The 57671-nt window shown below is 60.2% G+C and carries 44 protein-coding genes, 3 tRNA genes, 1 pseudogene and 2 riboswitches (1 of these 50 only partly in view); of the genes and pseudogenes, 23 read left to right on the top strand and 25 right to left on the bottom strand.

What is annotated here, in order from left to right:
* Nucleotides 1–108 precede the first annotated feature (108 nt).
* The 12 genes and pseudogenes from ACM6IT_RS02120 to ACM6IT_RS02065 form a co-directional block, all read right to left on the bottom strand.
* Nucleotides 109–714 (bottom strand): hypothetical protein, encoded by a 606-nt coding sequence (locus ACM6IT_RS02120; protein ID WP_056724466.1) that lies wholly within the window; start codon nt 712–714, stop codon nt 109–111.
* Between the two features lie 178 nt (nt 715–892).
* On the bottom strand, nt 893–2353 hold the full coding sequence (locus ACM6IT_RS02115) for an MFS transporter (protein WP_056724464.1): 1461 nt from the start codon (nt 2351–2353) through the stop codon (nt 893–895).
* Between the two features lie 125 nt (nt 2354–2478).
* Nucleotides 2479–4026: a phospholipase D-like domain-containing protein gene (locus ACM6IT_RS02110; protein WP_414917384.1), complete on the bottom strand. Its 1548-nt coding sequence runs from the start codon at nt 4024–4026 to the stop codon at nt 2479–2481.
* A gap of 202 nt (nt 4027–4228) precedes the next feature.
* Nucleotides 4229–5020, bottom strand: a complete 792-nt coding sequence (gene otnI, locus ACM6IT_RS02105) for a 2-oxo-tetronate isomerase (protein WP_414917383.1) — start codon at nt 5018–5020, stop codon at nt 4229–4231.
* Nucleotides 5021–5244: 224 nt separating this feature from the next.
* Nucleotides 5245–5700, bottom strand: a pseudogene (locus ACM6IT_RS02100) (four-carbon acid sugar kinase family protein); the annotation flags it as partial.
* 149 nt (nt 5701–5849) lie between these two features.
* A tRNA-Leu gene (locus tag ACM6IT_RS02095) sits at nt 5850–5936 on the bottom strand.
* A gap of 195 nt (nt 5937–6131) precedes the next feature.
* Nucleotides 6132–6205: transfer RNA gene (locus ACM6IT_RS02090), tRNA-Cys, on the bottom strand.
* Nucleotides 6206–6251: 46 nt separating this feature from the next.
* Nucleotides 6252–6327, bottom strand: a tRNA-Gly gene (locus ACM6IT_RS02085).
* Nucleotides 6328–6390: 63 nt separating this feature from the next.
* Nucleotides 6391–6951 (bottom strand): CDP-diacylglycerol--glycerol-3-phosphate 3-phosphatidyltransferase, encoded by a 561-nt coding sequence (pgsA, locus tag ACM6IT_RS02080; protein ID WP_008051977.1) that lies wholly within the window; start codon nt 6949–6951, stop codon nt 6391–6393.
* Between the two features lie 32 nt (nt 6952–6983).
* Complete coding sequence (gene uvrC / locus ACM6IT_RS02075) at nt 6984–8807, bottom strand: excinuclease ABC subunit UvrC (RefSeq protein WP_056724454.1); 1824 nt, start codon at nt 8805–8807, stop codon at nt 6984–6986.
* 2 nt (nt 8808–8809) lie between these two features.
* Nucleotides 8810–9451, bottom strand: a complete 642-nt coding sequence (gene uvrY, locus ACM6IT_RS02070) for a UvrY/SirA/GacA family response regulator transcription factor (RefSeq protein WP_032829778.1) — start codon at nt 9449–9451, stop codon at nt 8810–8812.
* Between the two features lie 97 nt (nt 9452–9548).
* On the bottom strand, nt 9549–10022 hold the full coding sequence (locus tag ACM6IT_RS02065) for a GNAT family N-acetyltransferase (protein ID WP_414914495.1): 474 nt from the start codon (nt 10020–10022) through the stop codon (nt 9549–9551).
* 653 nt (nt 10023–10675) lie between these two features.
* Here ACM6IT_RS02065 and ACM6IT_RS02060 point away from each other — a divergent pair.
* On the top strand, nt 10676–11752 hold the full coding sequence (locus ACM6IT_RS02060) for a 3-deoxy-7-phosphoheptulonate synthase (RefSeq protein WP_414917382.1): 1077 nt from the start codon (nt 10676–10678) through the stop codon (nt 11750–11752).
* A gap of 602 nt (nt 11753–12354) precedes the next feature.
* Here the strand turns inward: ACM6IT_RS02060 and ACM6IT_RS02055 are convergent.
* Both ACM6IT_RS02055 and ACM6IT_RS02050 read right to left on the bottom strand, forming a co-directional pair.
* A complete protein-coding gene (locus tag ACM6IT_RS02055; protein ID WP_414917381.1) occupies nt 12355–14040 on the bottom strand; it encodes a colicin-like pore-forming protein in 1686 nt (561 codons plus the stop codon).
* A gap of 811 nt (nt 14041–14851) precedes the next feature.
* Entirely contained in the window at nt 14852–15916 is a 1065-nt protein-coding gene (locus ACM6IT_RS02050; RefSeq protein ID WP_414917380.1) for a hypothetical protein, read from the bottom strand.
* Nucleotides 15917–16251: 335 nt separating this feature from the next.
* Here ACM6IT_RS02050 and ACM6IT_RS02045 point away from each other — a divergent pair, with 335 nt between their 5' ends.
* The 12 genes from ACM6IT_RS02045 to ACM6IT_RS01990 all read left to right on the top strand — a co-directional run bounded on the left by ACM6IT_RS02045 (nt 16252) and on the right by ACM6IT_RS01990 (nt 32380).
* Nucleotides 16252–17133, top strand: coding sequence for an esterase/lipase family protein (locus ACM6IT_RS02045; RefSeq protein ID WP_414914342.1), 882 nt, complete (start codon nt 16252–16254; stop codon nt 17131–17133).
* Nucleotides 17134–17240: 107 nt separating this feature from the next.
* Complete coding sequence (locus tag ACM6IT_RS02040) at nt 17241–17522, top strand: peptidylprolyl isomerase (protein WP_008051985.1); 282 nt, start codon at nt 17241–17243, stop codon at nt 17520–17522.
* Between the two features lie 134 nt (nt 17523–17656).
* Nucleotides 17657–19525: an extracellular solute-binding protein gene (locus ACM6IT_RS02035; protein WP_414917379.1), complete on the top strand. Its 1869-nt coding sequence runs from the start codon at nt 17657–17659 to the stop codon at nt 19523–19525.
* Nucleotides 19525–20586: a microcin C ABC transporter permease YejB gene (locus ACM6IT_RS02030; RefSeq protein WP_056724441.1), complete on the top strand. Its 1062-nt coding sequence runs from the start codon at nt 19525–19527 to the stop codon at nt 20584–20586. The genes ACM6IT_RS02035 and ACM6IT_RS02030 overlap by 1 nt, the downstream gene beginning before the upstream one ends.
* Entirely contained in the window at nt 20586–21608 is a 1023-nt protein-coding gene (locus ACM6IT_RS02025; RefSeq protein ID WP_056724439.1) for an ABC transporter permease, read from the top strand. Before ACM6IT_RS02030 ends, ACM6IT_RS02025 begins: the two co-directional genes overlap by 1 nt.
* A gap of 14 nt (nt 21609–21622) precedes the next feature.
* On the top strand, nt 21623–23200 hold the full coding sequence (locus ACM6IT_RS02020) for an ABC transporter ATP-binding protein (protein WP_414917378.1): 1578 nt from the start codon (nt 21623–21625) through the stop codon (nt 23198–23200).
* Between the two features lie 160 nt (nt 23201–23360).
* Nucleotides 23361–24776, top strand: coding sequence for a sigma-54 interaction domain-containing protein (locus ACM6IT_RS02015; RefSeq protein WP_223542763.1), 1416 nt, complete (start codon nt 23361–23363; stop codon nt 24774–24776).
* A 285-nt stretch (nt 24777–25061) separates the two neighbouring features.
* Nucleotides 25062–26453, top strand: a complete 1392-nt coding sequence (locus tag ACM6IT_RS02010) for a GntP family permease (protein ID WP_007974692.1) — start codon at nt 25062–25064, stop codon at nt 26451–26453.
* A 7-nt stretch (nt 26454–26460) separates the two neighbouring features.
* Entirely contained in the window at nt 26461–27234 is a 774-nt protein-coding gene (locus ACM6IT_RS02005) for a 3-hydroxybutyrate dehydrogenase (protein ID WP_056724432.1), read from the top strand.
* 188 nt (nt 27235–27422) lie between these two features.
* Complete coding sequence (locus tag ACM6IT_RS02000; RefSeq protein WP_414917377.1) at nt 27423–29378, top strand: acetoacetate--CoA ligase; 1956 nt, start codon at nt 27423–27425, stop codon at nt 29376–29378.
* Nucleotides 29379–29501: 123 nt separating this feature from the next.
* Entirely contained in the window at nt 29502–32039 is a 2538-nt protein-coding gene (locus ACM6IT_RS01995; protein WP_414917376.1) for a PAS domain-containing protein, read from the top strand.
* 65 nt (nt 32040–32104) lie between these two features.
* Entirely contained in the window at nt 32105–32380 is a 276-nt protein-coding gene (locus ACM6IT_RS01990) for a peptidylprolyl isomerase (protein ID WP_007898282.1), read from the top strand.
* Nucleotides 32381–32540: 160 nt separating this feature from the next.
* Here ACM6IT_RS01990 and ACM6IT_RS01985 read toward each other — a convergent pair whose 3' ends face one another.
* The 4 genes from ACM6IT_RS01985 to ACM6IT_RS01970 all read right to left on the bottom strand — a co-directional run bounded on the left by ACM6IT_RS01985 (nt 32541) and on the right by ACM6IT_RS01970 (nt 36151).
* A complete protein-coding gene (locus tag ACM6IT_RS01985) occupies nt 32541–33476 on the bottom strand; it encodes a sugar kinase (RefSeq protein ID WP_414917375.1) in 936 nt (311 codons plus the stop codon).
* A 128-nt stretch (nt 33477–33604) separates the two neighbouring features.
* On the bottom strand, nt 33605–34822 hold the full coding sequence (locus ACM6IT_RS01980; RefSeq protein WP_414917374.1) for an amino acid deaminase: 1218 nt from the start codon (nt 34820–34822) through the stop codon (nt 33605–33607).
* A gap of 39 nt (nt 34823–34861) precedes the next feature.
* Nucleotides 34862–35626: an IclR family transcriptional regulator gene (locus ACM6IT_RS01975; protein WP_414917412.1), complete on the bottom strand. Its 765-nt coding sequence runs from the start codon at nt 35624–35626 to the stop codon at nt 34862–34864.
* Between the two features lie 135 nt (nt 35627–35761).
* Complete coding sequence (locus ACM6IT_RS01970; RefSeq protein WP_056724419.1) at nt 35762–36151, bottom strand: RidA family protein; 390 nt, start codon at nt 36149–36151, stop codon at nt 35762–35764.
* Between the two features lie 307 nt (nt 36152–36458).
* Here ACM6IT_RS01970 and wecB point away from each other — a divergent pair, with 307 nt between their 5' ends.
* Genes wecB through ACM6IT_RS01945 form a run of 5 tightly spaced genes read left to right on the top strand, consistent with a single transcriptional unit; the run spans nt 36459 to nt 44880 of the window.
* On the top strand, nt 36459–37610 hold the full coding sequence (gene wecB / locus ACM6IT_RS01965) for a non-hydrolyzing UDP-N-acetylglucosamine 2-epimerase (protein ID WP_414917373.1): 1152 nt from the start codon (nt 36459–36461) through the stop codon (nt 37608–37610).
* Nucleotides 37607–39781, top strand: a complete 2175-nt coding sequence (gene nrfB, locus ACM6IT_RS01960; RefSeq protein WP_223542766.1) for a cyclic di-3',5'-guanylate-activated glycosyltransferase NrfB — start codon at nt 37607–37609, stop codon at nt 39779–39781. The genes wecB and nrfB overlap by 4 nt, the downstream gene beginning before the upstream one ends.
* Nucleotides 39778–42942: an NfrA family protein gene (locus ACM6IT_RS01955; RefSeq protein ID WP_414917372.1), complete on the top strand. Its 3165-nt coding sequence runs from the start codon at nt 39778–39780 to the stop codon at nt 42940–42942. Before nrfB ends, ACM6IT_RS01955 begins: the two co-directional genes overlap by 4 nt.
* Nucleotides 42942–43820: a DUF4434 family protein gene (locus tag ACM6IT_RS01950; RefSeq protein ID WP_414917371.1), complete on the top strand. Its 879-nt coding sequence runs from the start codon at nt 42942–42944 to the stop codon at nt 43818–43820. The genes ACM6IT_RS01955 and ACM6IT_RS01950 overlap by 1 nt, the downstream gene beginning before the upstream one ends.
* Entirely contained in the window at nt 43804–44880 is a 1077-nt protein-coding gene (locus tag ACM6IT_RS01945; RefSeq protein WP_414914330.1) for a diguanylate cyclase domain-containing protein, read from the top strand. The genes ACM6IT_RS01950 and ACM6IT_RS01945 overlap by 17 nt, the downstream gene beginning before the upstream one ends.
* A 49-nt stretch (nt 44881–44929) precedes the next feature.
* Here ACM6IT_RS01945 and ACM6IT_RS01940 read toward each other — a convergent pair whose 3' ends face one another.
* Entirely contained in the window at nt 44930–45334 is a 405-nt protein-coding gene (locus ACM6IT_RS01940) for a MerR family transcriptional regulator (protein ID WP_414917370.1), read from the bottom strand.
* A 76-nt stretch (nt 45335–45410) separates the two neighbouring features.
* Here ACM6IT_RS01940 and ACM6IT_RS01935 point away from each other — a divergent pair, with 76 nt between their 5' ends.
* Nucleotides 45411–46634, top strand: a complete 1224-nt coding sequence (locus ACM6IT_RS01935) for an NADH:flavin oxidoreductase/NADH oxidase family protein (protein WP_414914328.1) — start codon at nt 45411–45413, stop codon at nt 46632–46634.
* 65 nt (nt 46635–46699) lie between these two features.
* On the opposite strand, the gene ACM6IT_RS01930 is transcribed toward ACM6IT_RS01935, so the two are convergent.
* The 4 genes from ACM6IT_RS01930 to cobW form a co-directional block, all read right to left on the bottom strand.
* Nucleotides 46700–47245, bottom strand: a complete 546-nt coding sequence (locus ACM6IT_RS01930; RefSeq protein ID WP_317850385.1) for a vWA domain-containing protein — start codon at nt 47243–47245, stop codon at nt 46700–46702.
* Nucleotides 47246–47364: 119 nt separating this feature from the next.
* Nucleotides 47365–48372: an ATP-binding protein gene (locus ACM6IT_RS01925; protein ID WP_223542773.1), complete on the bottom strand. Its 1008-nt coding sequence runs from the start codon at nt 48370–48372 to the stop codon at nt 47365–47367.
* A 63-nt stretch (nt 48373–48435) separates the two neighbouring features.
* The gene (cobN, locus tag ACM6IT_RS01920; RefSeq protein WP_414917369.1) at nt 48436–52284 is read right to left on the bottom strand and encodes a cobaltochelatase subunit CobN; all 3849 of its coding nucleotides are present in this window, start codon (nt 52282–52284) and stop codon (nt 48436–48438) included.
* A gap of 3 nt (nt 52285–52287) precedes the next feature.
* Entirely contained in the window at nt 52288–53358 is a 1071-nt protein-coding gene (gene cobW, locus ACM6IT_RS01915) for a cobalamin biosynthesis protein CobW (RefSeq protein WP_414914326.1), read from the bottom strand.
* 102 nt (nt 53359–53460) lie between these two features.
* A riboswitch (cobalamin riboswitch) is annotated at nt 53461–53674 on the bottom strand.
* Nucleotides 53675–53868: 194 nt separating this feature from the next.
* A riboswitch (cobalamin riboswitch) is annotated at nt 53869–54095 on the top strand.
* 120 nt (nt 54096–54215) lie between these two features.
* On the opposite strand from cobW, the gene ACM6IT_RS01910 reads away from it, so the two are divergent.
* From ACM6IT_RS01910 to cobM, 4 genes are all read left to right on the top strand, one after another.
* On the top strand, nt 54216–54407 hold the full coding sequence (locus tag ACM6IT_RS01910; protein ID WP_223542775.1) for a CbtB domain-containing protein: 192 nt from the start codon (nt 54216–54218) through the stop codon (nt 54405–54407).
* A gap of 11 nt (nt 54408–54418) precedes the next feature.
* Complete coding sequence (locus tag ACM6IT_RS01905) at nt 54419–55126, top strand: CbtA family protein (protein ID WP_409078974.1); 708 nt, start codon at nt 54419–54421, stop codon at nt 55124–55126.
* On the top strand, nt 55123–55536 hold the full coding sequence (locus ACM6IT_RS01900; protein ID WP_056724410.1) for a cobalamin biosynthesis protein: 414 nt from the start codon (nt 55123–55125) through the stop codon (nt 55534–55536). Before ACM6IT_RS01905 ends, ACM6IT_RS01900 begins: the two co-directional genes overlap by 4 nt.
* 85 nt (nt 55537–55621) lie before the next feature.
* Nucleotides 55622–56368, top strand: a complete 747-nt coding sequence (gene cobM / locus ACM6IT_RS01895; protein ID WP_056724408.1) for a precorrin-4 C(11)-methyltransferase — start codon at nt 55622–55624, stop codon at nt 56366–56368.
* A 101-nt stretch (nt 56369–56469) separates the two neighbouring features.
* Here cobM and nfuA read toward each other — a convergent pair whose 3' ends face one another.
* On the bottom strand, nt 56470–57054 hold the full coding sequence (gene nfuA, locus ACM6IT_RS01890; protein WP_007912592.1) for a Fe-S biogenesis protein NfuA: 585 nt from the start codon (nt 57052–57054) through the stop codon (nt 56470–56472).
* A gap of 189 nt (nt 57055–57243) precedes the next feature.
* On the bottom strand, nt 57244–57671 hold the end of the coding sequence (locus tag ACM6IT_RS01885) for a fatty acid cis/trans isomerase (RefSeq protein ID WP_414917368.1). The gene runs 1882 nt beyond the window's last position; only the last 428 of its 2310 coding nucleotides appear in the window; its start codon lies off the right edge, out of view — the gene reads right to left on this strand; its stop codon occupies nt 57244–57246.

Here is a 57671-nt window from a genome sequence, read left to right as displayed (position 1 = left end):
TCGAATACAGCCAGTCTGCATTTGAGGAGGCCGACCTTCCTCACCATGTGTAATACATTGCCCCGCATCTTCCCCCAGGAGGTGCGGGGATTTTTTTTCGTAAATGCGTTAAAACCACCCGCTACGATCATCATCCAACTCTTGGCGACACACTTTTAGTTGCGCGTTGTAAATCTCTGACTGCTTTTGCACTTTCTGGGCAACCTGCATCAGCCACGGTTTACTGCGATAGGAATCGCGGCTGAAGCCCCCTCGCCCCTCGTGATAAGCCAGGTACTGATTGTAGGTGTCCCATTTGGAGATCCCGAGCTGACGTTGGGTGCCCGTGGTGTACCAACCGATAAACATGATCGCGTCGTCGAAACTGTCACGCGAACCACCGTTGCCCGTATTGTCCCTGTACTCACCCCACACCGGGTCTTGAGCCTGCGCGTAACCGTAGGCCGAACTGACTCGCCCCCAGGGGATGACCCATAGCAGGTAGTCACGAGGCGGCAATGCGTCCGCCACGTAGCTGCTTTCCTGCTTCATGATCGCCATGGCCACATGCAGGGGTGTCCCATACTCGCTCTGCATTTGCAGCGAGTCCTCATACCAGTCGGGATACTCACGGTAGATACTGCAGAGATTGCCTTGGTCTTTTGGCGGCGTAGTCGTGCACCCCGTTAAAAACATCATCAACAAAGCCAACAGCAGAACTTGTCCTTGTTTCATTCAATACCCTCGAAAATAAGGGCACAGGTACCCTCCGTTTACTGCAAGGAGCCTGAGTCAGGCAGGTGCAGGCAAAAATGTCAGAAGACATCCAGCTTGACCGCGTCACCCTTTTGAGTGAATTGCCTCTGGATTTGCGCCGGCTTTCTCAAACGGCTCTTTGGACAGTCGCCCCCACTCAATCCTCAGCCTGGGACAAAGGCCTGGCCACATGTTCCAGCGCTCGACGCTCGGCAGACACCCCCCAAACCGCTTGCACCGCCGCCGCCGCACACATTAGTGCAGCGCCTGCCAGATAACCAATCAACAGACTGCCGCGCTGCTGGGTCTGAATCAGTTGGCCAAACAGCGTCGGCCCGATGATGCCGCCCAGGCCAGTGCCGAACGCGTAGAACACGGCGATGGCCAAGGCACGGATTTCCAGCGGGAAGGTTTCTGCCACCGTCAGGTAAGCCGAACTGGCCGCTGCCGAAGCGAAAAAGAAGATCACCATCCACGCCGCGGCTTGCTGGGTGACATCCAGCCAGCCCTGCTGGAAGGCGTAGCCATTGAGCGCCAGCAACATTCCGGACGTCGCATAAGTGAAGCTGATCATCACGCGTCGGCCGACCACGTCAAACAGGCGCCCCAGCAGCAGCGGTCCGCAAAAATTGCCCAGTGCCAAGGGCAATACGTACCAACCGACCTGTTCGGCGGGCACCTGGTAAAAATCGGTGAGCACCAGCGCATAAGTGAAGAATATCGCGTTGTAAAAGAACGCCTGCGCTGTCAGCAGGGTCATCCCCACCAGCGCGCGGCGGCTGAATCTGACGAACAGGGTATGGAAGACCTCCCCCAGCGGCGTATGGTCCCGCGCGTGCAGGCGCAATGGTTTGCTGGTCACCGCCGGCAGTTCGTGGCCTTGTTCGCGCAGACTCGCTTCGATACCTTCGACGATGTGTCGCGCCTTATCGCGCTGACCATGGACCAGCAGCCAGCGCGGGCTTTCCGGCAACCACAGGCGCATCACCAGGATCACCAGGCCCAACGCGGCACCAATGCCGAAGCACAGGCGCCAGCCCAGCTCACCACCGACCACGTGCGGATCCAGCAGGACGATGGCCCCGCCGGCACCCAGTGCTGCACCTAGCCAGAATGTGCCGTTGATGCTCAGGTCGACCCAGCCGCGATAGCGTACCGGGGTAAATTCCTGGATGGTCGAATTGATCGCCGTGTATTCGCCGCCGATGCCCATGCCCGTGAGGAAGCGAAACAGCAGGAAGCTTTCCAGGCTGAACGAGAACGCCGTGGCCGCCGTGGCGCCTACATACAGCCATAAAGTTACAAAGAACAACTTGCGCCGCCCCAGGCGATCGGTCAGCCAGCCGAACAGCAAGGCACCGAGTACTGCGCCGGCGATGTAGATGCCACCGGCCAGGCCAATATCGAAGTTGTTCATGCGCAGGACGGGGCTGTTTTTCAGCGCGCCGGACACCGAGCCCGCCAGGGTCACTTCCAGACCGTCGAGCAACCAGGTGACGCCCAGCGCGACCACCAGCAGGGAGTGAAAGCGGCCCCACGGCAAGCGGTCCAGGCGCGCTGGAAGATTGGTTTCGAATATCGCGCCGGGCTCGCGGCTATGCAACTGTTGGTGGGTCATCGCCACATCGTTGTCGTGTACAGTGCCTTGTGAGTTAGGAGTTGGCCTCTGGATCGGGAGTTCAACATTCCACTTACTCAGAATTTAGTTGTGTTGCAGCCGGAGGCCGTACGCCGGGTTTCGATCTAGAGCATTTTCTCCAGGCCGATCTTGTCGCTGAGCCAGGCCTTGAAGCTACGCCAATTGCTGCCGGGCTCCTTACGCAAGGTATGCTCGCGGCCGTCGTCCTCGGTGAGCCAGACGACTTCGCCGTTTTCCAGTCGGGCCTGGTAACTCATGGCCGGCGCCATGCCCTCAAGCGCCAACTGGCGCACTTGGCCGGCCAGTTCGGGACTATCGACCAGCACTCCGACTTCAGTGTTCCAGAACACTGAACGCGGGTCGAAATTGAACGAGCCGACGAACACTTTCTGCTTGTCCAGGATCATGGCCTTGGTGTGCAGACTGGAGTCCGAGCCACCACTGAAGCCAAACGAAGAACTGCGGCCGGGATCGTCCGGCTGGCGCCGCAGCTCATAGAGCTTCACGCCATGTTCGAGCAGAGTCTTGCGATACGGTGCATAGCCGCCATGCACAGCCGGCACATCGGTGGCTTCCAGTGAGTTGGTCAGCAGGCGCACATCGACGCCGGCATCGGCACGCCCCAGCAGATAGTCCATGCCCGGCTTTTGCGGAACGAAATAGGCCGAGATCATGATCAGCTCGTTATTGACGCCATCGAGTTCAGGACGCAGCTGTGTGGCCATCAATAGCGCGCGTGCCGGCTCGCCGTCGGCCAGGACCTTGCTCGGAGCGTCCCACATCGCCTTGTTATGGGCCCAGATCAGTTGCTTGCGCCAGGTCTCGAATTGCGGCTGAGTCTGGTAGGTCATGAGATGGTTGTACAACACCTTGCTCTCGATACGTGAGGTCTGCAGCGATTGCTCCAGGCGTTGACGGCTCTCGAGCAAGTCTTGTGCTGTCGGCTTGTTGAGCAGGAAGTCACTGATCGACTGGCTCAAGGCGCTATTCCAGTACTGATCGAAGCTGTGTCCCAACTGCTCGGCGACCGGACCGATGCACAGCAGGTCCATGTCGGTGAAGTTGAGATCGGGCTTGGCGTCGAAATATTCGTCCCCCAGGTTGCGTCCGCCGACGATGGCTGCGCTGTTGTCGGCCAGCCACAGTTTGTTGTGCATGCGTCGGTGTTGCTGGGAAAGATCAAGCAGACGCCCCATGGTTCGGGTGACCACGGTGCTGCGCCCCAGATGCAAAGGATTGAAGACGCGGATATGGATGTTCGGGTGCACCGCCAGGGTCGCAATGACTTCTTCCTGGCCGTCGCTGGCCGTGTCATCGAGCAAGATGCGTATCCGTACGCCGCGATCGGCAGCCAGCAGCATTTCACGCACCAGCGCCCGGGTGCTCAGACCGTTATGCACGATGTAGTACTGCAGATCGACGGATTTCTGCGCATGGCGGATCAACTCGGCGCGCGCCCGGAATGCTTCACTGCTGTTGGGCAGCAAGCGAAAACCCGAGCGCCCCTCGTGTGCGGCGGCCTGAACCTGGATCGAACGCCCGAACGCCGAATCGCTGGCGGGTATCGCCTCGCTGAATTCGTGGGGCAAGCGCGTGGTTGCGCAGCCAACGAGCAGCAGTGCGAACAGCATGGCGCAGAGGAACCGGGACATGGGCAAGGACTGCTCCTCAACCTCGACGGTTGTAGTTTTGCACTCGGCATCCAGCCAGTACTGGCTGCCGAGAACATGCAGCCCTCGATAATCCGCACGACTTATTCCAGTAAAGCCCGTTTCAAGCAACGTGTCGAAATTTTACGGCAGCTGCGCCCTGAGTATGAAAGCGCCCTGGGACCGGGTGCAGGCCAGCCTTCCTCTATAGCGCCTGGCGCACCTTCCAGTCGCGCAACCACTGCAAGCCGGCAGACGTATTGCCACGAGGCCGATACTCGCACCCTACCCAGCCGTCATAACCCAACTGATCGATCAGCTCGAACAGATAAGGATAATTGACTTCCCCCAGGTCCGGTTCATGCCGATCCGGCACCCCGGCGATCTGGATATGGCCGATACCATCGAAGTCGCGACGCAGTTTGGTCGCCAGGTCGCCCTCGACGATTTGGCAGTGGTAGCAGTCGAACTGAACCTTCAGGTTACTGGCGCCCACTTCCTTGCAGATAGCCTGGGCCTGATCCTGGCGGTTGAGGAAAAAGCCTGGCATGTCTCGCGTATTGATCGGTTCGAGCAATACGGTGACGCCTGCCTTGGCTGCCTGGGTGGTGGCGTAGGCGAGGTTCTCCAGGTACACGCCGTGATGCCGCGGGCGATCGTTTTCCGACGGCAACAGCCCGGCCATGACATGGATGCGTGAATTGCCCAATACGCTGGCGTAGTCCAGGGCACGATCAAAACCGCTACGAAATTCACTCTCCCGGCCCGGCAACGACACCGTGCCCCGCTCCCCCGCTGCCCAATCACCGGGCGGTGCGTTGAACAGTGCCTGCACCAGGCCGTTGTCGCTCAAGCGTTGCTTGAGTTCTTCAGCACGGTAGTCGTAGGGAAACAGATATTCGACCGCTTCGAAACCGTCAGAGGCAGCGGCGGCGAAACGATCCAGAAACTCATGTTCCGGGTAGAGCATGCTGAGATTGGCAGCAAAACAAGGCATGGTAGCTCCTGAAATAAAGGGTTAGACAAAGGGCCAGATCAGCAGGGTAATACAGAAACCCAAGGTACCGAGCAAAGTGGTCATCACCGTCCAGGTGCGCAGCATGTCGGAGACCACGGCACCGATTCCGGTATCCACCAGCACCTTGCCGAATACGCCACCCGACCATGAAGCCGGCAATCGTCAACGCCAGGGGCGTGCGCCGGTTGCCAAAACGGGTGAAACGCTTGCGCCACCACCGGCTCCCTCGCCGCCAAGGCCAACGGATCAATCCGCAAATCTGGACGAACAGCTTCGAGCCAGGCCGCCACTTGCCCATTGGTGGCGATCGAAGCACTACCGGCCAACACCACTTCCCCACCGGACACCACCGGGAGTTTCGAGGCGTCGAGGTCGCGCAACTTGGCGACGCGACGGAAGTTTTCCGGCAGGCCCAGGGCCAGCCCCGAACCACCCGTCAACAACGGCAGATCGGCGCAGGCGCTACCGAGGGTGTACAGATCGCTGTCCGGCAAGGCATCGGCGATGGCCATGCCGACACCTTGAGCCCTCAGTTCAGCGATTCGCGCCTGCACCTGCTCAGCGCCTTGGGCGATCGTGTCGTAGCGCAACAGGCTGACATTCAGGCGGGTCTGCGATTGCAGCACCCGAACCAGGTTGGCTTCGGTCATGGGCGTCAGTGATACCGGACAGACGATGACCACTGGCGTGGGCAGGAACAGGTTTTATGACGCGTGGGAGGAAGCCGGTAGCGAATTGCGGAAGGATTTTGATTGCGGAAAAAACTAAGGGCCTGCATGAGGTATCTCACGCAAGCCCTTGATATTCATGGTGCCCGAAGCCGGAATCGAACCGGCACGCCCTTACGAGCGGGGGATTTTAAGTCCCATGCGTCTACCAGTTTCGCCATTCGGGCGGTAGCGCGGTGAAGCGTCCAGGTTTTGCCAGATAACGATCCGGTAGTTCTGACGCTTGTGCAGCAGAGGTGGAAATATATACATCCCGCCCCAGTGAAGCAAGTTCGCAAATACCCTTTTCAAGACTAAATCTTGCAGGCTATTGCAAATAAAAAAGCTCCGTAAATCATAGATCTACGGAGCTTGTTTATTAGTGGAGGCCGAGGTCGGAATCGAACCGGCGTAGGCGGATTTGCAATCCGCTGCATAACCATTTTGCTACTCGGCCTCAAAACATTTGCTGTCAGTAGCGCGACATCAAATGCGTACAAACTTGGAGCGGGAAACGAGACTCGAACTCGCGACCCCGACCTTGGCAAGGTCGTGCTCTACCAACTGAGCTATTCCCGCGTCTTGGTGTGGCGCATTCTATAGAATCCAGAAGCCCCGTCAACCCCTTGATTCAAAAAAGTTTTATTTCTTTTCAACGTCAGTCTTCAGATGTGGCCAGGCAGCCCGCAGGTACTGGACCATCGACCACAAAGTCAGGCCAGCCGACACCATCAACAAGGTGTAGCCCAGCAAGACCCAGAAACTGAAATCCTTTGGATTGGCCAGCAGGATCACCAGCGCCAGCATTTGCGCGGCGGTTTTCCATTTGCCCAGGTTCGATACGGCGACGTGGGCACGAGCGCCCAGTTCGGCCATCCATTCGCGCAGTGCCGAGACGACAATCTCGCGACCGATGATCACGGCGGCAGGCAGCGTGAGCCACAGGTTTCCGTGTTCCTGCACCAACAGGACCAATGCAACCGCAACCATCAGCTTGTCGGCAACCGGATCGAGGAAAGCCCCGAACGGCGTGCTTTGTTCCAGGCGGCGCGCCAGGTACCCGTCCAGCCAGTCGGTCGCCGCAGCGAATGCGAAGACCGAGGCGGAGGCCATGTAGCTCCACTGGTAAGGCAGGTAGAACAGCAAAATGAAGATCGGTATGAGCAGAACGCGTAGAACGGTAATCAGATTAGGGATATTCATCGGCACAACTGGCTACGAGGTGAGGGGGCATTCTACTCGCTGTGCAGATTTGCATAAATCAACTCTGCGAGCTTTTTACTGATCCCGGGGGCTTTGGCAATTTCTTCGATGCTTGCACGAGACAGCTCCTGCAATCCACCAAAATGTTTCAACAAGTCACGCCGACGTGTGGGTCCGACGCCGGCGACGCCTTCCAGTGTAGACGTCCGACGGGTTTTTCCACGTCGGGCTCGGTGCCCGGTAATGGCAAACCGGTGGGCTTCGTCGCGAATCTGCTGGATCAGGTGCAGCGCGGGTGAATCGCCGCGCAAGGTGAACTCATGTGCAGCGTCGTTCAGGTACAGGGTTTCGAAACCGGCCTTGCGCGTCGCGCCTTTTGCCACACCCAGCAAAATCAGGTCAGGCACGGCCAGCTCATCGAGCACGTCGCGGGCCATGGACAACTGGCCTTTTCCGCCGTCCACCAGCAGGATATCCGGCAACTTGCCCTCCCCGTCCTTCAGTTTGCTGAAGCGTCGGGTCAGCGCCTGATGCATCGCCGCATAATCATCGCCGGCCGTAACGCCCTCGATGTTGTACCGGCGGTAATCGGCCTTGATCGGACCTTCGGGGCCGAAGACCACGCACGACGCCACCGTCGCCTCACCGCTGGAGTGACTGATGTCGTAGCACTCAAGTCGCTGTGGAGGCTCATCCAGCTTCAGCACCTCGGCCAGTGCATCAAAGCGCGCCGTAATGTGCTGACGATTCGCCAGGCGCGCACTCAGAGCCTGCTCGGCATTGGTCACCGCCAGTTGCTGCCAGCGCGCCCGCGTGCCCCGCACGCGATGGCTGATGGTCAGCTCCCGACCGCGTAATTCGTCGATGGCGGCGATCAGCGTGGGAAAGTCATCGTGGACCACGTTGACGATCAGCTCGCTGGGCAAGTCGCGTTCAGGGCTGCTGATGAAGTACTGGCCGAGAAACGCGGCCATGACTTCAGAAACGTCTTCTTCAATACCGACTTGAGGGAAGAAGTTCTTGCTTCCCAGTACCCGACCGCCCCGCACGCTGATCAAGTGAACACAGGCACCACCCGGGTTGACGAAGGCAGCAATCACATCGACGTCCCCGGTCCCGCCCTCCATGCTCTGTTGATCCTGGACCCGGCGCAGTAAAGCAATCTGGTCCCGCAACTCCGCGGCCCGTTCGAATTCGAGATTGATCGCCGCCTCTTCCATCCCGGCGGACAACTCGTCAGTCAGTGCATTGCTGCGCCCTTCAAGAAACATCACCGAATGGCGGACATCCTCGGCGTACACCTGCGGCTCCACCAGCCCGACACAGGGCGCCTTGCAACGCTTGATCTGGTATTGCAGGCAAGGGCGCGTGCGGTTCTTGTAATAACTGTCTTCGCATTGGCGAACGAAAAACGTCTTTTGCAGCAGGCTCAGGCTTTCGCGGATCGCGCCGGCACTCGGATAAGGCCCGAAATATTTGCCCTTGGCCTTTTTCGCGCCGCGATGAATGCTCAGGCGCGGAAACTCTCCGTCGGAGAGAAAGACGTAGGGGTAGGATTTATCGTCGCGCAGCAGGATGTTGTAGGGCGGACGCCATTCCTTGATCAGCGTCTGCTCAAGCAGCAAGGCTTCGGTTTCGTTGGCGGTGATCGTCGTCTCGACCTGGGCGATACGCGCTACCAGCGCGGCGGTCTTGGGGGCAAGCCCGGTCTTTCGAAAGTAACTCGACAGGCGACTCTTGAGATTCTTCGCCTTGCCGACGTAGAGCAACCGCGCTTCGCTGTCGAACATGCGGTACACGCCGGGGCGCCCGCTAACGGTCGACAGAAAGGCGCTCGGATCAAAGGTGTCGTTCATTTTCAGAGGCTGGCGTCGACCATGCCATGACGAACCGCCAACAGCGTCAACTCGACATCACTGCTGATCGAAAGCTTTTCGAAGATGCGGTAACGGTAGGTGTTCACGGTTTTCGGCGACAGGCACAATTTGTCGGAGATGATCTGTACTTTTTGGCAGCCGACGATCATCAGCGCGATCTGGATTTCCCGCTCCGACAAGGCATCGAAAGGCGAATCGTTGGTGGGCTGGAAGGACTTGATCGCCAGTTGCTGGGCAATTTGCGGGCTGATGTAGCGTTGCCCGGCAAACACCAGTCGAATGGCCTGGACCATTTCCGGCAAACCTGCCCCCTTGGTCAGGTAACCTGCCGCACCGGCCTGCAACAGCCGTGTAGGAAACGGGTCCTCTTCACATACAGTCACCGCGACGACCTTGATATCCGGGTGACTGCGCAATAATTTGCGAGTGGCTTCAAGACCGCCGATACCCGGCATCTTGACGTCCATCAACACCACATCGGGCTTCAGCTCGCGCGCCTTGATCAGGGATTCCTCACCCGACTCGGCCTGGCCGACTACTTGCAGGCCATCGATGTCAGCCAGCATTCGTGTAATGCCTGTACGAACGAGATCATGGTCATCGACTACTAGCACCCTAATCAAGCAGACACCTCGTGATATGGTCTTATTGGGTTGCCAGACACCTTAGCAAAAAGCTTCTGGCAGACCTAGCGGAAAGCGTCAGATTAAAAGTTTCAATTCATCTTGAAAGGCTTGTCGCAAGCGTGTTGCAGCGATCCAGCCCGGGGATATCCAGCTGCATCCTCAGGAAACATTCGTCCTTGCCCACCACCCTCAACCCCTTGCGTTCGTACAACGCTCGCGCCGGATTGTTTTCGAAAACCGTCAGGCGCAATGCCGGTCGCCGCTCCTGGCGCGCCAGAGCCGATGCCTGATCGATCACCCAGGATCCAGTGCCCTGCCCACGAAACGCGTCGACGATATGCAATTCGCGGATATACAAGGCTCTGGCATCACGACTCAGGCTGACATAGCCCAGCACTCCGTCGTCCGATGTAATCAAACGGTTGTCCCGCCCGGCCCAGGCCACGTCAAACGCTTCGTCCTGCCACAACAGTTCATGCTCAATGTAGTAACGCAGCATGTTTCTGCAGGTCAGTTCGCGGGCGAATTCCAGGTCATCCGGTGTTGCCGGGCGCCATTGGCGCTCCATCATTCCAATTCCACAGCGAGGGTCATGTGCGTCCTTGTGACGATAGGATTGTTGTTGCAGCGCAAAGTGTGTCACAACCGTGGGGGCACTCAAGCAATAGAAAGCGCCATCGTTGGCCGATAGCATTTTCTGATTGAATCTGCGTACCGGCCTCTAGTAAGCTCGGACCATCCATCGGAGACAGACCATGTTCAACGCCCTCTTACAGCTTCGTACCGCCAGCGCCCCGCGCTCGGTTGCGGCTGCCCGGGTGAACGACGGTTGTACTCCGGTCAGCTTTTATTTTGGGTATTGGTTTAGCCACTGGCGCGCCTGATACCCACATGGCGCCCACTTCAAACGGGTCGCCACCAGAGAATTCTCAACCCCCGGTCGGCCTCCCGACCGGGGGTTTTGTTTTTTCAGCCCCAACACTTTTAGCGACACACCAGACATTCAGAGGATTCAAAACATGAACTACGCCACTTATTACCGTTACGACAGTTTTACCGCCTGGCGATTTACCACCCTCCGCTCGGGACAGCCTGCCGCCTCCGATCGGTCACCCACAGGTGGCAAGCACACACACGCAGCCAATCCGGCCAATTGTCGAACACCCCAGTAGGGCCGAGCGCGCGGGCACGAACCCGCCACCAGTCCAGGAAGCCTTGAATATGAACTCGTCCGTCTCCGCACTGCCGCTGTCCACCATGAGCCCTGCCAATGAAGCGCTGACCCTGCGCCTGCCCAGCTCATTGCAACTCAAACAGCAATTGCCCCTCGGCAACGCCCTGACCCGGCAAGTCGCCGCCCACCGCCAGGCGGTTCGCGCGATCCTCAACGGTGAAGATTCCCGACTGCTGGTCATCGTCGGCCCCTGCTCGATACACGATCCAAAGTCAGCCCTCGAATACGCCGGTAACCTTGCCCGCCTCGCCGCCGCAGTCAGCGACGAAATGCTGCTGGTGATGCGTGCCTACGTCGAAAAACCCCGCACCACGGTTGGCTGGAAAGGCCTGGCCTACGATCCGCACCTCAATGGCAGCGATGACATGGCCGCCGGCCTGACGTTGTCCCGCGAGCTGATGCGCGAAATGCTCCGCCTGGGCCTGCCCGTTGCCACTGAGCTGCTGCAACCGATGGCCGCCGGCTACTTCGACGATCTGTTGAGCTGGGTGGCGATTGGCGCCCGGACCACGGAGTCGCAGATCCACCGGGAAATGGCCAGCGGCCTTGGCATGCCTGTAGGGTTCAAGAACGGGACAGACGGCGGTGTCGGTGTCGCCAGCGACGCCATGCGCTCCGCCGCTCATCCTCATCGCCATTTCGGTGTCGATAGCCAGGGACATCCGGCGATCATTCAAACCCCGGGCAATGCAGACACACACCTGGTATTGCGCGGCGGCCATCGCGGGCCGAACTACGACAGCGCCAGCGTCGCCCAGGTGAACAGCGACCTGACCAAGCTCAGGATTCCGGCTCGAATCATGATCGATTGCAGTCACGCCAACAGCGGCAAAGACCCGTTGCGCCAGCCAGCCGTGTTCCAGGATGTACTTGAACAACGCCTGCAAGGTGATCGTTCGCTGATCGGCATGATGATCGAGAGCCATTTGTTCGAGGGCTGCCAGCCGTTGAGTTCACCGCTGAAGTATGGCGTGTCAGTTACGGATGGCTGCCTTGGCTGGTCCGGGACGGAAATGTTGTTGCGCGATGCAGCGGATAGATTGCGGAAACAAATTCGCACTTAACAATCGCTCTGGTGTTGAGCTCCCTTGCGCCCTCTACGGCGCAAGCTGAGTTCCTCGCTCCCCGTACAATTTGTAACGTTTAGATGCTGCATTCGTGAATGCTTTTGGACGACGATTGAAGCACAAGAGTTCTGACGAAAAAAATCTGAATGATTATGCATGGAAGCAAATCTACAGAGTAAGAAAAAAGTAACGCCAGCTCGATTCAAGCAGGCACAGCGCATTATCATCAGCAGTAACGAGGTCAAGGATGGATAAAAAATATTTCACTAAACACTTACTATTGAGCGCACTGTACCTAATTACAGCTAGTGCTGCTTTTTATATTGATGACAACCTTTTTTACCATGACATTAAACTTGTCACACTTATGCTACTCAGCACATTGCTATACCCACTCTCTAGGTACTTTACAACCGCCAGCGCCTACAAACTGACAGGACCGGAGTTCTGGAGAAAGGATTTTTTTATCAAGGGAGACTCTACAGGAATAAATGCACTTTTTATATTTTTTTGCCTCGTCTTCGCCATCCCACTGGGCAGCACTTACTTGATATTCATGATATTAAAAAGGGGGTGAAAGCTGCCACCCCCTTTACACATCAGAGATTTATCACGTAGTCGTTGATCTTGCCCACCAGTGCATCATCAATCAATGCCCCCATCACAGCCGTTAGCAATGCAAATCCCAGAATAGTCAAGGGTGTCGCGGCCGTCAGGCCAAACATGAACGCTACCAGAGTGGTTGCACCCTTACCCACAACTAAAGACTCAACTTTTACAAAAAATGGCACCCAATCACCACTCCTAGATGATGTTTTCGCTTCAGCGAGCAAGCTGAAAAGATCAGTGATGTTACCAATAGCCTTCAGACCTTTACCGAATGCCGTCAGGTTTTTAGACATCACATCTTTATCTAGAGCGTCAAGAGCCCGAGCAATCGCTTCCCGGTCCTTGACTCCAAACTTCTTGCTCAAAACATTCTTATACTGATCAAAAGCCTTTATTGCCTCACCAGCATTACGAATCGTCTTCCCTTTGGCATTTTTCGAAAGTTCTTTCGCCAGCACCTCGGCTCTTACACCAAATCGCTCACTCACCTCCTTATAAAAATCCATGGTAAACTTGATTGCACTCTGGATCTGTTCAGCTTCATTCGACCGCTCGGCCAAGCCGCCCAAGGCGCTTGAAGTTGAAGTCAGGTGTCTTGCAGATTCGGCCTTCAACAAGGCGTCGTGGTAGCTGAGCCACTTTGTCCCAATCGGGGTGTGGGTTTGCAGATAAACCAACTCATTGAGAGCCTCTAATTCAGGCTTGCTCAATGGCGAACTGATCTTCGGGTTCGCCGCTGTGAAATTGATGGTTACACCACCTCTTTTGAATGGAGGCGGTGCAACGACAGGTCTGATCTCTGCCATTTTGGTCGAAGCCATACGCTCTAGCGTCGCCTTGTAATGTAACAATACTTGAGTTTGGGTCATGCCAGTCAGGGAACCTGCCGCAGCAACGAGCTCTGTTTGAAGAAACTCGGGAAGTTGCTGAGCGTGAATATCCAGTTCCAAACCAATAATGCTAAGTCGCTGATTCTGCACAGCGAACCATGCGGCGCCATCTAGAGGAACAACCGACTCCGCTTGGCTTCTGCTGTTAGCTAGCTCGGCAAGTTTGCCAGCCAGAATATCCACCGAGAGCGAAAGCGCTTTGAGCTCCAATGCAGATTTATAGACGTTGTCAAACATGGAATACAGGCTCATGAGAGCTTGGGAGTCGGCGCTACCGGAGTTCAGAAATTCACGCATTTTCTGACGCGGCAGCACCCCCATCATAAAGAATGGACTCTGACCATAAAGGCCGTAGATATTTGGCGCAATGGATATGTATTGCTTCTTTTTTGAGTCAATAAATTCCAGGGTGACCTGTTGGTCTACGGCAGCAGATTCTGAGGGTGCTAAAACTTGAGCGCTTTTTGCAGCGACTTTTCTTTCCTCCAATTCACGCGCGGTATCGGTGATGAGTGTATTGAATCGTGCATTGTATTCATTATCAATCTGCTGCTGACTGTAGACTTGTTCGTTCATAAACTCGGCCATAACGTTTGGCAACGCGATATCCCGAATTCCACTTGGACCTCCCTCCCCTCTACGTGGCCCGTCCTGCAACCCCCATCCACCATTATTTCCGCTGTAACCACCGCCACCACCAGGACCGAAGGTTTGCTGACGCCCAGCAACAATGTGCGTAGGTTTAATGTAGTAAGTTTCGCCTCGAACAAATCCATCATCTGCCATGTGTAACTTCCCCCATCAATCCATTGAAAGTTCGCCATCCAACAATCGACATCGAACGAGGCCTATTGAACGTCATAAAAAAATCTTGTGATGTCAGGAGAGCACTAAGTGCTACAGGGAATATTGATATTGATGTGGTAGGAATTAGCGCTTTACAACTTTCTACCCAACGAATTACGTCGAGATATTTCGGCGAAGACCGTCCATAAATTCGAATGTACCTACTGATTTCCGTCTTCTTCAATACTCATGAAACTTTCGTATACCCCATTTCCGTCAATGGCTTTAGAGTTAGGCGTAATACCACTCACACGAATGTTTGCGAAGATGTGCGATATGCAAAGGAATGCAAACACCTGGTATTCAATACTGCTGGCCCACGACTTTTCGGCGTCGAATGAATCGGCAAGTTCGAGGTCTTTGACGACACCAGGTAGACGCGGAGGAGCGCCGGAGCAAGGGTGTCCGTTCCCTGCGTATCAGCCACTTATGACAACGAAGTACTTGATGATCAATTGCTTACGCAGATCGAGCGGGTACTGGAAAGAACTGGTGCACGCAAAGTCAACCTCATAGGACATCGCCACGGAACACTGACCACGCGGTCGCCCAGGCAAAAAGCGACCTGACCAGACTCGGGATCCGACTCGAATCATGGTCGATTGCAAGCCGTGTTCAAGGATGTATTTGAGGCACAGAACAACTGTTACTTGAAGCCGCAGACCGACTGCGAGCGTCGAACAACGCCCGATAATCACCATCCTCCGTGCGCCCTCCAGCCTTCATGGAAAGACTGGAGGGCAAATGGCAATCAATGTCCCATCAGGGACTGCACCTGAACCAGTGTCACCCCCGATTGCTGACGGGTGCCGTCAAGGCGCTCGACTGAACAGGAAACACGGATCGCAGTATCTCGATGTTCCCTCCAGAACGGGTAGGGAACGATAAACACCAATGGCTCACCCGCGATGTCCCTGGTTATTACGCGGTCGTCACAGTGATTGAATTTCTCCCCGTCGCATGTCAGGCAAATCCGTTCTCCTTTTTCAGCCTTGGGGTTTTCGATGACGACAGACACGCCATCCTGCGCATCTTGCAGATCCACCCAACCCTCGTTGGCTTCCAGCACAGTGGGTGCTCGCAGCGGCCGCCGCTCCAGGATGCCAATCATCAGTGCCGTTACTTCAGAATAACGAGGCCCCTGCCCCGCCTGCTTGACGCAATAGTCGACGGACACCGAGGAGCCCAGGTTGAGCGCAATGCACTCCGGACTGACCCAAAACGACAGTTCCTCCCCCACAGCGAAAGCCTCGACCTTGAGTGCATCACTGAAACTTGCTTCAACCGAAACACCCGCCCAGGTCAGCAACACCCAGTCGCCCGACGCCATGCGCGCATAGGGTTTGATCGTAACGATCGCCCCTTCCTTCACCCGATCCGGATCAAGCGTTCTCCCCACCGCATCGCTCACCGTCGCGGGTAACAGGTCGCACTGCACATCACCGACACTGAGCTGCAATCGACGGGAATGCACGGGCTCGGCCAATCGGGTACTGGTGAGTGAGTAACCGATTTCCAGTGAACCACCCTCAAGCGCCTCGATATGCATGCTACCCACGGCAAAGATAATGTCCTCGCCGACCCGGTCGTCACTGACAAAACGCGCCACCTGGTGATTGCAGGCAAGGCCATCGGCATCCAGCCCCGCCCAATTCAATAGCAATTTGTCGCCGCAGGTCATGCCTGGATAAGGCCGGACCCTGATGACGGCTTTTTTTTCACAGGGATTGAGAACGCCGTTTTGCGCCTGCTCAAGGATCGGCGGTGGCAATGGTTGCTGGGCGAGATTCAAGGTGTCGGGTTCATAAACAGTCATTCATTCGCTCCATTCCCTGGAATAAACACCGGACAGGTGGCCGGCTCCGTACGGCTATTTAACCTCATGCCGAACAGTCGTGATGTCGGCCTCTCACTCCGACCTGCTCGGAAAATCGATACATGCAAAGTAGGTCTTTGATCAGCAGCAACCTGATTGCCGCGAAAAGTCCTCGATCTATTCCGACTAAGGCTTCAACTGCTCTTGAGCATTCGCACTTGTTCTATTCCGTTTTCCTCAAGTTTCGGCGGACTTTTCATACATCGCGCCAACCTCGAGTGTTTTAGAGTGAAGCGCCATGCAGTCCCAATGAACTTCTGCGTAAAGGTATGAACATGCAAAGGAATGCAAGCACTCGTTACCCAATACTGCTGGTCCACGGGCTTTTCGGCTTCGAAAAAATCGGCAAGTTCGAGCTCTTTCACGACATCAGGCAGGCACTGAGGAACGCCGGAGTCAGGGTGTTCGTTCCCCACTTGTCGGCCATCCATGACAACGAGGTACGCGGAGACCAATTGCTCGCACAGATCGAGCGGGTAATGGAAGGAACCGGTGCGCGCAAAGTCAACCTCATAGGCCATAGCCAGGGCGCACTGGCCGCACGTTATGCCGCAGCGATTGCGCCACACAGCGTGGCGTCGGTCACCTCCGTCAGCGGGCCGAACCATGGTTCGGAACTGGCCGACTTCCTGCGCAAGGCATTGACACCGGGATGCCTGCCGGAACATGTGGCCGAGACGGTGGTGACTCTGTTCGCCGACTTCCTCGCGACCTTGAGCGACAATCAGTATCAACCGCGAAACGCCATTGCCGCCCTCAATGCGCTGACCACCGAAGGCGTAGGCGCATTCAACGACAAATACCCGCAAGGGCTGCCCACCACCTGGGGTGGCAAGGGGTGCGAACAGGTCAACGGTGTTCGTTACTACTCGTGGAGCGGCGTGCTGCCAGCGAATGTTCTCGAACAAGGGCGCTATGCGCTCGATCCACTCAACGCCTTTTGCCGGGCCCTTTCCGGTTATTTCGTCACGGAAAGCGAACAGAACGACGGTTTGGTCGGTCGCTTCAGCTCCCATCTGGGCACGGTTATCCGGTCCGACTATGCGCTGGATCACCTGGACTCCATTGGCCAACCGACCGGGCAACTGCGTAGGGGTGTCGACCCGATTGATCTGTATGTCCAGCATGCCAGGCGCTTGCGGGACGCCGGCCTTTGAGCACCCACCTGCCGTGGATCCCCCGTGGAACGGAACTTTGAGGAGAAATCGCTCACTGAATCCGGTAGGCTCAGCACTTTATCGAGTATTGAAAGGAGTATTTTCCCATGGCTAAAGCCACTGCCCGTCACATCCTTGTTGCCTCCGAAGCCAAGTGCAACGAACTCAAGGCCCAAATTGAGGCTGGCGCCGATTTCGCCGAAGTTGCCAAGGCAAACTCCACTTGCCCATCCAGCCGCCAGGGCGGTGACCTGGGTTCGTTCGGGCCGGGCCAGATGGTCAAGGAATTCGACACCGTGGTCTTCAGCGCACCACTCAACGTGGTCCAGGGCCCGGTCAAGACCCAGTTCGGTTTCCACCTGCTGGAAGTGACCAGCCGTCAGGACTGATCGACGCCTGAGTATTCACACGACGGCCCGCCTATTGGTGGGCCGTTGTGTTTGTGATGCGCAATACGGCTGGCGAGGGACGCGCCGCTAGCGTACAAATTGTCGTTAACGACTACCCGGCTCTAAGGCTGACAATGCGACTGGTTTTCCCTACCTTGCTGTTCACGGCCGTGGCCCTGCTGATGGGGGTCTCGGGTGTGAATGCGGCACCGCAACAGGCAATGACCGTGTACGGCGAACCGGCCAAATACCCCACCGGCTTCAGTCATTTCGCCTACACCAACCCGCAGGCCCCCAAGGGCGGTACGATGCGGCGTTCGGCGATCGAAATCGGTCAGTTCGACCATGTCTTGCCCTACATCGACAAAGGCATCGGCGTTACACAGGTCGACGGTTTGCTCTATTCACCGCTGGCCCAGCGCTCCCTGGACGAGCCTTACACCGTGTACGGCCTGGTGGCCGAGAAGATGGAGCGCTCCGAGGACGGCCTGTCCCTGCGCTTTTACCTCAACCCCAAGGCGCGTTTTGCCGATGGCAAACCCATTACTGCCCAAGACGTACGCTACACCTTCGACCTGCTGATGACCCAGGGCAGCCTGCGTTACCGCACCCAGTTCGCCGACGTCAAAGGCGTCGAAGTGGAATCGCCGCTGACTATCCGCTTTGATTTCAAGAACAACGAAAATCGCACCCTACCGCTGGATATCGCGACCTTGCCGGTGTTTCCCGAACACTGGTGGAAGAGTCGCGATTTCGCCGGTGGCGGTGGCTATGAAGCGCCGTTGGGCAGCGGCCCCTATAAAGTCGGCAAGATCGACTCGGGACGCAGCATCACCTTCGAGCGCAATCCCGGCTGGTGGGGCAAGGACCTGCCGGTCAGTCGCGGCCTGTACAACTTCGATCATTTCAGCATCGAGTACTTCGGCGATACCGACGTGGCGCGCCAGGTCCTGCGTGGAGGCGCCTATGACTACAATCGCGAATTTTCCGCCACCGGCTATTCCATCGGCTACGACAGCCCGGCCCTGAGCGACGGTCGCCTGCAAAAGGCCCACCTCGCCACCGAGGCGCCGCAGCCGGCCCAGGGTTTTGTGTTCAACCTGCAAAAGCCCATGTTCCAGGACCGTCGCGTGCGCCAGGCGCTGGTGATGCTGTGGGACTTCGAGTGGAGCAACCGGCAGATGATGCGCGACATGTACATCCGCCAGCAGAGCTTTTTTTCCAATACCGACCTCGCCGCCCGGCAACTGCCGGATGCCGGTGAACTGGCGATTCTCGAACCGCTGCGCGGGCAGATTCCCGACGAAGTCTTCACGCAGGTGTTCGAAGCGCCGAAGACCGACGGCAGCGGCGTGATTCGCGACAAGCAGTTGCAAGCCCTGGACTTGCTCGAAGAGGCCGGCTGGAAACCCGATGGCGACCAATTGGTCAATGCCGACGGCGAGCCGCTGAGCTTCACATTCCTGGTCAGCCAGAACGGCATGGACCGTCTGCTGCTGCCCTATAAACGCACGTTGAAACAGATCGGCATCGACCTGAACATCCGCCGCATCGACTCGTCCCAGTATGTCAATCGCCTGATGAGCCGCGACTACGACATGATCGTCACCGGCTACCCGGTCACCACCTCTCCGGGGGGCGAACTGGTCAATTACTTCGGTTCGGCGGCGGCCACCGACCCTGGCTCCAACAACTACATGGTATTGAAAAACCCGGCGGTGGACACCCTGATCACCGGGCTGATCCACGCCAATACCCAGGTCGGCATGCTGCACTACGCCCATGCCCTGGACCGGGTACTGCAATGGAATTACTACTGGATTCCCAACTATTACCCGCCGGGCACCTCGACAGTGTGGTGGAACCGCTTTGGTATCCCGAACGTGCAAGCGAGCAATGACGAAGCCATCGAAAGCTGGTGGGAGATGAGCACCACGCCATTGACCAACCAACAGATGACGGCCGAGCGTATCAGCCGTGGCAAACCCGGAGGGCCGCACTGATGTGGGCTTACATATTGCGGCGCCTGCTGCTGATCATTCCGACGCTGGTAATCATTCTCCTGGTCAACTTTGTCATCGTCCAGGCCGCGCCAGGCGGGCCGGTCGAACAGGCCATCGCGCACCTGCAAGGCATTGGTGGCGCCGCGGTTGGTGGCAGTTCCGGCGAAGCCATGAGCGGCAAGTCCCGGTCCAGCCGAGGGCTCGATCCGCAGTTGATCAAGGACATTGAAAAACAGTACGGCTTCGACAAGCCGGCACACGAACGCCTCTGGCTGATGCTCACCAGCTATGCGCGCCTGGACTTCGGCAAGAGCTTCTTCCGTGGCGCCACCGTCACCGACCTGATCCTCGAAAAAATGCCCGTGACCATCTCCCTCGGGCTCTGGGCGACGCTGATCACCTACCTGGTGTCGATTCCCCTGGGCATCCGCAAGGCCGTGCACCATGGCAGCCATTTCGACATCTGGAGCAGTACCGCGATCATCATCGGCTATGCCATGCCGGCGTTCCTGTTTGCGATGTTCCTGATCGTGGTCTTTGCAGGCGGCACTTCGCTGAACTGGTTTCCGGTTCGCGGGCTGGTCTCGGACAACTTCGAATCACTGTCGACCCTTGGCAAGGTGGCCGACTACTTCTGGCACCTGGTGTTGCCGGTGACTTCGCTGGTGATCGGCGGCTTCGCCACACTGACCATCCTGACCAAGAACTCGTTCCTCAATGAAATCACCCGCCAGTACGTGGTCACTGCCCGGGCCAAGGGCTTGAGTGAACGACGGGTGCTCTACGGGCACGTATTCCGCAACGCCATGCTGCTGGTGGTGTCGGGCATTCCCCAGGCGTTCATCAGTGTGTTTTTTGCCGGTTCCCTGCTGATCGAGGTGATCTTCTCTCTCGACGGCCTGGGCCGCATGAGCTACGAAGCGGCCGTATCGCGGGACTATCCGGTGGTGTTCGGCTCGCTGTTCATCTTCACCCTGTTCGGCCTTCTGATAAAACTGGTCGGCGACCTCTGCTACACCCTGGTCGACCCGCGTATCGACTTCGCCGCGAGGAACGCCTGATGCTCAAGCTTTCACCGCTGGCCCGTCGTCGCTTCGAGCGTTTCAAGAAAAACCGTCGGGGCTGGTGGTCGCTCTGGCTGTTTATCGGTCTGTTCCTGATGACCCTGGGCGGCGAACTGATCGCCAACGACAAACCGCTGGTGGTCAGCTATCAGGGCCAATGGTACTTCCCGGTCTTCAAGCGCCACACCGAACAGGCGTTCGGTGGGCAGCTGCCGTTCCAGGCCGACTACCGCAGCGACTACGTGCAGAAACTGATCAAGAAGGATGGCGGCTGGTTGCTGTTTCCACCGATTCCGTTCAGTGACGACACGCCCAACTACGACCTGAACACACCTGCCCCCAGCCCGCCCTCCAGCGTCAATTGGCTGGGCACCGACGACCAGGCACGGGACGTTCTGGCCCGGGTGATCTTCGGGGCCCGGGTGTCGATCCTGTTTGCCTTGATGCTGACCTTTGTCAGTGCCCTGATCGGCATTGCCGCCGGGGCCCTGCAAGGCTATTACGGCGGCTGGGTGGACTTGCTCGGCCAGCGTCTGCTGGAGGTGTGGTCCGGGTTGCCGGTGTTGTACCTGCTGATCATCCTGTCGGGCTTCGTCGAGCCGAATTTCTGGTGGCTGCTGGGGATCATGGCGCTGTTTTCCTGGCTGGCCCTGGTGGACGTGGTGCGCGCCGAATTCCTGCGCGGGCGCAACCTGGAATACGTCAAGGCCGCGCGCGCGCTGGGCCTGACCGACCGCAAGGTCATCGTGCGGCACATTCTGCCCAACGCCATGAACGCGACCTTGAGCTACTTGCCGTTCATTCTCACCGGGGCGATTTCCACCCTGACGGCGCTGGACTTCCTCGGCTTCGGCATGCCTGCCGGCAGCGCTTCCCTGGGCGAACTGATCGGCCAGGGCAAGCAGAACCTGCAAGCGCCGTGGCTGGGGCTGACGGCGTTCTTCACCCTGGCGCTGATTCTTTCTTTACTGGTGTTCATTGGCGAAGCCTTGCGCGACGCTTTTGATCCTCGATCTTGATTCGGAATGTAGAGATGACCAACCTGATCGAAATCCGTGACCTCAACGTGGCCTTCAGCGGCCAGACCGTGGTGCGCAATCTGTGCCTGGACATCCGCCCCGGCGAATGCCTGGCGCTGGTGGGCGAATCGGGTTCGGGCAAGTCGGTGACGGCCCACTCGATCCTGCAACTGCTGCCGCAAACCGAGTCCGAGACGACGGGCAGCATCCGCTATCGCGGCCAGGAACTGGTGGGTGCCGATGCCTGCAAGTTGCGACAACTGCGCGGCAATCGCATCGCGATGATCTTCCAGGAGCCGATGACCTCCCTCAACCCGCTGCACAGCATCGAAAAACAGATCGGTGAAACCTTGCTGGTGCACAAAGGCCTGGCGGGCAAGGCGGCGCAAGCGCGGATCCTCGAATTGCTGCACCTGGTAGGCATCCAGAAACCCGAGGAGCGCCTCAAGGCCTATCCCCATCAATTGTCCGGCGGGCAGCGCCAGCGGGTGATGATCGCCATGGCCCTGGCGTGCGAGCCGGAACTGCTGATTGCCGATGAACCGACCACCGCGCTGGATGTGACGGTGCAACGCAAGATCCTGCTGCTGCTCAAGTCCCTGCAACAGCGGCTGGGCATGTCGCTGCTGCTGATCAGTCATGACCTCAATCTGGTGCGCAGCATCGCCCAGCGCGTGTGCGTAATGAAGGCCGGGGAAATCGTCGAGCAGGCGCCTTGCGAAGTCCTTTTCACTGAGCCGAAGCACCCTTACAGCTGCGTATTGCTGCACGCCGAACCCGAGGGCGAAGCCTTGCCCCGGGACGAGCGCGAAAACGTACTGGAGGTGGACAACCTGCAGGTGCGGTTTGCCGTCGGTGGTGGCCTGTTCCAGCGCAAGACCTGGCTGCGGGCCGTCGATGGCATCAGCCTGAATATTCAGCGCGGCAAGACCCTGGGCATCGTCGGCGAATCCGGTTCGGGCAAGTCCACCTTGGGCCAGGCGATCCTGCGTTTGCTCGACTCCGAAGGCGGTATCCGCTTTCAGGGCCAGGCGCTGGATGGCCTGACGCAAAAACAGCTACGGCCGTGGCGCAAGAAGATGCAGGTGGTGTTCCAGGACCCCTTTGGTAGCCTCAGCCCGCGAATGTCGGTCGCGCAGATCATCAGCGAGGGCCTGGAAGTGCACAGCCAGTTGAGCACAGAAGAATGCAACGCCGAAGTGATCCGGGCGCTGAACGAAGTCGGTCTTGACCCGCAAAGTCGCCATCGTTATCCCCACGAGTTCTCCGGTGGCCAGCGTCAACGCATCGCCATCGCCCGGGCGCTGGTGCTCAAGCCGGCGTTGATCCTGCTCGACGAACCGACCTCGGCGCTGGACCGCACGGTGCAAAAACAAGTGGTCGCCCTGCTCCGTCAGCTTCAGGAAAAATACGGGCTGACCTATCTGTTCATCAGCCATGACCTGGCTGTGGTGCGCGCCCTGGCCCACGACATGATCGTGATCAAGGACGGCAAAGTGGTGGAACGCGGCGCCAGCCATGAGGTGTTTGACTCACCGCAGCATCCGTACACCAAGGAGCTGTTGGCGGCGGCGCTGTTGGGGCAGGCATAATCCGTCGCATGAAGTTGGACCGAGGCGCGGCCTTCGTCGGAACGCCGCCCGGAGCAAACCTGCTCCCACAGTCGATCTGTGTCGTTCACAAATCCCCTGTGGGAGCGGGCTTGCTCGCGAAGAGGCCGGCACAGGCAAAACATAATCAGGATCAATACCGATGAACACCACCGAAAGCCTCAAGGACTACCAGCGCGTTCGCCTGCTGGCGATCCGTTCGTTGTTCGAAATCATCGAGCAATCGAGTGAGGGCACGGTGATTGTCGACCGCGATGCCAACATCGTCTGGATGAATGAGCGCTACGCCCGGCGCTTCGGCCTGCAATCGGCCGAAGTCGCGATCGGCAAGCCCTGTGAAAGCGTGATCCCCGGCAGCCTGCTGCGTGAGGTGGTGCGCACCGGCCGGCCGATTCTGCTGGACATGCAAGACACCCCCAAAGAGCCGCTGGTGGTCATGCGCCTGCCGATTCACGACGATGTCGGCGTGGTGATCGGTGCCATCGGATTCGCCCTGTTCGACGAGCTGCGCAGCCTGTCGCCAATGCTCAAGCGCTACATGAACATGCAGGAAGAACTGGCCTCCACCCGCTCGCTGCTGCGGGCGCGGCAGACCAAATACAACTTCGCCCACTTCATCGGCACCAGCGCCGCCAGCCTCGAAGTCAAACGCCGTGCCCGACGCAGTGCAAGCACCGAATCGCCGGTATTGCTGCTCGGCGAAACCGGCACCGGCAAGGAACTGCTGGCCCAGGCGATCCACAATGCTTCGCCCCGCGCGCACAAGGCGTTTGTCAGTATCAACAGCGCGGCGATTCCCGAATCGCTGCTGGAGGCCGAATTCTTCGGCACCGCTCCGGGCGCGTTTACCGGTGCCGACCGCAAGGGCCGCGCCGGCAAATTGCAGATCGCCCAGGGCGGCACGCTGTTCCTCGACGAAATCGGCGACATGCCGCTGCCCCTGCAAAGCAAACTGCTGCGGGTGTTGCAGGAAAAGGAATTCGAGCCGGTGGGCTCCAACGAAGTGATCCAGAGCGATGTGCGGGTGATCGCCGCGACCTCAACGGACCTTGAGGCCGCGATCAAACGCGGCGAATTCCGCGCCGACTTGTACTACCGGCTCAACGTGCTGCCGATCCAAGTTCCGCCCCTGCGTGACCGCCTCGATGACGTGCCGGCGCTTAGTGAAGCGATTCTCGAAGAACTGCGCAGCCAGCATGAACTTCACCATGAAGCCCTGGAACTGTTGGGCCAACACGCCTGGCCGGGGAACATCCGCGAGCTGCGCAACGTGCTGGAGCGGGCCGCGTTGCTCAGTGATGACTTGCGCCTGACGACAGCAGATATCCGTGCGGCGATTGGTACGTTCAAACCCGTTGAGCGCGTGGCGCCCTTGACCATCGAACCGCTTGCCCATGAGACCTTCAGTGCGGCGCGGGAGCGGTTTGACCGGCAGCTGATCGAGACCACCCTCGCGCAATGCGGGGGTAAGGTGGTTGATGCAGCAGCACGATTGGGCCTTGGGCGGTCGACGTTGTACAAAAAGATGGTGGCGCTGGGGATCGTAGAGTCTCAATAAAGAGACATTAATCTCCATTGTTAGAAAGCCCTTCGCGAGCAAGCCCGCTCCCACAGGAGACGACGCTCTACTGATCAACTCGGTCAACTGTGGGAGCGGGCTTGCCCGCGAAGAGGCTAGCACTGCCAATGCAAGTCTCAGAACAGAGACAAATCTACTCGACAAGCCCGCCAACCTGAAAATATATCCTTATATTTCAACAACTTAACTATCTGGCACAAAACTCGCTATACGCCTCTCCTACCAGGCTTCACCCAACAAAAATAACAACCCAGGAGACACACCATGAGTGTGATCATTGCCTTGGCAGCCCTCGCGCTGCTGATGCTGGCTGCCTACCGTGGCTACAGCGTTATCCTCTTTGCCCCGATTGCCGCCCTCGGCGCTGTCCTGCTGACTGACCCGTCTGCCGTCGCCCCCGCTTTCACCGGGGTGTTCATGGAAAAAATGGTCGGCTTCATCAAACTGTATTTCCCGGTGTTCCTGCTCGGTGCGGTGTTCGGCAAGCTGATCGAACTGTCCGGTTTCTCGCGCTCCATCGTCGCGGCGGCCATTCGCTTGCTCGGCACCCGTCAGGCGATGCTGGTGATCGTGCTGGTCTGTGCCCTGCTGACCTACGGCGGCGTATCGTTGTTTGTGGTGGTGTTCGCGGTCTACCCGTTTGCCGCTGAAATGTTCCGCCAGAGCAACATCCCCAAGCGACTGATCCCGGCGACCATTGCCCTGGGCGCCTTCTCGTTCACCATGGACGCCCTGCCCGGTACGCCACAAATCCAGAACATCATCCCCAGCACCTTCTTCAACACCACCGCCTGGGCGGCTCCGTGGCTAGGTGTGATCGGCACGATCTTCGTGTTCTGCGCCGGCATGCTGTTTCTCCAGCGCCAGCGCAACAAGGCGCAGCGTGCCGGTGAAGGCTATGGTTCGGACCTGCGCAACGAGCCGGAAACCGCCGCCGACCTCAAGCTGCCCAACCCGTGGCTGGCGCTCTCGCCACTGCTGGCGGTGGGCATCATGAACCTTTTGTTCACCCACTGGATTCCCCAGGTGTACGGCAAGACCCACAGCCTGGCGCTACCGGGCATGGCCGCGCCGGTGACCACGGAAATCGCCAAGCTCACGGCGATCTGGGCGGTACAGGCAGCCTTGCTGGTCGGCATCCTCATGGTGCTGGTGTTTGGCTTCCAGGCGATTCGCAGCAAACTCGCCGAGGGCAGTAAAAGTGCGGTCAGCGGAGCATTGCTGGCGGCGATGAACACCGCCTCGGAATATGGTTTCGGTGCCGTGATCGCATCCTTGCCGGGCTTTCTGGTGCTGGCCGACTGGCTCAAGAGCATTCCCAACCCACTGGTCAACGAAGCGATTACCGTGACCCTGCTGGCCGGCATCACCGGTTCCGCCTCGGGCGGCATGAGCATCGCGCTGGCGGCGATGTCCGAACAGTTCATCAGCGCCGCCCATGCGGCGAACATTCCGCTGGAAGTGCTGCACCGGGTTGCCGCGATGGCCAGCGGCGGCATGGACACCTTGCCGCACAACGGCGCGGTGATCACCCTGCTGGCGGTCACCGGACTGACCCACCGCGAGGCTTACAAAGACATTTTCTGTATTACGCTGATCAAGACCCTGGCGGTTTTCGTGGTGATCGGCACTTTCTACGCCACTGGCATTGTGTGAGGTATTCATGACGACTCTTTCGGGCAAGACCGCACTGGTCACCGGCTCCACCAGCGGCATCGGCCTGGGGATCGCCCTCAGCCTGGCCAAGGCCGGGGCCAACCTGATCCTCAACGGCTTTGGCGATGCCTCCCAAGTGATCGCCCAGGTGCAACAGTTCGGCGGCAAGGTCGGCCATCACCCCGCCGATGTCAGCGATCCGGCACAAATTGCCGACATGATCACCTACGCCGAACGTGAGTTTGGCGGCGTCGACATTCTGGTCAACAACGCAGGCATTCAACACGTGGCAGCGGTGGATGAGTTCCCGGTGGAGCGCTGGGATTCGATCATTGCCATCAACCTGTCGTCGGTGTTCCACAGCACCCGCTTGAGCCTGCCGGGCATGCGCGCCAAGGGCTGGGGTCGGGTGATCAACATTGCCTCGGTGCATGGCCTGGTCGGTTCGGTGGGCAAGTCAGCTTACGTCGCCGCCAAGCACGGGGTGATCGGCCTGACCAAAGTGGTCGCGCTGGAGACCGCGACCACCCAGGTCACCTGCAACGCGATCTGCCCAGGCTGGGTATTGACGCCACTGGTGCAAAAGCAGATTGATGATCGTGCCGCCAGCGGGGTTGATCCGCAGCAGGCGCAGCATGATCTGCTGGCTGAAAAGCAGCCATCGCTGGAGTTCGTGACACCGCCGCAACTGGGTGAACTGGTGTTGTTTTTGTGCAGCGAAGCCGGCAGCCAGGTACGCGGCGCGGCGTGGAATGTTGATGGTGGGTGGTTGGCGCAGTAACAACCGTTTGCTTTTGTGGCGAGGGAGCTTGCTCCCGCTGGGTGGCGAAGCCGCCCCATGAGTCTCACATGCAAAACCGGTTGCCTGGATTGCGTCTGCTACGCAGCCGAGCGGGAGCAAGCTCCCTCGCCACAAGAGCCTGCTCCACATCAACCTGTGCGAAGGCATTAAAAAAGAAGAGGCAAACCATGTCCGACATCCTCTGGCAACCCGACGCCAAACGCATTGGCAAGACCCGCATGGAGGCCTTTCGGCGCTTCATCAATCAGCGGCATCACCTCAAGATCGACGACTACCCGACCCTGCACCAATGGTCCATCGATCAACGGCCGGACTTCTGGCAGGCCATCGTCGACTTCTTCGACATCCGCTTCCACGAGCAACCCGACGCCGTGCTGCTCGAAGGCCCGCGAATGCCCAGCGCCCAGTGGTTCCCCGGCGCAACGCTGAACTTTGCCGAACACCTGCTGCAGCGTCGCGATGATGCGATTGCCGTGATAGCCGTCGGCGAAAACGGTCAGCGTGAACATTTGACCTGGGCTGAACTGGCCGAACAGGTCGCCGGCTTCCAGAATGGCTTGATCGCCTCCGGCGTCGTTGTGGGCGACCGGGTCGCCGCCTGCATGCCCAACACCTGGCAGACCCTGGTGGCCATGCTCGCCACCACCAGCCTTGGCGCCGTCTGGTCCTGCTCTTCGCCGGACTTCGGCACCCAAGGGGTGGTTGACCGTTTCGGCCAGATCGAACCGAAAGTGCTGGTGACCTGCGCCGGCTACCGCTATGCCGGCAAAGAGATCGACCAGACCGCCAAGGTCAACGAAATCCTCCAGCGCCTGCCGTCGCTGCAACAGCTGATCGTCGTGCCTTACGCACGTCCACACGCACACATCGAACAATTCCATACCCAGGCCAACGTGACGCTGTGGGACGACTTCTACACCCCCGGCGGCGAACCGGATTTCGTCCCGGTGCCTTTCGCCCATCCGCTGTACATCCTCTACTCCAGCGGCACCACCGGTGTACCCAAATGCATCATCCACAGCACCGGCGGCGTGTTGCTGCAACACGTCAAGGAACACGGTCTGCATGGCGATCTCGGCCCCGGTGAACGGCTGTTCTACTACACCACCTGCGGCTGGATGATGTGGAACTGGCTAGTGTCGGCGCTGGCGACAGGCAGCTCCGTGGTGCTGTACGACGGCTCACCGTTCCAGCCCGAACCGCAACGCCTGATCGACCTGATCGACGACGAATGCATCAGCGTCTTCGGCACCAGCCCCAAATACCTCGCGACCCTGGAAAGCAGCGGTATCAAGCCCCGGGAAAGTCATGACCTGGGCAGCCTCAAGACATTGCTCTGCACCGGCTCGGCGCTGTCGCCGCAGAGTTACGACTACGTCTATCGGGACTTTAAGGCTGACGTGTGCCTGGCCTCGATGTCCGGCGGCACCGACATCGTCTCGTGCTTCGTCAATGGCAACCCGATGTCGCCCGTGCGCCGCGGCGAAATCATGGGCAAGAGCCTGGGCATGGCCGTCGAAGTGTGGAACGACGAAGGCCACCCGGTAATTGGTGAAAAGGGCGAACTGGTCTGCACCCGGCATTTCCCGGCGATGCCCATTGGCCTGTGGAACGACCCCGATGGCGAGAAACTGCACCAATCCTATTTCAGCCTGTTCCCCGGCGTCTGGGCCCAGGGGGATTACGCCGAACAATTGCCCCATGGCGGGATGATGATCCACGGTCGCTCCGATGCCGTGCTCAACCCCGGTGGCGTACGCATCGGCACGGCGGAAATCTATCGTCAGGTGGAGAAAGTCCCCCAGGTACTCGACAGCGTGGCCATCGGTCAGCAGTGGCAGGACGACGTGCGAGTGGTGCTGTTCGTACGCTTGCGCGACGGGCTCGAGCTGGACGAAGCCCTGCGACAGCAGATCCGCGAGACGATTCGCGCCAACACCACGCCGCGCCATGTACCGGCGAAAATTGTTGCCGTGACGGACATTCCCCGGACCATCAGCGGCAAGGTCGTTGAGTTGGCGGTGCGCAATGTGGTGCATGGGCAGAAGGTGAAGAACACTGATGCACTGGCCAATCCCGAAGCGCTGGAGCAATTTCGTGACCGGCCCGAACTCAAATCTTGAAGCACCACGCAAATCCCTGTGGAATCGGTGTCTCTGAACCACTCGCGCCGACGAATCCTCCAGTTTCAACCACCTGTGCAAGAATAGACGTCAGCCAAAGCGACTCACGTGCAGGACTCTTTGATGAACGCAACACCAACCGCCAGCGATGCCCAGGCCTTGATCGCCCGAATCGACTGGGCCAGCAGCCCGCTGGGCGCTGCCAGAACTTGGCCACAAAGCCTGCGAACCGCCGTGGACATCGTCATTCACTCACCGATGCCGATGCTGTTGCTATGGGGCCCGCAACTGACGCAGATCTACAATGACGGCTTCGCCCTGCTCGCCGGGAGCAAGCATCCACACGCTTTCGGACAACCGACGCACCTGATCTGGCCAGAGTTGCAAGACTTTACCGACCCGATCTACAACGCCGTCTTGCAAGGTCAGGTGCGAACCTACAGTGAGCAGCGCTTTACCCTGCAACGCGGGGACCGGGAGTCGGACTTCTGGCTCGACCTGACCTACAGCCCGATCCGCGACGAAAGTGCCGAAGTGGCCGGGATCCTGGTCACCGCCATTGAAACCAACGAACGCCGGCGCATCGCCCTCGAACTCGAACAGCGCTCGGCGGCCAGCCTCAAGGCCCAGCGTGAAACCGAGGAACGCCTGCAACTGGCCCTTGCCGCCACCGATGCGGTCGGCACCTGGGACTGGGACATCAGCGAGGACCGTTTCATCGCCGATGCGCATTTTGCCCAGTTGCACGGCATCGACCCGGCCATGGCCAGTCAGTTGCCGATCAGTCAGTACCTGCACGGCGTACACCCCGAAGACCGTGCCCTGATCGCCCGCAGCATCAAGCATTGCATCACCCAAGGCAGCGAATACGCCGAGGAATATCGCCTGCTGCAAACCGACGGCCAGATGCGCTGGGTATTCGCCCGCGGACGCTGCTACAAGGATCACCATGGCCGGCCGATGCGTTTCCTCGGCGCGGCGCTGGACCTGACCGAGCGCAAACACACCGAACAGGCCCTGCGCCAGAGCCAGACCGAGCTGCAACTGATCATCAACGCCATGCCGATCCTGATCAGCTACGTCGACCGTGAAGAACGCTTTCGCCTGAACAATGCGGCGTACCTGGACTGGTATGGGCTGACGCCGCAAGAGCTTTACGGGCGGACCATTCTTGAAGTGATTGGCGAACAAGCCTATGCACTGCGCGCCCCGTACATCACTGAGGCACTGTCCGGCCGGCCTTGCTGCTTCAGCATCAGCACGCCGCACCGCGACGGCAGCATCCGCCAGGCCTTGATGAATTACCTGCCACGCCACGGCGCGGATGGCGCGGTGAACGGTTTCTACATCTTCGTGATCGACGAAACCGAACGCAAAAAGACCGAAGAAGCCCTGCGCAACCTCAACGAAACCCTTGAAGAACGGGTTGCCGCCCGCACCCGCCAATTGGCCGAGGCCAACGAGCGTTTGCAGAGCGAGATGTTCGAGCGCGAGCGTGCCGAAGAGGCCTTGCGCCATGCGCAGAAAATGGAAGCGGTCGGCCAGCTTACCGGCGGCATCGCCCATGACTTCAACAACATGCTCACCGGCATCATCGGCAGCCTCGACCTTATGCAACGCTACATTGCCGACGGCCGCACCAGCGAGATCGGCCGTTTCACCGAAGCGGCCGTGTCCTCGGCCAACCGTGCCGCCGCCCTCACCCATCGCCTGCTGGCGTTTTCCCGACGTCAGTCGCTCAACCGCAAGCCGCTGAACCCCAACGACTTGATTCACTCGCTCGTAGACTTGTTCAGTCGTACCAAGGGCGACAACATCGAGCTCAACCTGCAACTGGCCGAGAACATCTGGCGGGTCAGCACCGATGTCAGCCAGCTGGAAAACGCCCTGCTCAACCTGGTGATCAATGCCCGGGACGCCATGCCCGATGGCGGCCAGTTGCAGATTGAAACCGCCAATGTGTACCTCGACGGCAGCGACATCACGACCCTGGAACCGGTCAAGGCCGGCGACTACGTGATGATTGCCGTCAGCGACAACGGCACCGGCATGACGCCCTCGGTGCTGGCCAAGGCATTCGACCCGTTCTTCACCACCAAGCCCATCGGCCAGGGCACCGGTCTGGGCTTGTCGATGATTTACGGTTTTGCCCAGCAAACGGGGGGCCACGTCAACCTGTTCAGCCTCCCCGGACGGGGCACCAGCGTGCGCTTGTACCTGCCGCGCCTGCATTCAACCGAACCGGAACAGGTTTTGTCGCCTGTCATCAGCGAGGCACCGGCGGCGATTGCCGGCGAAACCGTGATGCTGGTCGAGGACGATGCGGCGGTGCGCATGCTGGTGCTGGACCTGCTCAAGGAGCTCGGTTACCGCGCCCATGAAGCCGAAGATGCCAAGGGCGCCCTGCCGCTGCTGGAGTCGGACCAGCGGGTGGACCTGCTGGTGACCGACGTTGGCTTACCGGGCATGAACGGCCGCCAACTGGCGGAAATCGCCCGCCAGCATCGTCCTGAACTGAAAGTGCTGTTCATGACCGGTTACGCCGAGATCGCCGCCGAGCGCCAGGGTTTCCTCGAAGAAGGCATGGACATGGTGGCCAAGCCGTTTTCCATCGACCTGCTGGCCAACAAGATTCGCACGATGATCAGTCAACCGGACTGAGTTGAGGCATAATCGCGCGCCCCCGCTGCCACCCACATAGCCACCACCGTTGCAAGGTACCGCCAATGAAAGCTCAAGCCCGCCATATTCTGGTGAAAACCTCGGAAGAAGCCGAGCAGCTCAAACAACGTATCGCCAAGGGTGAAGCATTCGATGTGCTGGCCAAGAAGTATTCGACCTGCCCATCGGGCAAGCGCGGCGGCGATCTCGGTGAGGTGCGGCCGGGGCAGATGGTCGGCGTGATCGATGCGGTGATCTTCAAGAAGCCCCTGCGGGTGGTGCATGGGCCGATCAAGAGCAAGTTCGGGTATCACCTGGTGCAGGTGTTTTACCGGGATTGAATGGCTGGTCAGACCCCTGTGGCGAGGGAGCTTGCTCCCGCTCGGCTGCGCGGCAGTCGCAATTGTCGTGCATGCGGTGTATCAGGCAGATCATGGCTGGCAGGTTTTAGGGCCGCTTCGCGGCCCAGCGGGAGCAAGCTCCCTCGCCACAGAAATTGCATCAATCCCTTGGGATCAGTGCCCCCGGCACCTGAATCACCCGGCTCGCCAGCCGATGCCCGGCCTCGGCGGCGTCCGCTGGACTCCCGCCCTTGAGCCGCGAAGCCAGATACGCCGCGCTGAACGAATCCCCCGCCGCCGTGGTGTCCACCACCCGCTCGACCTTCTGCGCCGGCACCTCGAATGACTCACCATCACAACGAATCAGGCACGCCTGGGCACCGCGCTTGAGCACGACTTCCGGCGTACCGATCTGCGCATACGCGGCAAACACCGCGTCACAATCGGCATAACCGAACAACGCCTGTTCGTCCTCCACCGTCAGCAACGCCAGGTCGACATGTGACAGCACGCAGCGATACGCCGCTTGTGCATCCTCGACCGATGCCCACAGCCGTGGCCGGTAGTTGTTGTCGAACACGATCCGCGCATCGCGCTGGCGGGCTTCGATCAGGGTTTCCAGCAGTTTTTCCCGACCTTGCGCGCCGAGTACCGCCAGGGTGATGCCGCTGAAATACAGCACGTCGTAATCCGGCAGCGCCGCGAGGATCGGCGCGGCGGCCGGGGTGGTGAAGCAATCGCGGACGGCCGCTTCATTGCGCCAGTACAGAAAACGTCGCTCACCGGCGGCGTCAGTCTGGATGCAATACAAGCCCGGCAGGCGTCCGGGCAGGCGCTGAACCATGGTGAGGCCGATGTTTTCCGCCGCCCAGCCCTGGCACATCGCGTCGCTGAAACTGTCATCGCCCAGGGCGGTGACGTAGTCCACGCAGCCGTCCTCTGCCAGTTCCCGGGACAGGTACACCGCCGTATTCAAGGTGTCGCCGCCGAAACTTTGTTGCAGGCTGCCGTCGGCGCGATGCTGCAACTCGATCATGCATTCGCCGATCAGGGCGATGCGTGGAGTGTTGGGGCCCAGGGTGTTGATGGTGTTCATACGCGGATTTCTCTTTTGTCTGGTAGAGCCTCTTCGCGAGCAAGCCCGCTCCCACATTGGATCTTCGGTGTACACAAAACCCTGTGGGAGCGGCCTTGCTCGCGAAAGCCACGCCGCGGGTTTCAGTCTTAGAAACAGGTTTCCATGGTCTCGATGACATTCAGTTGCTCATCCACCAGGCAGCCAACACGCCATTTATCGAACGTCAGGCACGGGTGCGAGGTACCAAACGAAATGATGTCGCCCACCCGCAGATCAACCCCCGGCGCCACGGTCATGAACGCATGCTGGTCCATCACCGCGGTCACTTTGCAGGCGCCCACATCATCGCCCTTGGCCGGCACGGTGCCTGCCTTGTAACGCAGCAATGGCACCGGCAAACCGGCGTCATAGGCCACGTCGCGCTTGCCCAGGGCAATCACCGCAAACCCCGGTTCCGGCAGCGACTGCACATGCGCCCACACTTCCAGCGCCGGACGCAGGCCCTCGTGCAGGTCGCTGCGACGGTCGAGCACGCAACACTGCGCTTCCTTGTAGATGCCATGGTCATGAGCCACGTAGCTGCCGGGACGCAGTACGCTGAGGAAGCGCCCGGCGGCGTTCTGTGCTTCAAAGGACTCGGCAATCAGGTCATACCAGGCCGAACCCGATGCAGTGATGATCGGCTTGGCAATGGCGAAGGCTCTGCTGTCCTGCAATTGCACCGCCAGACGCACCAGTGACTCGGCGAAATCACGAATGCCGGTCACCGCGTGATCGCCATGGATCACGCCTTCGTAGCCTTCGATCCCGGTCAGGGCCAGCGCCGGTTGTGCGCCGATGGCCTTGGCCAGATCCAGCACTTGCTGCTCGCTGCGGCAACCGCAACGACCACCCACCACGCCGTATTCGATCATGACGTTCAGGCGCACACCACGGGAGGCGAAATAAGCGCCGAGGTCGGCGACGTTGTCCGGGTGATCGACCATGCAATAGAAGTCGAACGTCGGGTCGGCCAGCAGGTCGGCGATCAATGCCATGTTCGGCGTGCCGACCAACTGGTTGGCCATCAGCACCCGGCGTACCCCATGGGCGTAGGCCGCCCGGGTTTGCGTGGCGCTTGCCAGGGTGATACCCCAGGCACCGGCGTCCAGTTGGCGACGGAACAACGCCGGGGTCATGCTGGTTTTGCCATGGGGCGCCAGTTCCGCGCCGCTGTCGCTGACGAACGCCTGCATCCAGCGAATGTTGTGTTCCAGCGCATCGCGGTGCAGTACCAGCGCAGGCAAGCTGACGTCACGCACCAGGCTGGCGCCCTTGGGCGCGGTGCCTTTTTCCACGGCGGCAGTATTGGGGACAGAAGACATGGTCGAACTCCTCGTTCACGCGGCCGCAGGTAGCCGCTGTTATTCGTTGATGCGACGGGCCAGGCTGTTGGCGCTTGCGATCAGCACCCGGCGGTAGTCGTTGTAGTTGTTCTTGGCATCGGCCCGTGGGGCGACGATGCACAGGGTCGCGATGGCCACGCCGTCGGGGTCTTTGACCGGGGCGGCGAAGCAATGGGTAAAAGTATCGGCCACGCTATCGAAGGAAAAGAAACCATCGATACCGGCCTGACGGATTTCCTTGAGAAACTGCGCAAGTTCCAGGCGATCGCCATTGGGCAGGATGAAGTCGTCGTGGTCGATCAGGTCGACGATAGCCTGGTCGCTCAGGTGCGCCAGCAACAGGCGCCCGGATGCGGTCCAGGGGATGGGCGCGTTTTCGCCGATGTCCGAGGAAATGCGGAAATGCCGCTCCCCCTCCTTCATCAGCGCGACGGTGTACTTGCGCCCGTTGAGCAGGCACATCTGCGCCGTTTCACCGGTCTGGCTGACGATGTCCTGCAAGGCGTGATCGGCCTCGCGGGTCAGGTCGAAATGCCGCAGGTGTGCCTGCCCGAGAAAGTACAACTGGCGACCGAGGTAGACATGACCGTCCTTGCCCACCGGTTCCAGGATCCGTCGCTCCAGCAGCGAGGCCACCAGTTCGTAGACCGTGGATTTGGGGCTGCCGATGCCGTTGGCGATGTCGTTCGGGCGCAGGGGCTGGCCGATCTCCTTGAGGAAATCGAGGATATCGAACGCCCGGTCCAGCCCGCGTGCCCGGCGCCTGATGGTGTCTTCGGTCATTTCAGTGGTTCCCATTCATAGTCGCCCGTAGGAGCTGCCGCAGGCTGCGATCTTTTGATCCGGTCTTGGCTGCACCCATCAAAAAACGCCAGAAGATCGCAGCCTTCGGCAGCTCCTACAAGAGCAACCGCGGACTCAAGCCTTCTTCTTGTACGCAATGCAGTCAATCTCGACCTTGCAGTCGACCATCATGTTCGCCTGCACGCAGGCCCGCGCTGGTGCGTGTTCGGGCTTGAAGTACTCGGAGAAAACCTTGTTGAAACTCGTGAAATCCCGTGGATCCTCCAGCCACACGCCGGCACGCACCACATCTTCCAGGCCGAAACCTGCCTCTTCGAGAATCGCGATCAGGTTCTTCATGGCCTGGTGGGTCTGCTCGACGATGCCACCGACAATGATCTCGCCATCCAGCGCCGGCACCTGGCCAGACACGTGCAGCCAGCCATCGGCTTCGACAGCGCGGGCGAATGGACGAGGCTGACCGCCAGCGGCGGTGCTGCCGGTGCCGTAACGAGTAATGCTCATGAGTGTTTCTCCTGACTGGAAGTGTTTATTCCGTTATACCGGAACTAGGTGTACAACAACGGAATAGAGAGCAGAAAGTTTGCCACAGGATGTGGAGGGAATGTGAGGGAGATTGGAATTTGTTTTCAATCAGAGCAATGGGTATCAGGTTCTCAATTGGCTGCTCATGAACCCATTCGAAGCAAAACCCGCGACTCAGAGCAGCTTCATTGGACAACCGCCCATCCGGCTGCTTTATTCTATGTTCAGGAAATAACCGGTTTTAGCAGCCGCGACGTAATCGGCGTGCGCGGTCCCAGGAGGGTTGATGTCTTTTAAAGTCATGATGGTTTTCGGTACGCGTCCGGAGGCCATCAAGATGGCCCCATTGGCACGGGTTCTGCGCAATTGGCCGGGTATCACCCTGAACATCTGCTCCACGGGCCAGCACCGGGAAATGCTCAAGCAGGTCCTCGACTCGTTCGAACTGACGGTTGATGAGGACTTGCAGGTGATGACCCAGGGCCAGACCCTCAACGGTCTCTCCGAACAATTGCTGGGGCATCTCGACAAAGCCTACGAGCGGGTGCATCCGGATATCGTGCTGGTGCACGGCGATACCACCACCAGCTTCATTGCCGCCCTCGCCGCCTTCAATCGCCAGATACCCATCGGCCACGTCGAGGCGGGGTTGCGTACCGGCAACTTGCGCGCACCCTGGCCGGAAGAAGCCAACCGACACCTGACCGGCGTCATCGCCGACCTGCATTTCGCACCGACCCTCATCAACCAGGACAACCTGCTGCGCGAAGGTGTATCCAAGGCCAACATCGAAGTCACCGGTAACACGGTGATCGACGCGCTGGTATGGATGCGCAAACACCAACAGGAAGTCCACTGGCACCCGGCCGCCGATTCGCCGCTGGCCGTGCTCGACGACAACCGGCGCATGGTGCTGATCACCGGGCATCGCCGGGAGAACTTCGGCGGCGGTTTTCGCAACATCTGCCAGGCCCTGGCCATCCTCGCCGAACGTTATCCCGACGTGCAATTCGTCTACCCGGTGCACCTCAATCCGCAGGTGCAAAAGGCGGTCTACAGCGTCCTCTCGGACAAACCCAATATCTATCTGGTGGCGCCGCAGGATTACCAGCACTTCGTCTGGCTGATGGACCGCGCTTATTTCATTCTCACCGACTCCGGTGGCATCCAGGAGGAAGCCCCGGCCATTGGCAAGCCGTTGTTGGTGCTGCGCGATGTCACGGAGCGGCCAACGGCGCTCGAAGGCGGAACGGTGGTGCTGGTGGGCACCGATACCGACCGCATCGTCAATGAGTCGAGCCTGCTGTTCGATGATGAGGGCACTTTCGAGCGCATGAGCCGGGTCCACAGCCCTTATGGCGACGGGCACGCCAGTGAACGCATCGCCAATCGACTCGGCGTATGGCTCAAACACCGTACAGCGGGTAAAGCCGTATGAGCCTGGTGTTTGTCGACCTCTTTGCCTATGTGTTGTTCGGACTCAAATACCTCGCGATTACGCTAGCCCTGCTGATGTTCCTGCTCGGGCTCGATGACCTGTTCATCGACCTGGTGTACTGGACCCGCAAACTGATCCGGCGCTGGCGGATCTATGAAAAATTCGACCGCGCCGATGAGCAACGGCTGTACTCCATCGGCGAAAAACCCCTGGCGATCATGGTGCCGGCGTGGAACGAAGTCGGTGTGGTCGGTGAAATGGCGCGCCTGGCCGCCTCGACCATCGACTACGAGAACTATCAGATTTTCGTCGGCACCTACCCCAACGACGCCGAGACCCAGGCCGACGTCGATGCAGTGTGCCGGCATTATCCCAATGTGCACAAAGTGGTGTGCGCACGCCCCGGCCCGACCAGCAAGGCCGACTGCCTGAACAACGTGATCGACGCCATCCTGCGCTTTGAAAACGACGCAAAGATCCAGTTCGCCGGCTTCATCCTGCACGATGCCGAGGACGTGATTTCGCCGATGGAGTTGCGCCTGTTCAACTACCTGCTGCCGGCCAAGGACCTGATCCAGATTCCGGTCTATCCCTACGCGCCGCAATGGAATGGCTTCACCGCCGGGCACTACGTCGACGAGTTCGCCGAAAACCATGGCAAGGACGTCATCGTGCGTGAAGCACTGACCGGGCAAGTGCCCAGCGCCGGGGTCGGCACCTGCTTCAGCCGTAAGGCCATCAGTGCCCTGCTCGAGGACGGTGACGGTATCGCTTTCGACGTGCAGAGCCTGACCGAAGACTACGACATCGGTTTCCGCCTCAAGCAAAAAGGCATGAAGTGCATCTTTGCCCGCTATTCGGTAACCGATCCGAAACTGGCACTGGAACAACCCTGGGTGTTCGGCATGGATCGCGCCTTTTCCCAGGTGATCTGCGTGCGCGAGCACTTTCCCCGGGACTTGCAGTACGCGATCCGGCAGAAGTCGCGCTGGATCGTCGGCATTGTGTTCCAGGGCACCAAGAATCTGGGCTGGAGCAGCAAAGGCCTGCTCAATTATTTTCTGTGGCGCGACCGCCGTGGCCTGATTGCGTACCTGTTGAGCTTCCTGGTGAACATACTGCTGGTGGTGTTGCTGGCGATGTGGCTGGTCACAGTAATCGCACCGAACGCCTGGCGGTTCCCCTCGATCCTCTCTGACAGCACGTTGTTGGCGGGCCTGCTCTGGCTCAATGGTTTCATGCTGCTCAATCGGCTATTCCAGCGCGGTTGGTTTGTCACCCGTTTTTACGGACTGGGCGAAGGACTGCTGTCGGCCCCCCGGATGGTGTGGAGCAATTTCGTCAATTTCTTCGCCAACCTTCGGGCGTTGCGCCAGGTGATGGAAATGGGCGATTCACGGCGCGTCGCCTGGGACAAGACCACCCATGAGTTTCCGGCCCTGGCCGAGGCCCAGCGCACCCCGCTGGGACATCGACTGGTGGAAAAAGGCCTGCTTTCTGAAGATCAACTCGAAGCCGCGATCACCAACCCGGTGCGCCGACGCCTGGGTCAGGAGTTGCTGCTGCGCGGGCACATCGACACCACGCAACTGGTGCAGGCCCTGGCCGAGCAACTGGACCTGGAATGGGCGCCACTCAATCCGTTCAAGCTCGACAAACGCCTGATCGACGCGGTGCCGCGCAAAATCGCCACACACTACGGCGTGCTGCCGGTCGGCGAGGAAAACGAAACCCTGGTACTGGCCTCCGAAGGTCCGGTGAGCCAGGTGTCCCTGGGAGCCATCAGCCGTCAACTGAAACGCAAGGTGCGTTGCCGCCTTGCACCGCAAGGCCGGGTGACACTGGGGATCCGCTATTGGTACGCCAGCCCTCGTCAAAGCGAAGAAGTACATCAGATGCTTGAGGTGCTGGAAAAAAATCAGGACGACGAAGACCTGATCGAGCGCGTCAGCCATCACCAGGTGTTGCTGGGCAATCTGTTGCAAGTACGCGGCATGGTGCCGCCAACCCTGTTCAATCAGGCACTGATCGATTTCGATGCGGAAAAAATGTCTCTAGGTGAACACTTGATTGAACGCGGCATGATCACACAGGAAATTCTCGAACAGGCCTTGGTCGATCAGGCGAGTGAGCAGCACGCTGCCTACTGCATTGCCCGGGAGGCCGCATGAAGCCTGTCCATCGCCAGACCCTGATGGCCGGTAGCCTGTTGCTCTGCCTGACCACGCCGGCGTGGGTGCAAGCCGAACCCCTGACCGATTTCGATCAGTTCCGCAGTTACCCCTATATGGACCGCAGTTACCGCGAAGCGAAAAACGGCAACTGGAAGGAAGTCGAACGGCTGATGCGTCACCTGCTGGGTCAAGTACCAGGAAACGATGAAGCACGGGCGCTGCTGGTGCAATCGCTGGTCAAGCAGCAACGCTACGAAGACGCCGTGCAAGCGCTGCAGGATACCCCGGCCAACAGCGAAGCCCTGCTCAACCTGCGCCTGGCCTGGATCGAACAGGATCCGCCAGACAGAAAACAGGTGGAGCAATGGATCGCCTCCAGCAATATCGAGCATCGCGTGCGCCTGTGGCAGGCCTACAGTGCGAGCCTGGCCAAGCGCGGTAGCGTGGCCTCGGCCCATGACTGGCTGGCCCAACTGCCAGCCAAGGGTGATGAGCAAGCGCTGCAACAGGCCCGGGCCAACTGGTCCGAGCAGTTGCACGATTGGGATAGCACCATCAAGGAGCTGGCGCCCCTGGCCGCGAAACAACAACTCGATGCCCAAAGCTGGCAACGCCTGGCCAACGCCTACGTGCAACGCCTCGACGAGCAACCCTTGCAGCAACTGCTGCAAACGGCGCCAAGCGCGGAAGCCGCGCGCAAGACCCGACTGGCCATGGTCGACCGGGCGATTGCCATGGGCCAGGTCCAGCAGGCGCAGCGCTGGATGCAATCGCTGCCGCCCGCCGATCTTGCCGATCCGGCGCAACGCCAGCGCCTGTGGGAACTGGCGCGGCAAACCGGCGACAGCGCCACGGTACAACGCTTGAGTGGTGAGTTGCAGCGGCCGTGCCTGGAGACCGCCGACTGGCTGTCACGTCGTGATCCGCAAGCGGCGCTGACCCAGTTGAAAAGTTGCCAGCCTGATGAAAATCCGCAAGCATGGCTGGTCCTCGCCCAGCGCCTGCAAGCCACCGACCTGCTGCAAGCGACCCGTCTGCCGGAACCCTGGGACACGCAACGCCGCGAACAGCTGCTCGACGTCTGGCGGGATGAAGGCCGCAACGACAAAGTCATGGCCTACCTCGCCAGCCAGCCGCAGACCGCCGACGTGGTCAAGCGTCGCGCTGAACTGCTCCAGGCATCGGATCACGATACCGAAGCGGCGGCATTCTGGGAGCGGCACTACCAGCAGACCGGCAACCTCAACTCGCTGAATCAGGCGACCTACCTGGCGCTCAAAGCCGGCCAGCGGGAACATGCGCAACAGTTGCTCGAAAGCGCCTTCGACCGCCACGGCGGCAAGCTGCCGACGCCCCTGCTGCAACGATTGGCGGGGTTGTATGCCGCATCGACACCAACCGCGGCACAACAGCAACGCATCGTTTCGTTGCTCAACCGCGTCGACCCCGCCACTCGCGGGCAGCTGCTGGCGCAACTGGCGGAAAACGGCCAGTGTGGCGCGGTTCAACAGGCGATTGGCGATCACCCGCAAGTCGCAGGCGACTACCGCGCCCTCGGCCGCTGTGCAATGCCCGAGCGCCCCGGCGAAGCGGTGGTGTACTACCAGACCGCCGAAAAAATGGGTGACCCGAACACTCGCCTGCCACTCGCCTACGCCCTGGAAGCGTCCGGAGACTCGGCCGGTGCCCTGGCCATCTGGCGCAGCATTCCGGACGCCGAACTCAGCGACAATGCCCGCCTCACTGCCAGCCGCGGCGCCCTGAATATCGGCGACACGCAAACGGCCGAACGCTACTGGCAACTAAGCCGTACCCGTGGCGCCAATGAGTGGACGTTGGGCGCGGCGATTGCCGATGCCCGGGGCGATCACGCGCTCGCGCTGCAACGCCAGCGTTCCGCCCTGCAGCTGGTACCGGATGCCGAGCATTACTACGCGGCTTCGGTCACGGCGCAAAAGGCCGGCGACCTGCAGCAAAGTACCGAATGGCTTGCCGAAGCGGTGCGCCGCGAGCCGAACAACCCCCGTTATCGTGCCGACTACGGCGTACGCCTGGCCGGTGCCGAGACCAAGGCAGCACGCGCCAGTTCCATCCCGTACCTGCAACGCGCCACCCAGGACTTCCCGGAAGACTATCGCCTCGGCGAAACACTGGCCTGGCGTTATGACGAGGTCGAAGACAGCGCCTCGGCGCGCAAGGAACTGGAACGCGTGATCGACCTGGAGCAGAACCCGGTGGCCGCCGATGACGAGGATGGCAGCATGGAAGCGCGGCGCTATCGCCAGCGTCGTGCTCACGAAAGCCTGTCCCGTCGCGACTCAGTCACCATCGCCAGTACCTGGTCGCCGGCCGGGATATCGACCAACGACTTCGTGCGCCCTGACCAGAGCACCGGCACGCAGCGACGCTCCAGTTCGCAGAACGTCCAACTGGCCATGTGGGACCACGCATTGGGCGATGAACCCAGCCGCGCCGGCAGCACGCTGTCGGTCTATGGCCGCGTGTTGCTTGGCGGCGTGGGCCGCTCGAGCTATGCCGAATCCCTGGGCACCGGCGTCGGCCTGCGCTACAAGCCCTGGGGCACCGCCAACATCAACTTCTATGGCGAGATCTACAAACAAAGCCAGTTCGATGACCAGGACAACCATGGCCTGAGCCTCGGCCAGATGCTGGTCCCCGACAAGGTATCCGATCAGGCCGAGGATCACCGCGATGATGGCCACACCACCACCGACTACCTGCTGCGGACAACGGCGTCGTTCCTTGATCAGGGTCGATTCCGCAACGATTGGCGGGTCGATGAAAGCGATTGGGAGGAGCGCTTCCTCTACCTCGACGCGGCGTGGTGGACCAAGGCCGGCGACCATCAATGGCTGTCGCGCTTCCAGCAAGGTCACACCTGGAAACTGCCGTTCAACGGCGCACAAACGATCATGCCGTACGGTTTCCTCGAATTCGCCAGCCAGGACCCGAGCAACGACTGGCGCCAGGACCTGCGCACCGGTCTGGGCCTGCGTTGGCAATGGTGGTTCGACGATGACATATACAACGCCTATCGCGCGCACCTGACAGTACGCACCGAGTATCAACAAGCGTTGGGCGGCAATCTGTATGACGGCGGTAACGGCGTGCTGCTGGGCGTGGAGTTGAATTTCTGATGAAGCGACTTCTTTTGACTTTGTGCCTGCTGCTGGGCACCACGGCGACCCATGCCGACGAGCGGATTTTCTATCAACCGCTCAATGTCGATGCCAACCTGAGCCAGGCGCAATGGCAGCGGATCTGGCAGGACAGCGCCCGCGAGGGTGTGCACACGGTGATCGTGCAGTGGACGGCCTACGGCGATTCGGACTTCGGCGGCGCCGATGGCTGGCTCGCCGGCAGCCTGAAGCAGGCCCAGGCCCAGGGCCTGAAACTGGTGCTGGGCCTGTACATGGACCCGGCCTATTACCAACGCATCAATGAGCTGGACAGTGCCGGGCTGGCAACGTACTGGCAGACGCAACTGGGGCAGTCGCTGGCCCGGCAGCAGAAGCTGCGCAAGGACTGGAAACTCCCGGTCAGCGGCTGGTATCTGCCCATGGAACTGGATGACCTGCACTTTCTAGCACTGGATCGCCGGCAAAGGTTGCAACGCCAGCTCAAGGACTTTTCCGCCAAGCTCGATGCGCCATTGCACATCAGTGTGTTCAACGTCGGCAAACTCGCGCCGCAAGTAAATGGCCAATGGCTAGGAGAATTGGCGAACGCCGGAATCCAGGTGTGGTGGCAGGACGGTGCCGGCACTGGACGCTTGCCACCCTTGATTCGCAATGGCTACGCCAATGCACTGCCCTGCTCCATCGGCATTGTCAGGGAAGCCTTCCGGCAAATCAGCGCTGCCGGGCAACCCTTCCGTGCCGAAGCGATGGCCCCGCAAACCTCTTCGCCGGGTTGCCACCCGACATCGGTTTTCTCCCTGCGCTACCGCCCCTGGGGCAAGGTGATTCTCGACAACCAGCACAACGGCAAGGTCGGCGATGTACAAAACCATTGAAGAAGAAGTGCTGAAAAAATCGGCGCCGACTGAGCTCAGGGCCGAGTTTCTCCAGCATGAATTCGAACGGCTGCACACCTTTTGCGTGCTGATCTACATCGCCAGTATCGTGGTCTGGATTGCTTACGACCTGATCCTGAGTTTCATCGGCGGGCAGCCATTCACCTGGCGTTCGCTGGTGTTTTTCGGTGTCTTCGCGATTCTCCTCATCACTCTGCTGTTCATCCGCGACGCCCGGCACTTCCAGAAACTCAACCTGCTGTTTGTGCTCACCATTGCCTTCGGCACGCGGCTGCTCATCGAAGGCCTGGGCAACGACCACCAACCGGCCTGGCTGTTGCTGGCGGCCTCGACCACTCTGTTCACAGCTTCGGTGTTGCCGCTGAGCCGCTGGTCATTCTTTGCCGCGCAATGGGTGACCTGGTGGTTTCTCAACCCCTTCTACCACACCGGTATCGAACAGTTTGAACTGGGGGGCGTGATGGCCCTCAGTTACACGACATTTATCGGCGGCCTGACCATCTACAGCTTCCTGACACTGCGCAAGGCCAAGCTCTACAACTTCATAATGTCCAAGCTGCTGCTGGACCAGGCCTACATCGACACGCTCACCGAAATCCCCAATCGCCGTTCGTTCATGACACGCGCCAACCTGCAATTGAACAACGTGCCGCGGGAAACCGACCACTACCTGGCGATGATCGACATCGACAACTTCAAGAAGGTTAACGACGTCTACGGCCACGACATTGGCGATGAGGTGCTCAAGCGCATTGCGCAGGACATCAAGTCGGTGATGACCCACTACGAATATGCGCGATTGGGTGGCGAGGAGTTCGCGATTTACCTGGCCGGGGTTCGCCGCGAAGACGTCGAGACTCTGGCCGGTGAACTGTGTCGGGTGGTGCGCGAGCAACCCACTCGACACCCGGTGACCATCAGCATCGGCCTGGCCCGGGTACTCGACGGGGACACACTGAACCAGGCGCTGATCAAGGCCGATGCGGCCTTGTATGAGTCAAAACATACCGGGAAAGATCGGTATACGTTTCATCAATGAACTGATCCATCCGATTCGCGAGCAGGCTTGCTCCCTGGTCCCGACCGGGCTAGTGCTTGAATGACGTCATCACCCGCTCGGCATTTTCATCGCAGCTCATGCCTTCGGGCCGGGCCTGGATGGTGTCGATCCAGCCCAGCAACTGCGCCTTGCTATGGGCCAGGTGCCGTTGCATCTCTTCGATCTGCTCGATCTTGCGGTGCAGGCCGGCCATCAACTCATCATGCTTGAACGCGCCCGTCACATTATCCGGCAGTAATTGTCTGAGTTCTTCCAGGCTGAAACCCGCTTGCTGCGCGCACTGGATGATTTGCAGGGTTTGCAGCGCCTCTTGCGAGTAACGTCGATAACCGTTGGATGAGCGCTCGACCTGGCGGATCAACCCCTGAGACTCGTAAAAACGAATTCGCGATGCGGTCAACCCGCTCAACCGCGCCAATTCACCAATCTTCATTGCGGCCTCGTTTACCTGCTTGACATTAAAGTTAACTTTAAGCTTAGCCTCTGCTCATCACTACGAGGAGTCAAGCATGTCGCCCTTTCAAGCGTTGAATTTGCCCAACGGCCAGACCATCGGCAATCGCATTGCCAAAGCCGCGATGGAAGAGAACCTCGCCAATACCGAGCAAGTGCCCGATGAAGCGCTGTTTCGCCTGTATCAGGCCTGGGCCGAGGGCGAGGCCGGCTTGTTGCTGACCGGTAATGTGATGATCGACCGCCGCGCCATGACCGGCCCCGGTGGTGTAGCACTGGAAGACGAGCGCCACCTGGAGCGCTTCCGCCAGTGGGCTAGCGTCGGCCGGGCCGGCGGTGCGCACTTCTGGGTGCAGCTTAACCACCCTGGCCGCCAGACCATGGCCAACCTCGGCCAGCAAGCCCTGGCACCGTCGGCGGTTGCGCTGGATCTGGGCCAATTCTCGAAGATGTTCGCCGAACCCAAGCCCATGACCGAGGACGACATCCAGGAGGTGATCCGACGCTTCGCCAGCAGCGCCGCACTGGCCGAGAAAGCCGGTTTTACCGGTGTGCAGATCCACGCCGCCCACGGCTACCTGCTCAGCCAGTTCCTTTCGCCGCTCACCAATCGGCGCACCGATCAGTGGGGTGGCTCCCTGGAAAACCGTGCGCGCCTGCTGTTGTCCGTTGTCGAGGCAGTTCGCCAGGCGGTGTCGCCGCAATTTTGTGTGTCGGTAAAGCTCAACTCGGCGGATTTCCAGCGCGGAGGTTTCGATGCCGAGGATGCGCGGCAAGTGATCCAGTGGCTGAACGAACAAGCGATCGACCTGCTGGAACTCTCCGGCGGCAGTTACGAGGCACCGGCCATGCAAGGCGAAGCGCGCGACGGCCGGACCCTGGCACGGGAGGCGTACTTTCTGGAAATGGCCGGTGAACTGGCCAGCGTGGCGCGCATGCCCGTGATGGTGACTGGCGGGATCCGCCGTTTGGCGATCGTCGAACACGTGCTCGACAGCGGCCTTGCCATGGCCGGCATCGGCACCGCGCTGGCCGTTGAGCCGCACTTGGTCAAGCACTGGCGCGAAGGCCAGGACAGCCATCCGCAACTGCCGCCAATCCGCTGGAAGCGCAAGCCCCTGGTGGCGCTGGCGAGCATGGCGGTGGTCAAGTTCCAGCTGCATCGCTTGAGCCGTGGGCGCAAAACCCGACCTGAAGTCTCGGCGCTATGGGCGTTGATTCTCGACCAGTTATACATTGGCAAGCGCACCCGGCAGTATCGGCAGGCGATGGGTAAGTGATCCGAAATGGATGGTGACTGACCCACCGCTTGCTCGCGAAGAGGCCAGTCCAGGCAACCCGGAATTCAGCCAGGAAGCAGCTCGTCAATGTGCCGATACTCGGCCTGCAACTGCGCCGCCAACACCCTGCTGCGCCCAAGCCGGATCGGCCCGCGCTCGATGTCAATCAACAGCCCCGGGCACTCCAGCACGGGCAACAACGACCAGTCCTTGAGCCGGCCATCGGTCACCAGCAGCAACCGCTGTTGCTCCGCCGGGAAACGCTTTTGCCGTGCGGCGAGCCATCGACCGGCTTCGCCCAATGCCGCAAGCAACGGCGTACCACCACCGGCACCAAGACCCTCGAGCCACTGGCGCAACCCGGTCGAGGCCTTCAATCCCTGCACCTGCCACTTCGGTACTGCACCGCTGGCCGTGAGCAAAGCCAGTCGGGCGCGCTGGCGATAGGCATCGTCGAACAGCTGTGCCAGCAACCCCTTGGCATCGCTCAATGCATGATGACGGCGGGTCGATGCGGAGGCATCAACGATCACCAGCCACAGTTCATGGGGCGAGCGAGTGCGCAGGTGAAACAACAGGTCTTCGCACTGACGCGGTCGGCCATTGAGCAATGTGCCAGGCCAGTTGACCGAGCCGTTGGGGGCTGCATGACGCTTGCCCTGTTTGCCGTGGTCCAGCCGCCCGGCCCGGGGTCTGGCATTCGCCCCCGCGTCGCGGCGAAGGCGAATGCCTAGGGCTTTTTTGGCCAGCTCGGCACTTCACGTCGTGCGCCGACCGCCAGCGCCTGGGCAGGCAACTCGCCCCACTGGCCCTGCCCTTCGCTCGGGTTGGTGTTCTGCGGCGCCGAGGGTTGCGCAGCCTGGGATGGCTGAGGTGCCGGCGGTGAATGCTCGCGACGACGATGGCGCAAGGCAAACTCGGCCACGGCGTCGATATCTTCCTCGGCGATGGCGTTCGCCCCACGCCAGGCGGCGTGCGCCCGGGCGGCGCGCAGCCAGACCAGGTCGGCGCGCAAACCATCGACGCCGGCGGCAAAGCAGCGCTCGGTGATGTGCGCCAGCGCCTGATCGTCGAGGGCAATGTTTGTCAGCGCGTTGCGTGCGTTCTGGCAACGTTCGCGCAAAGACGCCTGCGCGGACTCCCATTCGGCGCAGAAACCTTGCGGATCGCTGTCGAAATCCAGGCGACGGCGGATGATCTGACCGCGCTCGACCGGCGCGGTGTGGCCACCAAGGGCGACATTCAAGCCGAAACGGTCCAGCAATTGCGGACGCAGTTCACCCTCTTCCGGGTTCATGGTGCCAATCAGCACGAACTTCGCCGAATGCCGATGGGAAATACCGTCACGCTCCACCAGATTGGTGCCGCTGGCGGCCACATCGAGCAGCAGGTCGACGAGGTGATCGGGCAACAGGTTGACCTCGTCGACATAGAGCACGCCACCGTCAGCCTTGGCCAGTACACCGGGGGAAAACTGTGCGCGACCTTCGCCCAGCGCCGCGTCGAGATCGAGGGTGCCGACCAGGCGTTCCTCGGTGGCGCCCAGCGGCAAGGTGACGAACTGACCGCTGGCCAGCAGGTCCGCCAGACCACGGGCCAGGGTCGACTTGGCCATGCCCCGCGGGCCTTCGATCAGCACGCCGCCGATTTTCGGGTCGATGGCGGTCAGGTACAGGGCCAGCTTCAAATCGTCGGCGCCGACCACGGCGGAGAGCGGGAAATGCGGGGTGTCGGTCATTGTTTTATCTCGGTCATGGTCGATGATCTCACTGGCGCCCCAATCCCACAGGGTTTGCGGTGATTAGCCGTCTTCTTCTATATCCAGCAACAGATTTTCCAGCGCCTCGCGGTACTCGCCGGGCTCCTTCCACATCCCCCGTTGTTGCGCCTCAAGCATGCGCTCGGTCATGTCGCGCAAGGCATGGGGGTTGTGTTCACGGACAAAATCCCGGGTGTCCGGGTCGAGCAAGTAGGCATCGGCCAGCAACGCGTACTGGTGATCGTCGATCAACTGCGTGGTGGCATCGAAGGCGAACAGGTTGTCGACCGTCGCGGCCATCTCGAAGGCACCTTTGTAGCCGTGACGCTTGACGCCCTCGAGCCACTTCGGATTGGCCGCCCGGGAGCGGATAACCCGGTTCAGCTCTTCCTTCAGGGTGCGAATCTTCGGCAGGTCCGGCTGGCTGTGGTCGCCATGATAGCTGGCCGCCGCCTCGCCTTTCAGGCTTTCCACCGCCGCGAGCATGCCGCCCTGGAACTGGTAGTAATCGTTGGAGTCGAGCAGATCGTGCTCGCGGTTATCCTGGTTTTGCAGCACCGCCTGTACCTGGCTCAGGCGCTGGCTGAACTGTTCACGGGCGGCGGTGCCTTCGTCGGACCCGCCGTAAGCGTAGCCGCCCCAGTTGAGGTAGACCTCGGCCAGGTCCTCGCGGCTCTGCCACAGGCGACCGTCGATGGCGCCCTGCACTCCCGCGCCGTAGGCACCGGGTTTGGCCCCGAAAATCCGCCAGCCGGCCTGACGCCGCGCAGCCACTTCATCGAGCCCTGACTGCAGCAAGGCTGCGCGTTCGGCGCGTACCTTGGCCGCCAACGGGTTCAGGTCGTCCGGCTCATCGAGGTCGGCCACCGCTTGCACCGCCGCGTCGAACAAGCGAATCAGATTGGCAAAGGCATCACGGAAGAAACCGGACACACGCAAGGTCACGTCCACCCGCGGACGGTCGAGCAAACTCAACGGCAGAATCTCGAAATCATCGACCCGCTGGCTGCCGGTGGCCCAGACCGGGCGCACACCCATCAGCGCCATGGCCTGGGCGATGTCATCGCCGCCGGTGCGCATGGTCGCGGTGCCCCACACCGACAAACCGAGCTGGCGCAAATGATCGCCGTGGTCTTGCAGGTGCCGTTCGAGGATCAGGTTGGCCGACTGGAACCCGATACGCCACGCCGTAGTGGTCGGCAGGTTGCGCACGTCCACCGAATAGAAGTTGCGACCGGTGGGCAGCACGTCCAGGCGGCCACGGCTCGGCGCGCCGCTGGGACCGGCCGGGACGAAGCGACCGCTCAGGGCATCGAGCAATCCGCGCATTTCCGCCGGACCGCAGGCGTCCAGACGCGGGGCAATGACGTCACGCAAACCATCGATGATGGCTTGTACCTCAATCCAGTTGCCCCCTTGTGGGAGCGAGCCTGCTCGCGAAGGCGGTGGGTCAATCGACATCAACAATGAATAGTCAAGAGCTTCGCGAGCAGGCTCGCTCCCACAGGGGCTGTTCAAAGCGTCCGAAATCAACTGTGCGGCGAACAACTCCAGGCGTTCGCGGGTATCGCCCGCCGTACGCCAGGTCTCTTCGCTGATGCCCACAAGAGCCTCGGGGCGCGGCCCTGTCCAAGGTTCGGCCAGCGCACAATCCAGTGGATCGAACCCCAGCCCGAATGCCTTGGCCAGTGCCCGCAGCAGACTCGACTGCGCGCCCCGGCCATCGCCCCGAGGAATGCGCAACAACGCCAGCAAGGTGTCGATACGCAAACGCCCGGTGGGCGATTCGCCGAACACATGCAGGCCGTCGCGGATCTGCGACTCCTTCAAGTCGCACAGGTATGTGTCGAGCCGCGGCAACCAGATCGCTGCGTCGGCATCGCTGTCGAGTTGTTCGTCCAGTTGCAGTTCACGGTCGATGTGGGTGTCGCGCACCAGTTGCAGGATGTCGCGCTGCAACTCTCGGGCACGACGCGGATCGAGCAACTGCGCTTCGTAATACTCGTCGGCCAACAGCTCAAGGTTGCGCAGCGGGCCGTAGGTTTCGGCGCGGGTCAGCGGTGGCATCAGGTGATCGATGATCACGGCCTGGGTGCGCCGCTTGGCTTGGGCGCCCTCGCCCGGGTCGTTGACGATGAACGGATAGATGTTCGGCAGCGGCCCGAGCAACGCATCTGGCCAGCAATGTTCCGACAGCCCAACGCCCTTGCCCGGCAGCCATTCAAGGTTGCCGTGCTTGCCGACGTGGATCACGCCGTGGGCGCCATAGGTGTTGCGCAACCAGAAGTAGAACGCCAGGTAGCCATGGGGCGGCACCAGGTCCGGGTCGTGATACACCGCGCTCGGGTCGACCTGATAACCCCGGGCCGGCTGAATGCCGATGAAGGTCAGGCCAAAACGCAGGCCGGCGATCATCATCCGTCCGCTGCGGCACATCGGGTCGCTTTCCGGCGTGCCCCAACGTTCGAGCACCGCCGCACGGTTGGCTTCGGGCAGTGCGTTGAACATCGCCAGATAGTCATCCATTGCCAGGCTTTGCTGGCACGGACGCAGGTCGAGGGTCTCGAGATCGTTACTGACGCCGCCCAGCAACTGCTGGATCAGCGCGGTGCCACTGTCGGGCAATTGGGCCGGCAATGGGTAACCTTCGGCATGCAGCGCCCGCAGGATATTCAGCGCCGCTGCCGGGGTGTCGAGACCGACGCCATTACCGATGCGACCATCGCGGGTCGGGTAATTGGCGAGAATCAAGGCAATGCGTTTTTCCGCATTGGGTACCCGTCCCAGATCGACCCAGCGCCGCGCCAGTTCGGCCACGAAATCCATGCGCTCCGGTTGTGGCCGGTAGCAAACCACATCCGACTGGCTGCGCTCACTGCGCCATGCCAGGTCCTTGAAACTGATCGGGCGGCTGATGATGCGTCCATCCAGCTCAGGCAACGCGATATGCATCGCCAGATCACGAGGGCCAAGTCCCTGTTCGCTGGCGCGCCAACCGGGCTCGTTGTCCTGGGCGCAAATCGCCTGGATCACCGCAATATTGCGACGAAACGGGCGCAGATGGGGTGCTTCGGGGCTGGACTGGGCGAAACCCGTGGTGTTCAGTATCACCGAGACGCTGGCCTCATCCAGCCAGTCCTCGACCACGCCAAGGCAACCAGGCTCTTTCAGGCTGGCCAGCGCGATCGGCAACGGATTCAACCCCGCCGCCTGCAAGCGCTGGCAAAAAACATCAATGAAAGCGGTGTTCGCCGCCTGCAAATGCGATCGGTAAAACAGCACCGCCGCCACCGGTTGATCGGCGTGCCAGTCGGCTTGCCAGTCGCTCAGTGCAGCGTGGTGTTTGTGCGGATGGTAGATCGCCGTGCGCGGCAGGGTTTGCGGCTCGCCCCAGGTGTAATCACGGGCCAGCCAGCGGTTGGCCAGGCAGCGGAAGAAATCCAGGGCGTTGCCCATGCCGCCCTGGCGCAGAAACTGCCAGAGCCGGTCGCGATCCTCGGCACCGACGGTGCTCAGGTCACTGAGCTCCGGGTCCGGACGATCATCACCCGGCACCAGAATCACCTGCACACCACGCTGCGACAGTTCGACCAGGCGCTCGATGCCGTAACGCCAATAGGCGATGCCGCCGTGCAGCGAAATCAGGATCACCCTGGCGTGACGCAGCACTTCATCGACGTACAAATCGACCGAGGCATGGTTCTGCACCTGCATCGGGTTGGCCAAGCGTACGCTCGGGTAATCGTCGGGCAATTGCTGCGCCGCTTCGGCGAGCAGCGCCAGGCTGGAATCGCCGCTGCACAGGACCACCAGTTCGGCGGGGGTTTGTCCAAGGTCGGCAATGTTGTCATCCGACACGAAACCGCCGGGCTGGGTCCTGAGCAGGTGCATGGCTTACACGCTGAGCGCGGCGCGCAATTGCGCTTCGAGTACAGTGGCGTCCAGTTCCTGGCCGATCAGCACCAAACGGGTGACCCGTGCTTCTTCAGCGCCCCACTGGCGGTCGAAATGCTTGTCGAAACGCGTGCCCACGCCCTGGATCAGCAGGCGCATCGGCTTGTTCGGGATCGCCGCAAAACCCTTGACCCGCAGGATGCCGTGCTGGACCACCAGTTGGGTCAGCGCGTCCAGCAGCAGGCTTTCGTCGGCTTGCGGCAGTTCGATGGAGATCGAATCGAAGGCGTCGTGATCGTGGTCATCATGATCGTCGTCGCCATCGTGATGATGGTCGTGGTGACTGTGACGGCTGTCGATGTGTTCTTCGGAGCCGGCACCCAGGCCGATCAGCACGTCCAGCGGCAGGCGACCACTGCTGGCTTCGATGACTTTCACCGCCGGCGGCAATTCCTCGGCGACTTCCAGGCGCACGCGGGCCAGGTCCGCCGGATTGATGAGGTCGGCTTTGTTGAGGATCACCAGGTCAGCGCTGGCCAGTTGGTCGGCGAACAGTTCGTGCAGCGGCGATTCGTGGTCCAGGTTCGGGTCGAGCTTGCGCTGGGCGTCGACCTGATCCGGGAACGCGGCGAAGGTGCCGGCGGCCACGGCCGGGCTGTCGACCACGGTGATCACCGCATCCACCGTGCAGGCACTGCGGATTTCCGGCCACTGGAAGGCTTGCACCAGCGGCTTGGGCAGGGCCAGACCGGACGTTTCGATGAGGATGTGGTCAAGATCGCCACGACGGGCCACCAGTTCGCGCATCACCGGGAAGAATTCTTCCTGGACGGTGCAGCACAGGCAGCCGTTGGCCAGCTCATAGACACGGCCGTTGGCTTCTTCTTCGGTGCAACCGATGGAGCACTGCTTGAGGATTTCACCGTCGATGCCCAGCTCGCCAAATTCGTTGACGATCACTGCGATGCGGCGACCCTGGGCGTTGTCGAGCATGTGCCGCAGCAGCGTGGTCTTGCCCGAGCCGAGAAAGCCGGTAACGATGGTGACGGGGAGTTTGGCCAGTGTTTTCATCGGATGCCCTATGGCTAATGTGGCGGGCATACGGGACGACGACCGGCAACGCGGACACGCGTGCCTGAAGAGTTCGCCACCGGATCACCCCGCCCGGTTGAAAGTGAGAATCTGTGACGAGGCAGGTCTCCTGGCTGACGGTGTGCCGGCCTTGAGCCTGGCATTCGCTGCGCCTTCCCGCCGGCCTCATGGATTGAGCCTGCAGTGGCGTGGCAACGAACATCACCGTTCACAGTTGCGGGGGCAGCCGCGGCATCGACCGCGTTCCCTTCTTAGCTTCGGCAAATGCCGAAGAACCTCGAAAGCGCAAGGCTACGCATGGTGGGAAGACCGGTCAATCACTGTAGGAGCTGCCGAAGGCTGCGATCCTTTGATTTCCCTTTTAAAAACAAGATCAAAAGATCGTCCGAACGCGGCCCGAGCCTTCAGCAGCTCCTACAAAGAGCCGAGCATCATTCAGTCTCAAGTGAGAACCCTTGCCAATTGACGCCCAACCCCCGCCCATGCTCTCCTACACGCCTTGTTACGGGTGCCCTTCACAGGGTGAAACGGGAAACCGGTGAATCATGTGCTTTACTCTTAAGCCATGTCAGTCCGGTGCTGCCCCCGCAACGGTAAGCGAGCGAAGCGTCAGATCCACTGTGCCACTGCGGCATGGGAAGGTGACGTTTTCAGGTTCAGGCGCAAGCCTTCGCCCCTCGTGAGCCCGGAGACCGGCCCGCAACACAAAGTGACCAGTACGGTCACTGAACCAACAAACCCGCGGTGGGCGGGCGCTGTTCGAAACCTTGCGCGCCTGGTCGCGCGGGTTTTTGCATGCGCTCTTATTCCCCGCTGACAGACCAGAGGGAAACGCCATGTCGATCATCAGCAGCGCCGAACACACAGCCGCGAGCACCACCTCAACCCTGACCCAACGTCTGACCGTTGCCGTCTGCGCGTCGATCCTGGGCGCGTGCCTTGTGTATTTTGCCGGTTTCTCGCACATCGAAGCGGTGCACAATGCCGCCCACGATACCCGCCACAGCTCCGCGTTTCCGTGCCATTGAGAGCTGTCGACATGATCAAGCGTATTGCGCAAACCGCAGGTTTCACCGGGTTGCTGGCCGCCCTGTTGCTGACGCTGCTGCAAAGCTTCTGGGTCGCCCCGCTGATTTTGCAGGCCGAGACCTACGAAAAATCCGAACCGGCCGCTGTTGAAGTGCATGAACACGCCGACGGTGCGATGGCTGCCCACACCCACGATGCACAAGCCTGGGAGCCGGAAGATGGCTGGCAGCGCGTGCTGTCGACCACCGGTGGCAACCTGGTGGTGGCCGTCGGTTTCGCCCTGATGCTGGCCGGTCTGTACACCTTGCGTGCGCCGACCAAAACCTCGCAGGGCCTGCTCTGGGGCCTGGCCGGTTACGCGACCTTCGTGCTCGCGCCGACCCTCGGCCTGCCGCCTGAATTGCCAGGCACTGCCGCGGCCGACCTGGCACAACGGCAACTGTGGTGGATCGGTACCGCCGCCTCCACCGCCGTCGGTATCGCGCTGATCGTGTTCAGCCGTCACTGGCTGATGAAAGTCCTCGGTGCGGCGATCCTCGCCGTTCCCCATGTGATTGGCGCACCGCAACCGCAAGTGCATTCGATGCTCGCTCCAGAGGCGCTGGAAACCCAGTTCAAAATCGCTTCGCAACTGACCAACGTGGCGTTCTGGCTGGCCCTGGGCCTGATCAGCGCCTGGTTGTTCCGTCGCAAAAGCGATGGTCAATACCACGCATGACGGATATCAGCACAGCGCCGACCCTGGTGGTCGGCCTGGGCTGCCAGCGAGGCTGCCCTGTCAGCACGTTGCGGGCGCTGCTCGACCAGGCGTTGGCCGCGCATCAAATTCCCCTGCATGCAATCAAGGCACTGGCCAGCATCGATTTGAAGCGCGACGAACCTGCGCTGATCGAACTGGCTCAGCAGCTTGGCCTGGAACTGATGTATTTCAGCAGTGAACAACTGGCCGCTTATGAACCGCAACTCAGTCATCAATCGCAAATAGCCTTTGAACGCACCGGTTGCTACGGCGTGGCGGAAAGCGCCGCCCTGGCGCTGGCGGAACAGTTGGCCCAGGCCCCGGCAAAACTGCTGATTCCACGACAAAAATATGCCCAGGCAACCCTGGCATTGGCTGGCGCTGCGTAAAAAACCGATAATCTCCGCCTTTGATCATGAACATTCTTCATCTGAAGCCCTGTTCAGCCCCTTTTTTTCCCCACAGGAACCGACGATGACCGTCTACTTCATTGGCGCAGGTCCCGGCGACCCCGAACTGATTACCGTCAAGGGCCAGCGGCTGATTCGCAGCTGTCCGGTGATCATTTATGCCGGCTCCCTGGTGCCTGCCGCCGTGCTGGAAGGTCACTGTGCCGAACAGGTGGTCAACAGCGCCGAACTGCACCTGGAACAGATCATCGACCTGATCAAGAGCGCCCACGCCAAGGGCCAGGATGTGGCCCGGGTGCACTCCGGCGATCCGAGCCTGTATGGCGCCATTGGCGAGCAGATTCGCTATCTGCGTGAGCTGGGCATTGCGTTCGAAATCGTCCCTGGTGTGACGGCCACAGCCGCTTGCGCTGCGCTCTTGGGCGCGGAACTGACGCTGCCGGACATTTCGCAAAGCGTGATCCTGACGCGTTACGCCGACAAAACCGCCATGCCTCCCGGAGAGGAATTCTCCAGCCTGGCGCAGCACGGCGCGACCATGGCGATTCACTTGGGGGTCAATCACCTGGCGAAGATCGTTGAGGAACTGCTGCCCCATTACGGCGCCGACTGCCCGATTGCAGTGGTTCACCGCGCGAGCTGGCCGGATCAGGATTGGGTGGTGGGCACGCTTGAGGATATTGCCGGGAAAGTTGAAGCCAAGGGCTTTCGCCGTACGGCGTTGATTCTGGTGGGGCGGGTGCTGGGCAGTGACCACTTCAGCGAGTCGTCGCTGTATCGCGCGGGGCATGCGCATCTCTACCGCCCTTAAAATCAAAAGATCGCAGCCTTCGGCAGCTCCTACAACAGAATGCGTACACCTGTAGGAGCTGCCGAAGGCTGCGATCTTTTATGCCGCAGCGAACACCTTACTTAGTAGTAGGCGTTTTCTTTCTGCGTGTGGTCGGTCACGTCGCGAACACCCTTGAGCTCAGGGATGCGCTCGAGCAAAGTGCGCTCGATGCCTTCCTTCAGCGTCACATCGGCCTGGCCGCAGCCCTGGCAACCACCGCCGAACTGCAGGACGGCGATGCCGTCTTCGACCACGTCGATCAGGCTGACCTGACCGCCGTGGCTGGCGAGCCCGGGGTTGATCTCGGTTTGCAGGTAGTAGTTGATGCGCTCGTTGACCGGGCTGTCGGCGTTGACCATCGGTACCTTGGCGTTTGGCGCCTTGATGGTCAGCTGGCCGCCCATGCGGTCGGTGGCGTAGTCGACAACGGCATCGTCCAGGAAAGCTTCGCTGAAGTGGTCGATGTACGCGGTGAAGCTTTTGAGCCCCAGCGCGGTGTCTTCGGGTTTTTCTTCGCCCGGCTTGCAGTAGGCAATGCAGGTCTCGGCGTACTGGGTGCCAGGCTGGGTGATGAAGACGCGAATGCCGATGCCCGGGGTGTTCTGCTTGGAGAGCAGATCAGCCAGGTAATCGTGGGCGGCGTCAGTGATGGTAATAGCGGTCATGGAAACTCCTCGCAGGCTTGGGCGCAGTTTACGCCAATCAACGCGCCGGACAAAGTCCTAGTATTTTTGTCGGGAAAAGATCCCGATGATCTCTCCCTGTAGGAGCTGCCGCAAGCTGCGATCTCTTGATTTGTTTTTTAGATCAAAAGATCGCAGCCTGCGGCAGCTCCTACAGGAGGGCCCAGTGGTTCAGAGGTTCTCGTAGCGGTTCATGTCCAGCACGCCCTCTTCCACCGGATCGTTTTCCTGGATGTAGCGGCTCAGATCATGGAAATAGAACCAGAATTGCGGATGACTGCGACGTACTCCCCAACGTTCGACGATTTTCTCGAAGCTGTCGGTGTCCTTGGCGCTTTCCATCGCATCCACAAACGCCGGCACTTGCCCGGCCGGGATGTTGAACATGAAGTTCGGGTAGCTGCTGAGCACACCCGGGAAAATCGTCAGGGTGTCGAGCCCCGGTTGGTAACGCAGTGATTCACCGAGCAAAAACGCCACGTTGCTGTGGGCACGGTTACGTAGCAGGCTGTAGACCTCACGCTTGCCGCTGCTGGTTTCGATACGCAGCATAGTGGCTTCCGGCAACAGGTCGATGACCTTCAGCCCCGCAGCCGGAC

It is taken from the genome of Pseudomonas sp. IT-P4, assembly GCF_949767755.1.
In the GTDB taxonomy this organism is placed as follows: domain Bacteria; phylum Pseudomonadota; class Gammaproteobacteria; order Pseudomonadales; family Pseudomonadaceae; genus Aquipseudomonas; species Aquipseudomonas monachiensis.
This window is presented reverse-complemented; position numbering and strand designations above follow the sequence as displayed.

Bases quoted from the DNA above. Each gene is read 5' to 3' on its own strand.
- ACM6IT_RS02000 (WP_414917377.1), top strand. From the start codon at position 27,423: ATGTCCGACATCCTCTGGCAACCCGACGCCAAACGCATTGGCAAGACC.
- ACM6IT_RS01945 (WP_414914330.1), top strand. From the start codon at position 43,804: ATGTACAAAACCATTGAAGAAGAAGTGCTGAAAAAATCGGCGCCGACT.
- ACM6IT_RS01900 (WP_056724410.1), top strand. From the start codon at position 55,123: ATGACGGATATCAGCACAGCGCCGACCCTGGTGGTCGGCCTGGGCTGC.
- cobN (WP_414917369.1), bottom strand. From the start codon at position 52,284: ATGCACCTGCTCAGGACCCAGCCCGGCGGTTTCGTGTCGGATGACAAC.
- ACM6IT_RS02045 (WP_414914342.1), top strand. From the start codon at position 16,252: ATGCAAAGGAATGCAAGCACTCGTTACCCAATACTGCTGGTCCACGGG.
- ACM6IT_RS01905 (WP_409078974.1), top strand. From the start codon at position 54,419: ATGATCAAGCGTATTGCGCAAACCGCAGGTTTCACCGGGTTGCTGGCC.
- ACM6IT_RS02055 (WP_414917381.1), bottom strand. From the start codon at position 14,040: ATGGCAGATGATGGATTTGTTCGAGGCGAAACTTACTACATTAAACCT.
- otnI (WP_414917383.1), bottom strand. From the start codon at position 5,020: ATGCCTTGTTTTGCTGCCAATCTCAGCATGCTCTACCCGGAACATGAG.
- ACM6IT_RS02035 (WP_414917379.1), top strand. From the start codon at position 17,657: ATGCGACTGGTTTTCCCTACCTTGCTGTTCACGGCCGTGGCCCTGCTG.
- ACM6IT_RS01985 (WP_414917375.1), bottom strand. From the start codon at position 33,476: ATGAACACCATCAACACCCTGGGCCCCAACACTCCACGCATCGCCCTG.
- ACM6IT_RS02015 (WP_223542763.1), top strand. From the start codon at position 23,361: ATGAACACCACCGAAAGCCTCAAGGACTACCAGCGCGTTCGCCTGCTG.
- ACM6IT_RS02030 (WP_056724441.1), top strand. From the start codon at position 19,525: ATGTGGGCTTACATATTGCGGCGCCTGCTGCTGATCATTCCGACGCTG.
- ACM6IT_RS02025 (WP_056724439.1), top strand. From the start codon at position 20,586: ATGCTCAAGCTTTCACCGCTGGCCCGTCGTCGCTTCGAGCGTTTCAAG.
- ACM6IT_RS01935 (WP_414914328.1), top strand. From the start codon at position 45,411: ATGTCGCCCTTTCAAGCGTTGAATTTGCCCAACGGCCAGACCATCGGC.
- ACM6IT_RS01940 (WP_414917370.1), bottom strand. From the start codon at position 45,334: ATGAAGATTGGTGAATTGGCGCGGTTGAGCGGGTTGACCGCATCGCGA.
- ACM6IT_RS02005 (WP_056724432.1), top strand. From the start codon at position 26,461: ATGACGACTCTTTCGGGCAAGACCGCACTGGTCACCGGCTCCACCAGC.
- ACM6IT_RS02020 (WP_414917378.1), top strand. From the start codon at position 21,623: ATGACCAACCTGATCGAAATCCGTGACCTCAACGTGGCCTTCAGCGGC.
- ACM6IT_RS01975 (WP_414917412.1), bottom strand. From the start codon at position 35,626: ATGACCGAAGACACCATCAGGCGCCGGGCACGCGGGCTGGACCGGGCG.
- ACM6IT_RS01980 (WP_414917374.1), bottom strand. From the start codon at position 34,822: ATGTCTTCTGTCCCCAATACTGCCGCCGTGGAAAAAGGCACCGCGCCC.
- ACM6IT_RS02115 (WP_056724464.1), bottom strand. From the start codon at position 2,353: ATGACCCACCAACAGTTGCATAGCCGCGAGCCCGGCGCGATATTCGAA.
- ACM6IT_RS01950 (WP_414917371.1), top strand. From the start codon at position 42,942: ATGAAGCGACTTCTTTTGACTTTGTGCCTGCTGCTGGGCACCACGGCG.
- ACM6IT_RS01910 (WP_223542775.1), top strand. From the start codon at position 54,216: ATGTCGATCATCAGCAGCGCCGAACACACAGCCGCGAGCACCACCTCA.
- cobM (WP_056724408.1), top strand. From the start codon at position 55,622: ATGACCGTCTACTTCATTGGCGCAGGTCCCGGCGACCCCGAACTGATT.
- uvrC (WP_056724454.1), bottom strand. From the start codon at position 8,807: ATGAACGACACCTTTGATCCGAGCGCCTTTCTGTCGACCGTTAGCGGG.
- ACM6IT_RS01995 (WP_414917376.1), top strand. From the start codon at position 29,502: ATGAACGCAACACCAACCGCCAGCGATGCCCAGGCCTTGATCGCCCGA.
- nrfB (WP_223542766.1), top strand. From the start codon at position 37,607: ATGAGCCTGGTGTTTGTCGACCTCTTTGCCTATGTGTTGTTCGGACTC.
- nfuA (WP_007912592.1), bottom strand. From the start codon at position 57,054: ATGACCGCTATTACCATCACTGACGCCGCCCACGATTACCTGGCTGAT.
- ACM6IT_RS02065 (WP_414914495.1), bottom strand. From the start codon at position 10,022: ATGGAGCGCCAATGGCGCCCGGCAACACCGGATGACCTGGAATTCGCC.
- cobW (WP_414914326.1), bottom strand. From the start codon at position 53,358: ATGAAAACACTGGCCAAACTCCCCGTCACCATCGTTACCGGCTTTCTC.
- ACM6IT_RS02120 (WP_056724466.1), bottom strand. From the start codon at position 714: ATGAAACAAGGACAAGTTCTGCTGTTGGCTTTGTTGATGATGTTTTTA.
- ACM6IT_RS01955 (WP_414917372.1), top strand. From the start codon at position 39,778: ATGAAGCCTGTCCATCGCCAGACCCTGATGGCCGGTAGCCTGTTGCTC.
- wecB (WP_414917373.1), top strand. From the start codon at position 36,459: ATGTCTTTTAAAGTCATGATGGTTTTCGGTACGCGTCCGGAGGCCATC.
- ACM6IT_RS01970 (WP_056724419.1), bottom strand. From the start codon at position 36,151: ATGAGCATTACTCGTTACGGCACCGGCAGCACCGCCGCTGGCGGTCAG.
- ACM6IT_RS02050 (WP_414917380.1), bottom strand. From the start codon at position 15,916: ATGACTGTTTATGAACCCGACACCTTGAATCTCGCCCAGCAACCATTG.
- ACM6IT_RS02040 (WP_008051985.1), top strand. From the start codon at position 17,241: ATGGCTAAAGCCACTGCCCGTCACATCCTTGTTGCCTCCGAAGCCAAG.
- ACM6IT_RS02110 (WP_414917384.1), bottom strand. From the start codon at position 4,026: ATGTCCCGGTTCCTCTGCGCCATGCTGTTCGCACTGCTGCTCGTTGGC.
- ACM6IT_RS01925 (WP_223542773.1), bottom strand. From the start codon at position 48,372: ATGACCGACACCCCGCATTTCCCGCTCTCCGCCGTGGTCGGCGCCGAC.
- ACM6IT_RS02010 (WP_007974692.1), top strand. From the start codon at position 25,062: ATGAGTGTGATCATTGCCTTGGCAGCCCTCGCGCTGCTGATGCTGGCT.
- ACM6IT_RS01990 (WP_007898282.1), top strand. From the start codon at position 32,105: ATGAAAGCTCAAGCCCGCCATATTCTGGTGAAAACCTCGGAAGAAGCC.
- pgsA (WP_008051977.1), bottom strand. From the start codon at position 6,951: ATGAATATCCCTAATCTGATTACCGTTCTACGCGTTCTGCTCATACCG.
- ACM6IT_RS02060 (WP_414917382.1), top strand. From the start codon at position 10,676: ATGAACTCGTCCGTCTCCGCACTGCCGCTGTCCACCATGAGCCCTGCC.